52 protein-coding genes and 2 pseudogenes (1 of these 54 cut by a window edge) are annotated in these 56,944 nt (G+C 73.2%); 18 read left to right on the top strand and 36 right to left on the bottom strand.

The features are described 5' to 3' along the window. The 3 genes and pseudogenes from D0D28_RS06730 to D0D28_RS06740 form a co-directional block, all read right to left on the bottom strand. Positions 1-1,191 (bottom strand): annotated as a pseudogene (locus D0D28_RS06730) (fibronectin type III domain-containing protein); the annotation flags it as partial. 6 nt (positions 1,192-1,197) lie between these two features. Beyond that, positions 1,198-2,577, bottom strand: a complete 1,380-nt coding sequence (locus tag D0D28_RS06735) for a sensor histidine kinase (RefSeq protein WP_116110091.1) — start codon at positions 2,575-2,577, stop codon at positions 1,198-1,200. Then, positions 2,574-3,257 carry a response regulator transcription factor gene (locus tag D0D28_RS06740; protein WP_233157252.1) on the bottom strand — a complete coding sequence of 228 codons (684 nt, stop codon included), beginning with the start codon at positions 3,255-3,257 and terminating at the stop codon, positions 2,574-2,576. Before D0D28_RS06740 ends, D0D28_RS06735 begins: the two co-directional genes overlap by 4 nt. Positions 3,258-3,375: 118 nt before the next feature. On the opposite strand from D0D28_RS06740, the gene D0D28_RS06745 reads away from it, so the two are divergent. Beyond that, complete coding sequence (locus tag D0D28_RS06745; RefSeq protein WP_094005424.1) at positions 3,376-4,032, top strand: winged helix-turn-helix domain-containing protein; 657 nt, start codon at positions 3,376-3,378, stop codon at positions 4,030-4,032. Positions 4,033-4,694: 662 nt separating this feature from the next. Here D0D28_RS06745 and D0D28_RS06750 read toward each other — a convergent pair. From D0D28_RS06750 to D0D28_RS06760, 3 genes are all read right to left on the bottom strand, one after another. Further along, complete coding sequence (locus tag D0D28_RS06750; RefSeq protein ID WP_116110092.1) at positions 4,695-5,519, bottom strand: thioesterase family protein; 825 nt, start codon at positions 5,517-5,519, stop codon at positions 4,695-4,697. A 66-nt stretch (positions 5,520-5,585) separates the two neighbouring features. Continuing rightward, positions 5,586-5,903, bottom strand: coding sequence for a hypothetical protein (locus D0D28_RS06755; protein WP_115944449.1), 318 nt, complete (start codon positions 5,901-5,903; stop codon positions 5,586-5,588). A gap of 13 nt (positions 5,904-5,916) precedes the next feature. Next, positions 5,917-6,207: a hypothetical protein gene (locus D0D28_RS06760; protein WP_162831001.1), complete on the bottom strand. Its 291-nt coding sequence runs from the start codon at positions 6,205-6,207 to the stop codon at positions 5,917-5,919. A gap of 166 nt (positions 6,208-6,373) precedes the next feature. Here D0D28_RS06760 and D0D28_RS06765 point away from each other — a divergent pair, with 166 nt between their 5' ends. Beyond that, positions 6,374-7,150 carry an alpha/beta fold hydrolase gene (locus D0D28_RS06765; RefSeq protein WP_116110094.1) on the top strand — a complete coding sequence of 259 codons (777 nt, stop codon included), beginning with the start codon at positions 6,374-6,376 and terminating at the stop codon, positions 7,148-7,150. Positions 7,151-7,162: 12 nt separating this feature from the next. Here D0D28_RS06765 and D0D28_RS06770 read toward each other — a convergent pair whose 3' ends face one another. Next, on the bottom strand, positions 7,163-10,597 hold the full coding sequence (locus D0D28_RS06770; protein WP_116110095.1) for an indolepyruvate ferredoxin oxidoreductase family protein: 3,435 nt from the start codon (positions 10,595-10,597) through the stop codon (positions 7,163-7,165). 154 nt (positions 10,598-10,751) lie between these two features. Between D0D28_RS06770 and D0D28_RS06775 the strand changes: the two genes are divergently transcribed. Next, positions 10,752-11,234 (top strand): Lrp/AsnC family transcriptional regulator, encoded by a 483-nt coding sequence (locus tag D0D28_RS06775; protein WP_094005417.1) that lies wholly within the window; start codon positions 10,752-10,754, stop codon positions 11,232-11,234. A gap of 9 nt (positions 11,235-11,243) precedes the next feature. Here the strand turns inward: D0D28_RS06775 and D0D28_RS06780 are convergent, their stop codons facing one another. The 7 genes from D0D28_RS06780 to D0D28_RS06810 form a co-directional block, all read right to left on the bottom strand. Next, a complete protein-coding gene (locus tag D0D28_RS06780; protein ID WP_205413197.1) occupies positions 11,244-12,980 on the bottom strand; it encodes a flavin-containing monooxygenase in 1,737 nt (578 codons plus the stop codon). Between the two features lie 26 nt (positions 12,981-13,006). Beyond that, positions 13,007-14,068, bottom strand: a complete 1,062-nt coding sequence (locus D0D28_RS06785; protein ID WP_116110097.1) for an SDR family oxidoreductase — start codon at positions 14,066-14,068, stop codon at positions 13,007-13,009. A 34-nt stretch (positions 14,069-14,102) separates the two neighbouring features. Next, entirely contained in the window at positions 14,103-15,113 is a 1,011-nt protein-coding gene (locus D0D28_RS06790; protein WP_116110098.1) for an ABC transporter permease, read from the bottom strand. Positions 15,114-15,117: 4 nt separating this feature from the next. Continuing rightward, complete coding sequence (locus D0D28_RS06795; protein WP_116110099.1) at positions 15,118-16,665, bottom strand: sugar ABC transporter ATP-binding protein; 1,548 nt, start codon at positions 16,663-16,665, stop codon at positions 15,118-15,120. 1 nt (position 16,666) lies between these two features. Further along, positions 16,667-17,623: a substrate-binding domain-containing protein gene (locus D0D28_RS06800; RefSeq protein ID WP_094005413.1), complete on the bottom strand. Its 957-nt coding sequence runs from the start codon at positions 17,621-17,623 to the stop codon at positions 16,667-16,669. A gap of 47 nt (positions 17,624-17,670) precedes the next feature. Further along, positions 17,671-18,462 carry an SDR family NAD(P)-dependent oxidoreductase gene (locus tag D0D28_RS06805; protein ID WP_094005412.1) on the bottom strand — a complete coding sequence of 264 codons (792 nt, stop codon included), beginning with the start codon at positions 18,460-18,462 and terminating at the stop codon, positions 17,671-17,673. Positions 18,463-18,587: 125 nt separating this feature from the next. Next, on the bottom strand, positions 18,588-19,379 hold the full coding sequence (locus D0D28_RS06810) for an IclR family transcriptional regulator (RefSeq protein WP_094005411.1): 792 nt from the start codon (positions 19,377-19,379) through the stop codon (positions 18,588-18,590). A gap of 93 nt (positions 19,380-19,472) precedes the next feature. On the opposite strand from D0D28_RS06810, the gene D0D28_RS06815 reads away from it, so the two are divergent. Together D0D28_RS06815 and D0D28_RS06820 are read left to right on the top strand one after the other, a co-directional pair. Continuing rightward, positions 19,473-20,336 (top strand): transketolase, encoded by an 864-nt coding sequence (locus tag D0D28_RS06815; protein WP_094005410.1) that lies wholly within the window; start codon positions 19,473-19,475, stop codon positions 20,334-20,336. Then, positions 20,333-21,319 (top strand): transketolase family protein, encoded by a 987-nt coding sequence (locus D0D28_RS06820; protein WP_094005409.1) that lies wholly within the window; start codon positions 20,333-20,335, stop codon positions 21,317-21,319. Before D0D28_RS06815 ends, D0D28_RS06820 begins: the two co-directional genes overlap by 4 nt. A gap of 52 nt (positions 21,320-21,371) precedes the next feature. Here the strand turns inward: D0D28_RS06820 and D0D28_RS06825 are convergent, their stop codons facing one another. The 6 genes from D0D28_RS06825 to D0D28_RS06850 are packed head-to-tail and all read right to left on the bottom strand — an operon-like array spanning position 21,372 to position 26,371. Next, the gene (locus D0D28_RS06825) at positions 21,372-22,313 is read right to left on the bottom strand and encodes a PDR/VanB family oxidoreductase (protein WP_116110100.1); all 942 of its coding nucleotides are present in this window, start codon (positions 22,311-22,313) and stop codon (positions 21,372-21,374) included. A 16-nt stretch (positions 22,314-22,329) separates the two neighbouring features. Next, positions 22,330-23,055, bottom strand: coding sequence for an SDR family NAD(P)-dependent oxidoreductase (locus D0D28_RS06830; protein ID WP_094005407.1), 726 nt, complete (start codon positions 23,053-23,055; stop codon positions 22,330-22,332). Then, positions 23,052-23,552: an aromatic-ring-hydroxylating dioxygenase subunit beta gene (locus D0D28_RS06835; protein ID WP_116110101.1), complete on the bottom strand. Its 501-nt coding sequence runs from the start codon at positions 23,550-23,552 to the stop codon at positions 23,052-23,054. Before D0D28_RS06835 ends, D0D28_RS06830 begins: the two co-directional genes overlap by 4 nt. Next, entirely contained in the window at positions 23,545-24,822 is a 1,278-nt protein-coding gene (locus D0D28_RS06840) for an aromatic ring-hydroxylating oxygenase subunit alpha (protein ID WP_116110102.1), read from the bottom strand. The genes D0D28_RS06835 and D0D28_RS06840 overlap by 8 nt, the downstream gene beginning before the upstream one ends. 12 nt (positions 24,823-24,834) lie before the next feature. Next, positions 24,835-25,215, bottom strand: coding sequence for a hypothetical protein (locus tag D0D28_RS06845; protein WP_116110103.1), 381 nt, complete (start codon positions 25,213-25,215; stop codon positions 24,835-24,837). A gap of 22 nt (positions 25,216-25,237) precedes the next feature. After that, positions 25,238-26,371 (bottom strand): acyl-CoA dehydrogenase family protein, encoded by a 1,134-nt coding sequence (locus tag D0D28_RS06850; protein ID WP_116110104.1) that lies wholly within the window; start codon positions 26,369-26,371, stop codon positions 25,238-25,240. Positions 26,372-26,505: 134 nt separating this feature from the next. Here D0D28_RS06850 and D0D28_RS06855 point away from each other — a divergent pair, with 134 nt between their 5' ends. From D0D28_RS06855 to D0D28_RS06870, 4 genes are all read left to right on the top strand, one after another. Beyond that, complete coding sequence (locus tag D0D28_RS06855; protein WP_116110105.1) at positions 26,506-28,002, top strand: ATP-binding protein; 1,497 nt, start codon at positions 26,506-26,508, stop codon at positions 28,000-28,002. A gap of 94 nt (positions 28,003-28,096) precedes the next feature. Further along, positions 28,097-28,603 (top strand): flavin reductase, encoded by a 507-nt coding sequence (locus D0D28_RS06860; RefSeq protein WP_094005401.1) that lies wholly within the window; start codon positions 28,097-28,099, stop codon positions 28,601-28,603. 10 nt (positions 28,604-28,613) lie between these two features. Beyond that, a complete protein-coding gene (locus D0D28_RS06865; RefSeq protein WP_094005400.1) occupies positions 28,614-28,871 on the top strand; it encodes a hypothetical protein in 258 nt (85 codons plus the stop codon). Continuing rightward, entirely contained in the window at positions 28,868-30,091 is a 1,224-nt protein-coding gene (locus D0D28_RS06870; protein WP_116110106.1) for an amidase family protein, read from the top strand. Before D0D28_RS06865 ends, D0D28_RS06870 begins: the two co-directional genes overlap by 4 nt. 68 nt (positions 30,092-30,159) lie before the next feature. Here the strand turns inward: D0D28_RS06870 and D0D28_RS06875 are convergent, their stop codons facing one another. Then, complete coding sequence (locus tag D0D28_RS06875; RefSeq protein WP_116110107.1) at positions 30,160-30,774, bottom strand: response regulator transcription factor; 615 nt, start codon at positions 30,772-30,774, stop codon at positions 30,160-30,162. Beyond that, positions 30,771-31,325, bottom strand: a complete 555-nt coding sequence (locus tag D0D28_RS06880) for a nuclear transport factor 2 family protein (RefSeq protein WP_094005397.1) — start codon at positions 31,323-31,325, stop codon at positions 30,771-30,773. The genes D0D28_RS06875 and D0D28_RS06880 overlap by 4 nt, the downstream gene beginning before the upstream one ends. 175 nt (positions 31,326-31,500) lie before the next feature. Here D0D28_RS06880 and D0D28_RS06885 point away from each other — a divergent pair, with 175 nt between their 5' ends. Further along, complete coding sequence (locus D0D28_RS06885) at positions 31,501-32,841, top strand: MFS transporter (RefSeq protein WP_116110108.1); 1,341 nt, start codon at positions 31,501-31,503, stop codon at positions 32,839-32,841. A 44-nt stretch (positions 32,842-32,885) separates the two neighbouring features. Here the strand turns inward: D0D28_RS06885 and D0D28_RS36055 are convergent, their stop codons facing one another. The 6 genes from D0D28_RS36055 to D0D28_RS06910 all read right to left on the bottom strand — a co-directional run bounded on the left by D0D28_RS36055 (position 32,886) and on the right by D0D28_RS06910 (position 37,730). Continuing rightward, the gene (locus tag D0D28_RS36055; RefSeq protein ID WP_205413198.1) at positions 32,886-33,065 is read right to left on the bottom strand and encodes a hypothetical protein; all 180 of its coding nucleotides are present in this window, start codon (positions 33,063-33,065) and stop codon (positions 32,886-32,888) included. After that, the gene (locus D0D28_RS36060; protein ID WP_198958216.1) at positions 33,062-33,214 is read right to left on the bottom strand and encodes a hypothetical protein; all 153 of its coding nucleotides are present in this window, start codon (positions 33,212-33,214) and stop codon (positions 33,062-33,064) included. Before D0D28_RS36060 ends, D0D28_RS36055 begins: the two co-directional genes overlap by 4 nt. 415 nt (positions 33,215-33,629) lie before the next feature. Further along, a complete protein-coding gene (locus D0D28_RS06895) occupies positions 33,630-34,577 on the bottom strand; it encodes a 3-hydroxyacyl-CoA dehydrogenase NAD-binding domain-containing protein (protein ID WP_116110109.1) in 948 nt (315 codons plus the stop codon). After that, on the bottom strand, positions 34,574-35,662 hold the full coding sequence (locus D0D28_RS06900; protein WP_116110110.1) for an NAD/NADP octopine/nopaline dehydrogenase family protein: 1,089 nt from the start codon (positions 35,660-35,662) through the stop codon (positions 34,574-34,576). Before D0D28_RS06900 ends, D0D28_RS06895 begins: the two co-directional genes overlap by 4 nt. Next, on the bottom strand, positions 35,663-37,042 hold the full coding sequence (locus D0D28_RS06905) for a spinster family MFS transporter (protein ID WP_116110111.1): 1,380 nt from the start codon (positions 37,040-37,042) through the stop codon (positions 35,663-35,665). It abuts the gene before it with no gap. Between the two features lie 100 nt (positions 37,043-37,142). Beyond that, positions 37,143-37,730 (bottom strand): TetR/AcrR family transcriptional regulator, encoded by a 588-nt coding sequence (locus D0D28_RS06910; RefSeq protein WP_094005393.1) that lies wholly within the window; start codon positions 37,728-37,730, stop codon positions 37,143-37,145. Positions 37,731-37,813: 83 nt separating this feature from the next. Here D0D28_RS06910 and D0D28_RS06915 point away from each other — a divergent pair, with 83 nt between their 5' ends. Both D0D28_RS06915 and D0D28_RS06920 read left to right on the top strand, forming a co-directional pair. After that, complete coding sequence (locus D0D28_RS06915; RefSeq protein WP_116110112.1) at positions 37,814-39,691, top strand: primary-amine oxidase; 1,878 nt, start codon at positions 37,814-37,816, stop codon at positions 39,689-39,691. 14 nt (positions 39,692-39,705) lie between these two features. Next, complete coding sequence (locus tag D0D28_RS06920) at positions 39,706-41,298, top strand: amidohydrolase (RefSeq protein WP_116110113.1); 1,593 nt, start codon at positions 39,706-39,708, stop codon at positions 41,296-41,298. 252 nt (positions 41,299-41,550) lie between these two features. Here the strand turns inward: D0D28_RS06920 and D0D28_RS06925 are convergent, their stop codons facing one another. The 5 genes and pseudogenes from D0D28_RS06925 to D0D28_RS06945 form a co-directional block, all read right to left on the bottom strand. Further along, entirely contained in the window at positions 41,551-41,922 is a 372-nt protein-coding gene (locus D0D28_RS06925; protein WP_116110114.1) for a hypothetical protein, read from the bottom strand. Between the two features lie 789 nt (positions 41,923-42,711). Then, entirely contained in the window at positions 42,712-43,188 is a 477-nt protein-coding gene (locus D0D28_RS06930) for a (2Fe-2S)-binding protein (protein WP_116110115.1), read from the bottom strand. An 8-nt stretch (positions 43,189-43,196) separates the two neighbouring features. Next, positions 43,197-45,458 (bottom strand): molybdopterin cofactor-binding domain-containing protein, encoded by a 2,262-nt coding sequence (locus D0D28_RS06935; RefSeq protein ID WP_116110116.1) that lies wholly within the window; start codon positions 45,456-45,458, stop codon positions 43,197-43,199. A 3-nt stretch (positions 45,459-45,461) separates the two neighbouring features. After that, positions 45,462-46,679: an oxygenase MpaB family protein gene (locus D0D28_RS06940; RefSeq protein WP_116110117.1), complete on the bottom strand. Its 1,218-nt coding sequence runs from the start codon at positions 46,677-46,679 to the stop codon at positions 45,462-45,464. 14 nt (positions 46,680-46,693) lie between these two features. Beyond that, a pseudogene (locus D0D28_RS06945) lies at positions 46,694-47,916 on the bottom strand (oxygenase MpaB family protein). 125 nt (positions 47,917-48,041) lie between these two features. Here D0D28_RS06945 and D0D28_RS06950 point away from each other — a divergent pair. Continuing rightward, complete coding sequence (locus D0D28_RS06950) at positions 48,042-48,689, top strand: TetR/AcrR family transcriptional regulator (RefSeq protein WP_116110118.1); 648 nt, start codon at positions 48,042-48,044, stop codon at positions 48,687-48,689. A 68-nt stretch (positions 48,690-48,757) separates the two neighbouring features. Then, positions 48,758-50,353 carry a DNA polymerase ligase N-terminal domain-containing protein gene (locus D0D28_RS06955; RefSeq protein WP_116110119.1) on the top strand — a complete coding sequence of 532 codons (1,596 nt, stop codon included), beginning with the start codon at positions 48,758-48,760 and terminating at the stop codon, positions 50,351-50,353. Between the two features lie 292 nt (positions 50,354-50,645). On the opposite strand, the gene D0D28_RS06960 is transcribed toward D0D28_RS06955, so the two are convergent. Further along, on the bottom strand, positions 50,646-51,554 hold the full coding sequence (locus D0D28_RS06960) for a LysR family transcriptional regulator (protein ID WP_116110120.1): 909 nt from the start codon (positions 51,552-51,554) through the stop codon (positions 50,646-50,648). Positions 51,555-51,574: 20 nt separating this feature from the next. On the opposite strand from D0D28_RS06960, the gene D0D28_RS35540 reads away from it, so the two are divergent. The 3 genes from D0D28_RS35540 to D0D28_RS06975 all read left to right on the top strand — a co-directional run bounded on the left by D0D28_RS35540 (position 51,575) and on the right by D0D28_RS06975 (position 53,721). Next, positions 51,575-51,736, top strand: coding sequence for a hypothetical protein (locus D0D28_RS35540; protein ID WP_162831002.1), 162 nt, complete (start codon positions 51,575-51,577; stop codon positions 51,734-51,736). Then, on the top strand, positions 51,733-52,923 hold the full coding sequence (locus D0D28_RS06965; protein ID WP_116110121.1) for a CynX/NimT family MFS transporter: 1,191 nt from the start codon (positions 51,733-51,735) through the stop codon (positions 52,921-52,923). The genes D0D28_RS35540 and D0D28_RS06965 overlap by 4 nt, the downstream gene beginning before the upstream one ends. Before the next feature lie 120 nt (positions 52,924-53,043). After that, complete coding sequence (locus D0D28_RS06975) at positions 53,044-53,721, top strand: FadR/GntR family transcriptional regulator (RefSeq protein ID WP_094005380.1); 678 nt, start codon at positions 53,044-53,046, stop codon at positions 53,719-53,721. Between the two features lie 374 nt (positions 53,722-54,095). On the opposite strand, the gene D0D28_RS06980 is transcribed toward D0D28_RS06975, so the two are convergent. Together D0D28_RS06980 and D0D28_RS06985 are read right to left on the bottom strand one after the other, a co-directional pair. Beyond that, positions 54,096-54,830 carry an SDR family NAD(P)-dependent oxidoreductase gene (locus D0D28_RS06980; RefSeq protein WP_116110122.1) on the bottom strand — a complete coding sequence of 245 codons (735 nt, stop codon included), beginning with the start codon at positions 54,828-54,830 and terminating at the stop codon, positions 54,096-54,098. After that, positions 54,830-55,687 (bottom strand): fumarylacetoacetate hydrolase family protein, encoded by an 858-nt coding sequence (locus D0D28_RS06985; RefSeq protein WP_116110123.1) that lies wholly within the window; start codon positions 55,685-55,687, stop codon positions 54,830-54,832. The genes D0D28_RS06980 and D0D28_RS06985 overlap by 1 nt, the downstream gene beginning before the upstream one ends. Positions 55,688-55,836: 149 nt before the next feature. On the opposite strand from D0D28_RS06985, the gene D0D28_RS06990 reads away from it, so the two are divergent. Then, positions 55,837-56,944, top strand: the 5' portion of a protein-coding gene (locus D0D28_RS06990; protein WP_094005377.1) for an L-fuconate dehydratase. The gene runs 170 nt beyond the window's last position; 1,108 of the gene's 1,278 nt are visible here — the first part of the coding sequence; the start codon lies at positions 55,837-55,839; its stop codon lies beyond the right edge, outside the window.

Here is a 56,944-nt window from a genome sequence, read left to right on the forward strand (position 1 = left end):
GTTCTGGGGCCGGTCCTGGGGCCGGTCCTGGGGCTGGGTGACGGGCGCCTCCGGCGGCGGGGCCACCGGCGCGCCCGGCTCGTCCGGCCGCTGCGCACCGACCACCGGCACCTGGTTCACCGCGCCGTCGTGGTCGACCACGAGCACGTGCCGTCCCTCGGCGCCGTCCACGTACACGCGGGCGTCCTCGCCGCGCGCCAGCCGCGGTTCGCCGGCCTCCGGCGGCACCGGCATCGTCCGCTTCGGATCGCCCTGGCTGCTGTAGGTCAGCACCGCGCTCCGGGTCAGGTCGAGCAGCACCACCGACGATCCGCTGACCGTCGGCCCGGCGTAATCGCCGTCGGCCAGCGCCAGGCTGATCGGCGCCGCGGGCGCCCGCCGCTCGTCCAGGCCGGCCGAGTCGACCAGGTGCAGGCGCCGGGTCGCCGGGTCGAGCACGGCCACCCGGCCGTCCGCGTCCGCCGGGGCGATCCGGGCGTTGGGCGGCAGGTCCATCCGCGCCGGCCCCAGCTCGCCGAACCCGTCCCCGGTCACCGGGCGCAGCACGTCCGACGTGGTGTCGACGAACGCGGCGTCCCGGCCGACCACCGTCAGCCCGCCGGTGTGCCCGGCGGGCGCGGCGACCGGGCAGGACACCTGCTCCGCGTCGCGCGGCAGCCGGCACAGCACCCCGGAATCCAGGCGGTGCAACCACACCGTGCCGTCCGGGGTGGCGACCGGGTCGCCGAGCACGCCGCCCGCCGGGATGGTCACCGCCCCGTCGCCGAGCCGCACCACCCGGCCGGCCTCGCGGTAGACCAGGTAGGGGCCGCCCGGGGTTTCGATCGCCACCGGCACCTCGCCGGTGGGCGGGACGTAGCTGCGCTCCACGCTGAGATCGGACTTGCCGAACTCGTAGATCCGCGAGCGCCCCACCACGTACCCGCTCGTCTCGCCCTGCACGACCTGGCTGCCCGGCTCCAGGCCCGGTACCTCCGCGGAGGCGTCCACGGTGCGGGCCGAGCCGTTGATGTGGAAGACCCGGTCCAGGCCGGGGAAGGCGATCCAGTGCCCGCCCTGCGCCAGGTTCAGCCCGGGCAGCGGCCGGCCCGCGGCCGACAGCGCCGCCGCGACCCCGGCGACCACGACCGCCACCAGCAGCGCCGTCGGCAGGCGGCGGCGCAGGCCGGACCGGGAAGCTCGCTCGTCCATGCGGATCTACCCCCGATGCTCGCTGAACCAGGACGGGACCCCGGGCTGACCGAAACCGGGCTGACCGAAACCGGGCTGGCCGAAACCGGGCTGACCGGAGCCGGGCCGGCCGAAACCGGGGTGGGCGGCGTCGCTGAGCGGCAGCACCAGTTCGAAGATGGCGCCGCCCTCCTCGGCGTTGTACACGCGGAGCACACCGCCGTGCGCCTGCGCGACCCAGCGCACGATCGACAGCCCGAGCCCGCTGGAACCGCCGCCGCTGCTGAAGCGGTCGAAGTTGTCCGCGGCCACCGCCGGGTCGATCCCGGGGCCGTGGTCGGCCACGGTGACCCGGCCGCCGGCGACGGTGATGTGCACCTGCGCCTGCGCGCCCGGCTGCCTGCCGTAGCGGATCGCGTTGTCCAGCAGGTTGCTGATGGCGCGCTGGACGAGCGCGGGATCCGCGTCGACCCGGGTCGGCGCGGCGGTCACGGTGATCTGGGCGTCCTCGGCCGGGGTCTCCGCGACCACGCCCGTCACCAGCTGGTCCAGCCACACCGGCTGGATCGCCAGCCGCTCCACCCCGGCCGCGAGCCGCGCCCGCACCAGCAGGCCGTCGATGATGCTGCCCATCCGCCCGGCCAGGCGCACCGTGCGCGGCAGCAGCTCGGCGCCCTGGTCGGGGTGCCGGGTCGCGGTCTCGGCCAGCGCCCGCAGCGCCGCGACCGGGGTGCGCAGGTCGTGGGCGGTCTCGGCGAGCAGCACCTCCTGCTGCTCCAGCGCGGCCCTCGCGGGGCGGATCGCGCGCCCGGACAGCAGGTGCCCGGCCACCCCGACCGCGGCCAGCAGCAGCACGCACCCGCCGATCACCATCAGCACCATCTGCTCGTGCCGCGACTGCTCCGGTTCGGCGTCCATGACCGCGACCACGGCGCCGACGTACTGGCCCCTGGGGTTGCGGAAGGGTTCCGCGCCGATCCGGACCAGACGACCGTCCGTGGCACGCACGTTGCCCTTCAGCAGGGTGCCGGACTGCGCGGCGCGCTGGGCCAGGCCACCCAGCACCGCGTTGTCCACCGGCACGCAGACGCGCTGGCTGAAGAACGGGTCGAACCGCTCGACGCCGCTGGGCAGCACCGCGAACTGGGGGCACTTGGTGCTCAGCTCGTCCTCCGCGAGGAACGCCGTGACCAGCGCGTCGTCGTACTGCAGCACCCGGGACATGGTGGAGGTGACGCGGCGCAGCTCCCCGTCCAGCGCCTGCTCGCCCCGGTCCTTGTCGGCCTGCACCACGAGCACGGCGAACACCAGCAGGCCGACCGCGTTCAGGGCGGTGAACAGGCCGGTGAGCACCCACCGCAGGCGCCGCAGCCGCTCGGCCGCCGAACCGGGACGCGGGCCGCTCACGGCGCCATCCGGTAGCCGACGCCGCGCACGGTCTGCACCGGGTCCGGTTCGCCCAGCTTCCCCCGCAGCCGCCGCACCACCACGTCCACCACGTTCGACATCGGGTCGGTGCTCGAGTCCCAGCAGTGCTCGATCAGCTCCTCCCGCCGCACCGCCTGATCCGGCCGCGCCATCAGGTACTCCAGCACGGCGAACTCCTTGCCGGACACCGTGACCAGGACGCCATCGCGGCGCACCTCGCGGCGGGCGCAATCGACCTCCAGGCCGCCGTGCCGGAGCACCGACGGCCGCCCGCTGCCGGACCGGCGGCACAACGCGAGCACCCGGGCGGCCAGCTCGGCCGGGGCGAACGGTTTGACCAGGTAGTCGTCGCCGCCGTGCTCGAAGCCGGCGATGCGGTCCTGCACCGTGTCGCGCGCGGTGAGGAACAGCACCGGCACCGCCCATCCGGCCAGCCGCCGCCGGTGCACGTAGCCGATCGCGTCGCCGTCGGGCAGCATCCGGTCGAACACCACGCAGGCGTGCCCGGCCGCGGCGAGGGCGGCCGAGGCCTCGGCGAGGCTCGCGGCGGCGTCCAGCCGGAGACCGGCGGCGGACAGTTCCGCGGTCACCGCGACCCGCAGGTCCTCGTCGTCCTCGACCACCAGCACCCGGGGCTGGGTCGTCACAGGTGCGGACACGGCGGATCCTTCATCACGGGGAGCGTGTGCACGGAAGCTTAGCGTGCCCCCGGATCTCGTTCGCCCGGTTTGCGGGTATTGGCAGGAACCGGCCGTGGTGAGGCGATACCGTGGCGGGGTGCGTGTGCTGGTCACCGAGGACGACGAGAACCTCCGGGTGGCCGTCGAGGCCTCGCTGCGGGGGTCCGGGTTCGCGGTGGACGTGGCCGCCGACCTGCCCGCGGCGGACGAGGCGGTGAGCGTCAACTCCTACGACTGCACGGTGTTCGACCGCATGCTGCCCTCGGGGGACGCCCTGGGGTACGTGGCGGGGCTGCGGCGGCGCGGCTGGCCGGTGCCGGTGCTGTTCCTGACCGCGCGGGACACCGTCGGCGACCGGATCGCCGGGCTCGCCCACGGTGACGACTACCTCGTCAAGCCGTTCGCGATGGCCGAGCTGGTGGTGCGGGTGCGCAGCCTGTGCCGCCGCGGCGCGGCGCCGCCCGCCCCGGTGCTGCGGCACGGGGACGTCGAGCTGGACGCCGGACGGCACGAGGCGCGGCGGGCCGGCACCCTGCTCACCCTGACCGCGAAGGAGTTCGTGGTGCTGGAGCGGCTGGTCGCCGCGGGCGGGCGGCCGGTCCGCCGGGCCGAGCTGATCGCCGCGGCGTGGGACGAGTTCGTGCCGCCCGCCTCGAACGTGCTCGACGTGCTGATCGCGGGGCTGCGCGGCAAGCTCGGGCCGCCACCGGTGCTGCACACCGTGCGCGGCGTGGGCTACCTCCTCGGCGCTTGAGGGTCCACTGTGGAGTTGCTCCGGATCGTGTGCTCCAGCAGCTCGTGCCCGTCCAGGCCGCCGGTGAACCGGATCTTCGCGCCGTCGGCGAAGGTGACGACGCAGCTGTAGTCGCGGATGAGCAGGCGGGTCAGGACGGTGCTGCGGTGCGGGCGGAACGGCGTGACCGCGGTGACCGCGTGCCACGGCCAGGCCCGCGGCGCGCACCTCGAACGTCTCGGACGGCCCCCGCCGGATCAGGCGCCCGGCGAAGAACAGCGCGAGCAGCGCGGCCAATGCGGTCACGACGATGCCGAAGCTGATACTGGTGGTGTACCGGTAGGAGTAGCCGGAGCGCATCATCAGCACGGTGCCGGCGCCCACGACCACGGCGCCGACCAGCGCGGCCGCGGCGACCGGCACCAGTCGCAGATGGGAGACGCGGTAACGGTGCAGCACCGCGCCCAGCAGGGCGGGATCGGTCGTCACGGGGCCACCTCCGGCCGGGTTCGCGGACACCCGGCGATTGTGTGCCCGTCCGGCTCGCCCGGGCCAGGGCGGTGGCCGGAAACGGACAGTCAGGCAGGCGGGTCCAGGCGGATACCCGCCAGACGGCCCCGGCTGCACCACAAACATGCTCACCAACGGCGCTCGCGAGGCCAGGCGGATCACCGCACCCACACTCAGGCAGGCGGGTCCAGGCGGATACCCGCCAGCTGAGTCGCCTGCGCCACCAGACGGCCCCGGCTGTCCCACACGAAACAGACCTCGTCCACGCGGTTGTCCTCGATCAGCCGCGCCTGGTGCAGCACCCGCACCGGGCCCGCGGCCGGCAGCGCGCGCACGTAGGCGGTCAGCTCCAGCGTCGGCACCCAGCCGGTGAGCGCGATGTCCAGCGTCGCGGGCGGGAACGCGTCCACGGCGTAGAGCAGGGCCAGCGGGGCGAAGTCCGCGCCGCCGGGCAGGCCCAGCCAGCCGCGCAGCACGCCGGCCCCGCTCGGGGCGCCCCGGCCGAAGCCGAGGTCCTCGGGCTGGATGCGCAGGTCGACCTGGTCCATGATCGCCGGCCCCGGGCCGCCCCCGGCCGGGCCGGTGACCGGCACGCACTCGGCATACTCGCGCCCCTCCGGCTCGGGCATGCCCTCGCTCCAGTACGGCTTCGACTCCGCGTCGAGCGTGCCGAGGGTGAACATCGCCTCCACGCACGGCTGGTCGCCCTGGGTGAGGCGCGCCCGCACCTGGCTCGCCGAGCGGCCGGTCCGCAACACCTCCACGGCCGCCTCCACCGGACCCGGTTCCGGCGCGCGCAGGTAGTGCGCGCTGGCCGCGAGCACGTCCCGGTGGGACGCGGAGTGGGTGGCGGCGCGCCCGAGCATCGCCAGCAGGTAGCCGCCGTTGGGCTTGCCGCCGATGGTCCAGTCCGGATGCGCCTGCGCCGCGAAGCGGCCCGGCGCGATCTCCTCGACCCGGCTGACGCCGTCGAAGGTGGTGGTGGCGTGGTCGGTCACTCTCGCATCCGTTCGGTCGTGGCGGCTGTCCGGCAGACAGCATGACACGAGACCGCGCGGAGGCCCCTAGCAGAGCCGGATCTCCTCCACCGAGGGCATCTTGCCCACGCGCCATTCGGTGAAACCCGTGCCGGGCAGGATGGACCTGCACGATCCGTCGAAGTCGTCGTCCCAGATCAGCCGCACCCGGTAGGCCCGCGGGCAGTTGTTCTTCACCTCGGCGTGGGACCGGAACCCGGTGATCGTCCAGTCGTCCCACTGGCGCAGCGAGAAGCACGCCGGGGCGGCTTCCGCGGGGGTGAGCTGGGCGGCTTCGGCCGTGGTGGCCGCGGTCGCCCATCCCGCCGTGGCGGCCAGCACGACCGCCCATCGCCGGTGTCTCACGAGCTGACTCTCTTCAGCAGCGCCGCAACTCCGAAACCGAGGGGTGCGGCCCGAGGCGGCCTTCGGTCCACGAGGTGCCCGGGTCGAGGATCCGGCACTCGCCGTCCCGCGCCCACGACCAGATCATCCGCACCGTGAAGGTCCGGTCGCAGTGGTTGGTCATCCGCGCCCACGAGTTCCACTCCTTGTCGCTGACGTCCTGCGTCTCCCACTGGTCGAGGCGGACGCACCCGGGCGCGACCTCCGCGGTGCCGGCGTCCGCCACGCCGGGAACCAGCGCCGACAGGACGAGCACGGCAGCCACTGGGACAACACGCGGAAACCGCCGGGCACGCGCCATGGTCCTCCCCCATCGCCGGTCCTCTTCGGACACCGTGATCGCACCACGGCTGTGACAGCGGCCGCAAGGAGCGTCACCCCATTCGATCCGGTGAGAGACTGGGGGTACGACCACGGGAGAACGGAGAGTCATGACCGACCAGGTGATCGCGGCGGACGGAACCGCGCTCGCGGTCCAGCGGCAGGGCACGGGGCGTCCCCTCGTGCTGCTGGCGGGCCAGGCCAACGACCACACCTGGTGGGACTCCACCCGCGGCGACTTCCACCCGGCCCACAGCACGATCACCATGGACTACCGCGGCACCGGGGCGAGCGGGAAACCCGACGCGCCCTACTCCACCCGGTTGTTCGCCGACGACGTCGTCGCGGTCCTGGACGGGCTCGGCATCGAGCGGGCGGACGTGTACGGCACCTCCATGGGCGGGCGGGTCGCGCAGTGGCTGGCGATCCGGCACCCGGAGCGGGTGGACCGGCTGGTGCTGGGCTGCGCCTCGCCGGGCGGGCAGCACGCCGTCGAGCGCTCGGCGGAGGTGCGCCGGGCGCTGCTCCGGCCGGACGCCGCGGAGACGCTGGCCGACCTGATGTACACGCCGGGCTGGCGCGCGGCGCACCCCGGGCCGTACCGCACGCTGGGCGATGCGTCGATGCCCGCGCACGCCCGCAAGCACCACCTGCGGGCGAGCAACGAGCACGACGCGTGGGACGCGCTGCCGCGCATCACCGCGCCGACGCTGGTCCTGCACGGCGAGGACGACCAGCTCACCCCCGCCGTGAACGCCACCCTGATCGCGCAACGCATCCCCGGCGCGCGGGTGCACGTGTTCCCGGGAGCGCGGCACGCCTACTTCGAGGAGTGCCGCCCCGAGGCGAGCGACCTGGTGGCGGATTTCCTCGCGCGGCCGGCCTGACCCGGCCGCCGCTCAGGCCACCGGGGTGCGGCCGGTGCCCGCGTGGTCGATCCGCTCCAGCAGCTCCGCCTGGCGGCGGCGGTACTCGGCAACCCCGGCGAGCTTGACCTCCTCGTAGCCGCGCACCACGTCCGGCAGCTCGGCGAGTTCGAGCAGCACCGGCTCGGGCGCCCGGCCGGCCAGCGCGCGGGTGATCGCCGCGCGGTAGTCGGTGATCAGCTGCCGTTCCACGCGCCGCACCTCGGCGTGGCCGAACACGTCGAACCGGGTGCCGCGCAGGCGCCGTCCGGCCCGCAGCAGCCGCAGCACCGGCCGCGCCCACGGGCCGAGCCCGATCTTGCGGTTCAGCCCCATCGCGCGCAGCACCGGCGGGTGGAACTGGAGCGCGTACCGGGCGCCGGGGCCGAACTGCGCCTCGATCCCGGCGGCCAGCGCCGGGTCGAGCGACAGGCGCGCCACCTCGTACTCGTCCTTGTAGGCCATGAGCTTGTAGAGGTTGCGGGCGACCGCATCGGCGACCGGGCCGTCGCCGGCGCGGGCGCGGACCTGTTCGACGAACTCGGCGTAGCCACGCGCGTAGTCCTCGTCCTGGTAGGCGATCAGGTCCGGCACGCGCACGTCGAGCAGCCGCGCCAGCTCGCCGCCCTCGGTGCGGACCAGCGACCGCACCCGGCGGACCGCGGCCGCATCCACCGAACCGACGGCCGGCTCCGGGGCCGGCTGCGCGGCCAGCGCGTCCGGGTCGGCCACCAGCTGGCGGCCGCGGCGGAACGCCTGCAGGTTGGCCGGCACCGCGGTGCCGTTGATCTCGATGGCCCGCTCGATCGCCGCGGCGCTGACGTTCAGCGCGCCGGTCTGGTACGCCGCGCCCAGCTGGAGGATGTTGGCGAACTGGTCGTCGCCGAACAGGGCCTCGGCCGCCGCGCGCGCGTCCAGGTAGTGACCGCGGGCCGTCGCACCGTCCAAAGCGGACTGAATCGACGACCGGTCCGGAAAGGACACCGCGGTGTCGGCGATCATCCGCCCGGTGGGAACCTCCGAAGTGGACACCACGGCGACCGTGCGGGCCGGGTCGGCGACCGCCAGGTACGTGGGGTCGGCGCCCACGAGCGGATCGCAGGCCAGGTACAGGTCGCACTCCCCCGCGGCGAGCTTGGCCGCCTGCTCCACCGGCCCGGTGGTGATCTTGACGTCGGAGACCACCGCGCCGCCCTTCTGCGCGAGCCCGGTCTGGTCGAGGGTCCGCACGTGCCGCCCGTCGAGCACCGCGGCGGTGGCCAGGATCTGCGCGACGGTCACCACGCCGGTCCCGCCGATCCCGGTGATCCGCACCGCCACGTCACCGGACGCGGCCACCGGTTCGGGCAGGGCCGCCGCGTCCAGCGGCGGCAGCTCGCGGCGCCGCGGGCGGTCGCCGGGCACCACCGTCACGAACGACGGGCAGTCGCCCTTCAGGCACGAGTAGTCGACGTTGCACGAAGCCTGGTGGATGCGGGTCTTGCGGCCGAACTCGGTGTCGGCCGGCTGCACGGACAGGCAGTTGGACTTCACCCCGCAGTCCCCGCAGCCCTCGCAGACCCGCTCGTTGATGAACACCTTCGTCGCCGGGGTTTCCTGCTTGCCGCGCCGCCGCTTGCGCCGCTTCTCCGCCGCGCACTCCTGGTCGTGGATGAGCACCGTGACGCCCGGGACGGCGGCCAGCTCCTCCTGGGTGCGCAGCAGGTCGTCGCGGGAGCGCACCTGCACCCCGCGCGGGAACCGCAGGCGGCGCAGCCGGCGCGGCTGGTCGGAGGTGATCACGACCCTGGCGGCGCCCTCGGTGAGCAGCAGCGCGGCGAGCTTGTCCAGCGGCAGCGCCCCGACCGCGTCCTGCCCGCCGGTCATCGCCACCGCCGAGTTGTGCAGCAGCTTGAACGTGATGTTCACGCCCGCCGCGACCGCCGCCCGCACGGCGAGGCTGCCCGAGTGGGTGAAGGTCCCGTCGCCGATGTTCTGCACCAGGTGCCGCGTCGCCACGAACGGCGCCATCCCGATCCACTGGGCGCCCTCGCCGCCCATCTGCGTGATGCCGACGACGTCGCCGACCTGTTCGGGCTCCATGAACAACGCCATCGTGTGGCAGCCGATGCCGGCCCCCACGAGCGTGCCCTCGGGCACCTTCGTCGAGGAGCTGTGCGGGCAGCCCGAACAGAAGTAGGGGGTGCGGGCCAGCAGCGGCACCGCGATCCGCTCCCGGCGGCGCCGACCCCGCCAGGCCCGCACCGGCTCGATGTCACCGAGCACGCGGGCCAGGCCCTGGGCGATGCCGTCCGGGTCCAGCTCGCCCAGCTCGGTGAACAGCGTCCGGCCGTCCGGACCGGTCTTGCCGTGCACCCGCGGCGCGCCCGGGTGGCCGTAGAGGATCTCCTTGACGGCAGGCTCGACGAGCGCGCGTTTCTCCTCCACCACGACGATCCGGTCGAGGCCGCGCGCGAACTCGGTGACGATCCCCGGTTCGACCGGGTAAATCACGCCCAGCTTGAGCAGGCGGATGCCGTAGCGGGCCAGTGCGTCGTCGTCCAGGCCGAGCGTGCGCAGCGCCTGCCGCACGTCCAGATAGGACTTCCCGGCGGTGACGATCCCGATCCGGTCCCCGGGGCCGGACCGCAGGATCCGGTTGACCCCACTGGCCCGGACGTACTCCAGGGCGAGCGGCAGCCGGACCCGGTGCAGGCTGTGCTCCAGCGTGGCCAGTTCCGGGCCGACCAGGCGGCCGCTCGGGCGGTGGCCGTAGGCGCTCTCGGGCAGCACCGGCGCGGACCACGCCGGGCCGGCGACGGCGGCGGCGGCCGCGTCGGCGACGTTCGCGACGATCTTCATCGCCGTCCACAGCCCGCTGGCGCGGGACAGCTCCACCGCGTGCCGCCCGTGGTCCAGGACGTCCTGGGAGTCCGCCGGGAAGAACACCGGCATCGCCAGGTCGGCCAGCGCGTGCTCGGACGCGCAAGGCACGGTCGAGGACTTGGCGTTCGGGTCGTCCCCGACCAGCGCGACCGCGCCACCACGCGGGTGGGTGCCGGCGAGGTTGGCGTGCCGGAGGGCGTCCGTGGCGCGGTCCAGGCCCGGCGCCTTGCCGTACCACCAGCCGGTCACGCCGTCCGGGCGCAGCGCGCCGAGGTTCGCGGCCAGCTGGCTGCCCATCACCGACGTGGCGGCCAGCTCCTCGTTGAGCCCGGGCCGGGGCACGACCGCGTGCTCGTCCAGCAGCGCGGAGCGCCGCGCCAGCTCCAGGTCGAACCCGGCCAGCGGCGAGCCCTCGTAGCCGGAGACGAAGGCGGCCGGGTCCGTCCCGGCCCGCCGGTCGAGCCGGACGCGGTCCAGCACGACCCGCACCAGGGCCTGCACGCCGGTCAGGTAGACGGTTCCCGAGTCGCGCACGTACCGCTCGTCCAGGGTGAAGGTCGTCATGCCGGGCCTTTCGCGTCACGCCGGTTGGGACGTGGATCACTTCAGCCAACGACGTGCGGCGGCGCAACAACGAGCGGTCCTGCTCGGCGCAGCACGCAAAGATCCTCCGGCGAGGAGTGCACCGGCTCACATCTGTTGCGTACGATCACGCGCCATGGCCGACGAACTGATCGACGGGACCGACCGGGAGATCCTGGCCCTGCTGCGGGAGGACGCCCGCCGGACGCTGTCCGACATCGCCTCCCGCGTCACGCTGTCCACGGCCGCGGTGAAGCGGCGCGTCGACCGCCTGCGGGAGACCGGCGTCATCACCGGGTTCACCGTGCAGGTCGACCACGCCAAGCTCGGCTGGGGCATCGAGGCCTTCACCGAGCTGCGGTTCTTCGGCACCACCAACGTGGACGAGATCGTGCAGACCACCACGCGGATGCCGGAGGCGCAGGCGGTGTTCACCATCGCCGGCGACCCCGACGCCCTGGTGTGGCTGCGGGTGCGCGACGTGCAGCACCTGCAACGCACGGTCGACGAGCTGCGCCGCAGCCACCGCATCACCAGCACGAAGACGCTGATCGTGCTGGACTCGTGGACGCGCGGCCAGGACTGGCCCGGCTCGCCGGCCGAGCCCCCGCGGAGCTGACCGCTCGCCTCACCCCGCCTGGTCCAGGCTGCGCCGCAGCTGGAAGGCGAGCACCTTGGAGTAGGTCCGGCACATCTGGAAGTTGCCCGCGGTGAACCACAGCCCCGGCTGCGCGGTGTGCCGCCACATGTTGCGGACCTCGCCCTCGTCGTCGTAGCCCCAGATGGGTCCCACGGTGTCGGCGACCTCGTCCCCCATCAGGCGCCGCAGGCCCTCCTGCTGGCTCTGGTACCCGGTGGCGAGCACGACGAGGTCGGCCTCGACCACCGAGCCGTCGGACATGCGCAGGCCCTCGCGGGTGAACCGGTCCGCGTCCGCCCACTGCACCAGGCCGATCTCGCCGGAGATCAGCAGGTCCGAGCACCCGACGTTGAGGTAGTACCCGCCGCCGCGGCGCATGTACTTCATCTGCTGCCCGGTCTCGTCGTGGCCGTAGTCGGTGCGGAACCCGATCCGGTTCAGCCCCGCGACGAGGTCCCGGTCCAGCTCCTTCATCCGCGCCGTGAGCTGCTTGGCGCCCACGACGAGATCCGGGTACGGCACCGACAGCCCGATCAGGTCGCTGTCCTCCAGCGTCGGCGCGGTCAGGTAGGAGGCGTCGGCCAGCGCGGCGCTCGGCTCGATGCTCACCACCGTCGTGGGGTTGCGCTGGATCATGGTCACCGACGCGCCGTTGGCGTGCAGGTCCTGCGCCACGTCGTGGCCGCTGTTGCCGGTGCCGACGACGATGACGCGGCGGCCGGCGTAGGCGGCCCCGTCCTGGTAGGCGCTGGAGTGCACCACCTCCCCCGCGAACTCGCCCAGGCCGGGCAGGTCCGGGACGAACGGCAGGCCGCTCACCCCGGTCGCGATCACGACGTGCTTCGGGCGCAGCACGCGCGTGCTGCCGCCGGCGCGCCGCACCCGGGCCTCCCAGGTGCCGCTCGCGGCGGAGTAGGCGGCGCCCTCGAAGGTGGTGCCACCCCAGAAGTTGATCTCCATCGCGTCCACGTAGGACTCGAACCAGCCGGCCAGCTTGTCCTTGGGCACGAACACCGGCCAGGTCTGCGGGAACGGCAGGTACGGCAGGTCGTTGAGCCACACCGCGTTGTGCAGCGTGAGAGCGTGGTAGCGCTTGCGCCAGTTGTCGCCGGGGCGCTCGTGGGTGTCGACCACCAGCGTGTCGACGTCGAGCTGTCCCAGGCGCGCGGCGAGCGCCAGCCCGCTCTGCCCGCCGCCCACGATGAGCACGTCCGGCTCGTGATCGGCGTAGGCGCGCGCCGCCTCCCGGCGGTCGAGCCAGTTCGGGCCCCCGAACTTCGCCGAGTCGCGCTGGCCGACCGGCCGGTTCTCGCCGACCCGCTCCGGGTAGCCGGCCAGCTGGTCCAGCGTGGTCAGCAGGTTCCGCGCCACGTGACCGCGCCCGGGCTCCTCGACCAGCCGCACCACGCCCGCGCCGCTGCCCGCGGTGACCTCGAACTCGAAGATCGCCTCCAGGGTGCGGATCCCGTTGCGCTCCACGAACCGCGGCGGCGTGCGGCCGGCCGCGACCCGGAATCCGGACGCCTTCGCGACCGGCTGGCGGGCGGCCAGCTCGGCGGGCACCCGCTCCCCCGCGACCGTGTGGATGTCGTCGGTGAACGCCACCAGATCGCGCCAGTAGCACTCGCCGGCGAACAGCGGCGACAGATCGGCCCCGTGGGTCAGCAGGTTGCCGAACTCGTCGAGCCAGCTGGCGGCGATCGTCTCCGGGCCGGGCGTCGTCATCATCGTCTCCTGAGGGTCGCGGGCGGTCACGGGATCAGGCGCAGGGCGCGCATCCGGTCGAGGTTGTCCAGGAAGCTGTCGTGGGTGTCAATGCACTCGGTGAACCCGGCGCGGCGGATCTTGATGGTGCTCTGCACCATGTCGGCGCCGTTGGCGAGCCAGCCGTCGATGAACGGCCACGACGCCAGCGCGGACAACGGCAGCGGCCGCAGCTCGTGGGCGGCGGCCAGGGCGCCCCAGGTGGCGCCCTTGTCCGCCATCTGCTCGGCCAGCGGCATCGGCTGCGGCGGGGCCGCGGGCATCCCGAAGAACCCGGCGATGTCGGGCCACAGGTGCTGCCAGCGGAAGTGGTCGCCGTTGGTGACGTTGAAGACCTCACCGCGCGCGGCCGGGCTGTCCAGGGCCCACTCGACGGCGCCGGCGACGATCCGCGCGTCGGTGGCCTGGTGCAGGGCGGTCCACGCCTGCGGCGTGCCCGGGAACCGCAGCGGCACGCCCTGGTGCTTGCTGACCGCGGCGAACACGGCCAGCCCGGTGACGAGGTTCATCGGCGAGCCGAGGCTGACCCCCAGCACCCCGTCCGGCCGCAGCACCGTCCAGGTGTACCCCGCCCGTTCCGCGTCCGTCCACAGCAGATCTTCCTGGTCGTTGTAGAAGATCGGCCCGAGGAAGCGCGGATCGCTCTCCTTGGCCGGGGTCTTGTAGTGGCCGAGGTGCTCCCCGTAGGACTTGCCGCCGCCGATGAGCACGACGTGCCGCACGGCGGACGCACTCGCGTGCAGCGCGTCCAGGAGGTTCCGCAGCATGGCGACGTTCGGGCCGACGGTGGCCGCCATGGTCTCGCGCTCGACGTAGGCGGCGAACACGACCTCCGTGATGTCCGCGCGGCCGGCCAGCGCGGCGGCGGTGGCCGCGGGGTCGAGCAGGTCGACCTGCACGTGGTCGTCGATCACGCTGCCGTCGGGGAGCGTGACCGGGCCGCGGCGCGCCAGCGTCGCCACCGGCCGGTCGTGGTCGCGCAACCGCTGCGCCACCGCCCCGCCGATCACGGCGTGCGCACCGACGACGAGTGTGGTCCGAGTTGTCACTGTTGTTCTCTCCCAGTGGTTTCGTGGATCCGGCTCATGCCGGGCCCGCTCCGGTGCGGCGGGACCGCAGGCGGTCCAGCGCCACGGCGACGACGATGACGGCCCCCTGGATGATCTGCTGGTAGAACGACGACACGTCGAGCAGCGTCATGCCGTTGACCAGCACACCCATGATGGCGGCGCCGAGGAAGGTTCCGGTCAGCGAGCCGCGCCCGCCCATCAGCGAGGTGCCGCCGAGCACCACGGCCGCGATGGCGGACAGCTCGTAGCCGCTGCCGAGGTCGGGAACCGAGCTCTGCAGGCGGGCCGAGGCGATCACGCCGCCGATCGCCGCGCACAGTCCGGACAGGACGTACACCCACACGAGCACGCGCCGGACCGGGATCCCGGCCAGCCGCGCCGCTTCCGGGTTGCCGCCCACGGCGAACACCCACCGGCCGAACACCGTGCGGTTGAGCAGGTAGCCGCCGATCGCGAACACCGCGACCATGACGAGCACCGGAGTCGGGATGCCCAGCACTGCCCCGCTGCCCAGCGTCGCGTAGCTCAGGTCGGTGGAGAACAGCGTGGTCCCGTCGGTGCCCACGTAGGTCACGCCCCGCAGGTAGGTGAGCGCGGCCAGGGTCACGATGAACGGGGCCAGCCCGAGACCGGCCACGAGCGCGCCGTTGACGAGCCCGATGGCCACGCCGGCCGCGAGCGCCACCGGGAGCGCGACCAGCGCCGGCACGCCTCCCAGCGACAGGGACACCGCCACGAACGCGGTGACGCCCACGGCCGAGCCGACCGACAGGTCGATGCCCGCGGTGATGATGACGAAGGTCAGGCCCGCGCCGAGGATCGCGGTGACGGCGATCTGCCGGGCGATGTCCAGCAGATTGGGCACGGTGAAGAAGTAGGGCGCCGCGATCGCGAACACGACGACGAGCACGAGCAACGCGGACAGCACGCCCAGCCAGTCGGTCACGCTGGCCCGTCCGCGCGGCCTGCGCCGCGGGTCCGGGCGCTCGCGCGGGACGGCTTCGGTCAGTGACGTGGTTTCCATCGGATCACCTCCGGGTGAGTTCGGCGGCCGCGTCGGCCGGGCCGGTCGCGTGCCGGATGACCTCTTCCTCCGTCATCGCCGCGCCGGACAGCTCGGCGACGATCGACCGTCCGCTCATCACCAGGACGCGGTCGGCGAGGCCGAGGACCTCGGGCAGTTCGGAGGAGATGAGCACGACGGCGACGCCGCGCGCGGCGACTTCGTTGACGAGGGCGTAGATGTCGGCCTTGGCGCCGATGTCGACGCCGCGGGTGGGCTCGTCGAGGATGAGCACCGCGGGGCGGCGCGCCAGGCACCGGGCGAGCAGGACCTTCTGCTGGTTGCCGCCGGACAGTTCGGCGACGCGCTGGTCCAGGCCGGCCGCCTTGATCCGCATCCGGTCGGCGTAGGCGCGCGCGGCGGACCTGCGTGCGCCCGCCGAGGTCCGGCCCAGCGGGCGCCGGCCCAGGCGGGTGCCGGCGCACACGTTGTCCGCCACCGACATCGCCGGGAACAGGCCCTGGCTCTTGCGGCTCTCCGGCAGCATCACGATGCCCGCGGCCGCGGCGGACGCGGGCCGCCGGGTGTCGACCGGCCGGCCGTCCACGGTGACGACGCCTCCGTCGCCGCGGTCGAACCCGGCGATCAGGCGGCACAGCTCGCTGCGGCCGGCGCCGACGATGCCGGCGAGCCCGACCACTTCACCGGCCCGCACCTGGAACGAGCACTCCCGCACGTCCCGCGATCTGATCCGCTCCACCCGCAGCCGCACCTCCGCCGACGGGCGCCGCTCACCGTGCTGGTAGAGGTTCGCGACGGGCCGCCCGACCATCGAGGTCACGATCCGGTCCTCGCTCATCCCGGCGCGGGACATGGTGTCGGCCACCCGGCCGTCGCGCAGGACCGTGACGCGGTCGGCGATCCGGTCGATCTCGGCCATCCGGTGGCTGATGTAGAGCAGGCCGAGGCCGGCGTCGCGCAGTTCCGCGACGATTCCCAGCAGCGCGTTGGCCTCCTCGTCGGACAGCGCGGCGGTGGGCTCGTCGAGCACCAGTACGCGCGGGTGGTCGGCGAGGGCGCGGGCGATCTCGACCAGCTGCTGCTGCCCGGTGCCCAGGTCGGCCACGCGGGCGTCCGGATCGAGCGGCGCGCCGACCCGGGCCAGCGCGTCGGTGGCCCGTGCCCGGGCCGCGCGGCGGTCGAACCGTCCGCCGCGCCGCCGCGGCTCCCGGCCGAGCACGATGTTCTCGGCCACGGTCAGCTCCGGCACCAGGCTCAGTTCCTGGTGCACCACGGTGAGCCCGCGCTGCCGGGCGTCACCGGGGCCGGTGAAGGTCACCGGCACGCCGTCGACCAGGACGCGGCCGCTGTCCGGGGCGTGGATACCGGTCAGCACCTTGATCAGCGTGGACTTGCCCGCCCCGTTCTCCCCGGCCAGCACGTGCACCTCGCCGGGGGTCAGGCCGAGCGAGACACCGCGCAGCACCGGGTTGCCCGCGAAGGACTTGGTGACGTCCTCCAGCCGCACCACGGCTGTGTCGGCTGTGTCGGCTGTGTCGTTGTGGACTGCCATGTCAGCCCCAGCTCGGGTAGGCGCCGAGGGTCTGCGGCGTGACCAGCACGGTGGGGATCAGCACCGGCGCGGAGGGCACCTGCTCCTTGCGCGCGAGGCGGGTGGCCAGGTCGAGGCCGGTGCGTCCGAGCTTCGCCGGGTCCTGCCCCGAGGTGCCGATGATCAGGCCCTCGCCGAACAGGTCGGTCAGCTGGCGGGCGCCGTCCACGCCGACGACCTTCACGCGGGCGCCCTTCTGCTGCGCGGCGAGCGCGATGCCGATCGCGGTCGGGTCGTTGACGCCGAAGAACCCGGCGACGTCGGGGTGGGCCGTGAGGATGTTGCTCGCCACGGTCATGCTCTTGTCCCGGGTCAGGTCGGCGCGCTGGGTGGCGACGACCTCGATCCCGGGCGCCTGCGCGAGAGCCTGGCGGCAGCCGGTCATGCGGTCGGCGATGGCCGAGACCGCCGAGCCGTCCACGATCGCGATCTTCGCCCGGCCGCCCAGCTGCTCGGCCAGGTAGGCGCACGCGTCGCGGCCCGCCTGGACGTTGTCGCTGGCGACGGTGGCGTCGGCGCCCGCGGCGGCGACGTCGATGGCCACCACCGGGATGCCGGCCTGCTTGGCGCGCAGCACCGCGGGCCCGATCCCGTCCGAGTCGACCGCGTCGACCACGATGGAACCCACGCGCTGGCGGATGAACGCGTCGATCTGGTTGCTCTGGGTCGCCACATCGGCGTTGGCGTACTGGACGGTGACGCGCACCCCGGGGCCGGCCGCCTCCTCGATCGCCTTGCCCTCGGCGAGGAAGAACGGGTTGGACGCGGCGTTGAGGGTCACGCCGACGGTGAGACCGCCGTCGCCGGAACCGGCGCCGGCGGCACAGCCGGTGAGTGCGGCGAGGACCGTGAGCCCGGCCGCGGCCAGTGCGCCGGCGCGGCGCAGCGGCCGCCACGAGGGCAGCATGCGATGGATCATCGTTGATTCCTTGTCTGTTCGCGGAGGGGCAGGGATCGGCTGGATCGTCAGACGACCGGGGTCACGCCGCCGTCGACGCAGAAGTTCGCGCCGGTCACGAAACCCGCGCGGTCGGAGGCCAGGAACGCCACCATCTCGGCGACCTCGCCGACGGTGCCGAGCCGCCCGAGCGGAATGCCGTTGAGCTCGACGTACCGCCGCAGCGCGGTCTCGCGGTCCACTCCGAACTCTTCGGCGAGGCTGTCGGCGAGACCACCGGGACGGTCGTAGATGGGTGACCGGACGAATGCCGGGGAGACCACGTTGGACCGGATGCCGGACGGCGCGAACTCGGCGGCGAGCACCTTGGACAGCATCAGCACAGCGGCCTTGGACACGCTGTAGTCCGGCAGCCGCGGGTTGGGCATGCGAGCCGCTTCCGAGGCGATGTGGACGAGCACGCCCGAGCCGGCGTCGCGCATCACCGCCACCGCGGCGCGGGCCGCCCGGACGTAGCCCATGAGGTTCAGCTCGAGTGTCGCGGCCCAGTCGTCGTCGGTGATGCCGAGGAAACCGTCCCGCACCGGGGCGACCCCGGCGTTGTTCACCAGCACGTCGACGCGCCCGAACGCCTCCAGCGCGGCCGCGATCATCTCCTCCGCCGCGCCGGGTGCACGCAGGTCGGCGCGCACGGCCCGCACCCGGTCGGGGCCGGCGAGTTCCTCGAGCCGCGTGGTCTCCAGGTCGGCACCCACGACCAGGGCGCCCGCGTCCAGCACGCGCCGGGCGCAGGCGAGCCCGATCCCGCCGCCCGCGCCGGTGATGACCACGACCCGACCGGACAGGTCACCGTCGACCATGACTGGCCTCCCTCAGCCGTCAGGCAGGGGCTGGAGCGCCCCGCGTTGGGAGACACATTCTCACACAAAGGACGACTCGTCTAGTAGGTGAGAATTTCAGGTCGAGCGCGACCGGGCGAGCGCCGTCAGTCGAACCGCGCGATGTTCTTGCCCGCGAGTTCCGACCCCAGCGCGCGCGACACTTCCTGCCCCGCGTCGAGCAGCAGGTCGCGCCAGCGGGGGAAGTCCTCGCCGAGGATCGACTCGCGCACACCGCTGATCGACACCGCGGCGCGGACCTCACCCCGGTAGTCCACGACCGGCACCCCGATCGCCGCCACGCCGACCGTCACGTCCTGGTCGCTGAGCGCGAACCCGTCCTCCCGGGCCTGCCGCAGCAGCTTGCGCAGCGCGCCGGGCTCGGCGGGCGTGGACCCGGTGAAGCGCGGCAACGGCACGTTGCGCTCGAGGTAGGCCTCCCATTCGGTCTCCGGCGCGAACGCCAGGAGCGCGCGGGAGGCCGCGCCCGCGTGCAGCGGCAGCGACCCGCCCAGCTGCAAGGCCAGCGACTGCACACGCTTGCCGGCGAGCCGTTCGATGCACACGGCGGCGTCCCCCCGGCGGACGCACAGGAAGACCGTTTCCCCGGTCAGGTGGTGCAGCCGTTCCAGGACCGGTTGCGCGAACTCGCGCTCGTCGAACCGCGCGACCACCGCGGTGCCCAGGGTGAGCAGCTTGAACCCCAGGCGGAACTGCCCGCGCCGGGATCCGTGCTCCACCAGGCCCTCGGCCTGCAGGCTGGACAGCAGCCGGTAGACCGAGCTGCGCGGCTCCCCCAGCGCCTCGGCCAGCTCCGCCGCCGTCGCCTCTCCCTGCGCGAGGTGGTCGAGCACCTGCGCCACCTTGCGCACCAGCATCACGCTTCCGTCATTCGCCACCTCGGAATCTTACCGCTGTGCGGACACGACGACCATCAGAAAGGAATCTCGTTCTATGGACAGCATGCCCGATAGGCGGTACTTTGCCGTCTCATGACAGTCGTCAAACCCGATCCGCGGCCCGGGCTCGCGGACCTCATCGACACCATCAGCGAGCGCGCGCTGCACGCCCGCCTGGAAACCGTCCGGCTGATCTCCATCGCGAAGACCGGCCACTACGCGTCCGGCTTCTCCTGCGCGGAAATCCTCGCCACGCTCTACTACGGCGTCATGCGGCTGAAGCGCGGCGAGCCGGACTGGCCCGAGCGGGACCGCTTCCTGTTCGGCAAGGGCCACGCCGCGGCGACGCTGTACCCGCTGCTGGCCGACTGGGGGTTCTTCGACCCCCGCGAGCTGGACTCCTACACCCGGCTGGGCAACGCGTTCGGCGATCACCCCGACATGACCCGGATCCCCGGCATCGACTTCAGCAGCGGATCGCTGGGCCACGCGCTCTCCACCGGCACCGGCATCGCCCTGGGCACCCGGATGCGGGGCTACGACTCGAACGTCTTCGTCCTCCTCGGCGACGGCGAGCTGCACGAGGGCCAGATCTGGGAGGCGGCGCTCGGCGCGGCCCACCACCGGGTGTCGAACCTGATCGCGATCGTCGACCGCAACGACCACTCCCTGGACGGCCGGATCGACACCGTCACCGGGATCGAGCCGCTCGAGGACAAGTGGCGCGCCTTCGGCTGGCAGGCCCACCGGGTCGACGGCCACGACGTGGCCGCGCTGCTCGGCCTCCTGCGCGACGTCGTCGCGGACACCACGCGCACCGCTCCCGCGGTGATCATCGCCGACACCGTGAAGGGCAAGGGCATCTCCTACATGGAGGCCGAGTTCGGCTGGCACCTGGGCTGGCTCGCCGAGCAGGACGAGCGCAACGCGATCGAGGAACTGCGGAGGGGCCGATGAGCGTCGCACCCGGGCTGCAGCCCGAATCCTGGCACCTGCTGACGCTGCTCGACCGCGCCCCCGGCCTGCACGCGCTGGCCGACACCCTCGGCGATCTGGTGGACGAGGGACACCCGATCCTCGCAGGCACCGCGGACCTGAAGTACTCCAACGGCCTCATCCGCTTCCAGGACCGCCACCCGGACCGCTACGTGCAGTTCGGCATCTCCGAGCAGCACATGGTGTCGGCCGCCGCGGGCCTGGCCACCACCGGCTGGCAGCCGCACGTGGCCACCTTCGCCTCGTTCCTGGCCCTGCTCGCGTGCGAGCAGATCCGCACCGACGTGGCCTACACCCGGCTCCCGGTCCGGCTGATCGGCCACCACGCCGGCATCACGCTGGGCTACTACGGCACGTCCCACCACGCCACCGAGGACCTCGCCATCACCCGCAGCATCGCGGGCCTGACCGTGATCGCCCCGGCGGACGCGGCGCAGCTGCGGTCCGCGCTGCGGGCGGCCACCGCCTGGCCGGGACCCATCTACTTCCGGATCGGGCGCGGGCAGGATCCCGACGTCTACGACCGCGGCGACCGGGAATTCACTATCGGGCGGGCGATCGAGCATTCGGCGGGCAGCGATCTGACGATCATCGCCACCGGATCGATGGTGCACCCCGCGCTGGCCGCGGCGGCGGCGCTCGAGGCCGAGGGGATCTCGGCCGGCGTGCTGGACATGCACACGATCAAGCCGCTGGACGCCGACGCGGTGGCGCGGGCGGCCGCCCGGTCCGGCGTGATCCTGACCGTCGAGGAGCACAACATTCTGGGCGGGCTCGGCGGCGCGGTCGCCGAAGTCGTCGCCGAAGGGGGCCTGCCGGCCCGGGTGGTGCGGCACGGGATCCGGGACGAGTACGCCCTCATCGGGCCGCCGACCCACCTGTACCGGCACTACGGCCTCGACGCGGACGGAATCGCCCGCGCGGCACGGGCCGCCCTGGGCTGAACGGCCCGTGCCGGAGCAGCGGCGCCACTGCCGCTGCTCCGGCACGAGCGGGTCAGTACAGCTCGATCTTCAACCGGGGCGTCTTCGCGCGGGAGACGCACAGCGCCATCTGGTCCCCGGCGGCGCGGTCCGCCGCCGACAGGCAGTTGTCCCGGTGCTCCGGCACGCCGTCCAGCACCCCGGACACGCACGAGCCGCAGATCCCCTCCTCGCACGAGGAGAACACGTCGATGCCGTTCTCGCCCAGCACGGACAGGATCGACTTGCCCGCGGGCACCTCGAACACCTCGCCGGTGTCCAGCTCGACGGTGAACGGCCGGTCTCCGCTGGTGTCGATCTCCGCGGCCACGAAGTGCTCGACGTGCACGTGCTCCTCGCCGACGACGGGCGCGAACACGGCGGTGACCTCCGCCATGAACCCCTCGGGCCCGCACGTGTAGAGGTGGGCGCGCGGGTCCAGGCCGGCGGCCACCTCCTTGAGCAGGGTGGGGTGGTCGGCTCGCGGGACGCCGAAGTGCAGCCGGGCCCCGAACTCGGTTTCCGCCAGCCCGGCGAACGCGGCCTGCTCCCGGGACCGCGCGAAGTAGTGCAGCTCGAACTCCGCGCCGCGGCGGTCCAGCTCGTAGGCCAGGCTCAGCAGCGGGGTCACGCCGACGCCGCCGGCCACCAGCACGTGGCGGTCGGCGTCGGCGATCCGCAGCAGGTTGCGGGGTTCGCCGATCTGCAGCGTGTCGCCCACCTCGACGGTGTGCAGGGCTTCCGAGCCGCCGCGCGAGCCGGCCTCCTTCTTCACCGCGATCAGCAGCGACGAAGTCTCGTGCGGCGGCGAGCACAGCGAGTACTGGCGCACCAGACCGGTCGGGCCGGTGACGTCGACGTGCGCGCCGGCCTCGTACGGCCCGAGCGGGGCGCCGTCGTCGCGGACCAGGCGCAGGCTGCGGATCCCGGTGGCCTCCTCGGTGACCTCCGCGACGCGGACCACGGTTGTCGTCATCGTCCCTCCCTCGGGGTCAGCGCAGGTACAGCCCGCCGTTGGCGTCCCAGCAGGCGCCGGTGACCGAGGCGGCTTCGGGTGCGGCGAGCAGGGCGACCATGCGCGCGACGAACGCCGGGTCGCCGAGCCGGCCCACCGGGATGGTCCGCACGAACCCGTCCAGATCGTCCACTATGGACCGGACCATCGGGCTGTCCTGCGGTCCGGGCGACACCGCGTTGACCGTCACGCCGTGCGGTGCCAGTTCACGGGCGAACACCTTGGTGGCGGCCAGGATCGCGCCCTTGGACGACGCGTAGTGCCCGCCGGTCGCGGTGCCGCCGTTCTGCCCGGCCAGCGAGGCCATGTTCACGATCCGCCCGTAGCCCTGCGCGGCGAAGTGCGCGCCGAAGATCTGGCAGGCGCTGAACGTGCCGCCCAGGTTGACCTTCAGAACCGCGTCCAGCTCCTCGGCCGTGATGTCCATCAGCTTCTTCGCCTGGGTGCGGGCGGCGTTGTTGACCAGCACGTGCACCGACCCGAAATCCGCCAGCACCGCCGAGAGCAGCCCCTCCAGGGCCGCGCGGTCGGCGACGTCGGCCGCGTACCCCTTGGCCTCGCCGAGTTCCTTCGCCAGCGCCTCGGCGGCGGTGCCGTCGAGGTCGGCGATGGCGACGCGGTAGCCCTCGGCGCGCAGGCGCCGCACGATCGCCTCGCCGAGGCCGTGGGCACCACCGGTGACCACGGCGGTCTGCGCGCTCACAGCAGGAATCCCGCGGCGGGCACGGCGTCCTCGCTGTCGACCAGACGCACGACCTTCTCCGCGATCCGGTCGCCGGACTCGGACAGCCGGATGCGGTGGCGCACGTCGGCGGCCCAGATGTCGTGCCGTCCGCGCTTGTACGCGATCAGCACCTGCGCCGACCGCAGCACGACTTCGCTGTCCGACAAGGATTCCGGCACGAACCGGGACACGGTGCGCACGGTCCGGGCGGCGTCGACCGCGGCGATCGCGTAGCCCTCGGTCATCCGGGCCACGCGCGCCTGCCGCATGCGCGCGTCGTCGTAGATCATGTTGAGCGAGCCGGCGAAGTCCTCGGTGTCCGGGTCGATCGGGACGACGTAGTAGGCGTCATCGGTGTAGAGCTCCTGCCACACCAGGTAGTCCTTGCGGTCGAGCAGTTCCGCTTCGCGCCAGATCAGCTCGATCGCGCGCGTGACGCGCGCGTCGGCCGCCGGGATGATCGTCGCCTCAGTCATCGCTCATCATCTGCTTCCACTGGGAGTACGCGGCGCGCATGCCGGTCTCGTCGGTCACGTGGGAGGTCGGCCAGCCGTGCTCGTCGGCCTTCTCCCGGCCGAGGCCGCGGTTGACCAGGATCGGCATGCCCGGTGCCGCCTGGGCGCCACGCTGCACCCGGTCCCAGCCCTCGGCGTCGTCCGGGGTGCCGAACCCGAACGGGCCCTGGAAGTGCTCGTGGATGCGCAGCCGCTCGCGGTTGACGACGTCGAGCTCGGGCGGGCCGTCCGGGCCGATCGCGATGTGCTCGATGATCGTCTCGTCGACCGAGACCGGCCGCAGGACGCGGAAGAACGCCGCCGACATCGACACGTTCGGGAACAGGTTGAGGTTGAACCCGGTGCCGTGCATGGCGCGCACCAGCTTGCGCACCTGCGCGTCGTCGAGGGTCTTCGACAGTTCGGCCACGACGTGGCCGAAGCGCGCCTGCAGCGGTTCGGTGCCGTCGTCGGCGTCGAGGTCGGAGTGCTCGGGCACCATCTGCATGACGCTGTGACCGTTGCCCAGCGCGTGCGTGATCGCCGCCGGATCGGTCATGAACGACATCATGTCGGCGGTCTCGGCGTCCACCGACGCCATCCACGACCGGTGCACGATCGGGAAGTGGTAGCCGTCGGTGGTGTTCTCCAGCTGGATCTTCCAGTTGCCGCGGAACCGGAACTGGTGGCGGCCCAGCACCTTGACCGGGTAGCCGCCGCCCTGCTTCATGAACCGGTCCAGCCACAGCTTCGCGTCGCCGAGGAAGTCTTCCAGCGGCTCGATGTCGTGGTCGAACGTCGCGAAGACCATGCCGCCGTAGGACTCCGTGCGCAGCTTGCGCAGCGACAGGTCCTTCTTGTCCACCACGCCCTCGTACCCGTCCGGGTAGGGGATGCCGCGCAGCGTGCCGTCCAGGCCGTAGGACCACGCGTGGTAGGGGCAGGTGAAGCCGTTGGCCTGCCCGCGCGGCTTCTCGCAGAGGCTGGCGCCGCGGTGGCGGCAGCGGTTGAGCAGCGTGTGCAGGGTGCCCTTGCGGTCGCGCGAGACGATGACCGGCTGGCGGCCCACGTAGGTGGACTTGAAGGTGCCGGGCCTGGGCAGCTCGCTGTCGTGCGCCACCCACACCCAGGTGCGCTCGAAGATCTTCGTCATCTCCTGCTCGAAGATCTCCGGGTCGGTGTAGAGGCGGCCGGCGACCCGGTCCGGCCGGACGAGGTCCGCGGGCGCCTCGGCGAAGATGTCGTCGGTCATGGTGTCCTCTCCTCAGCCGGGCAGCTCGACGTCGTCGCGCACGGTGAGCGCGCGGCCGATGCGGGCTTCGACTTTGGCGAAGCGCCACAGCTTCGCGCCGCCGTCGCCCACCGGGGTGGTGCGGAACAGGTTGCAGGCGGCCTTGACGGTCTCGGCGGTGTCCACATCGGCCAGGATGTAGGCGGTCCACGGCCATCCGTCGGAGGGTCCGACCATGTGCGAGTCGTCGTCGATGTCGCCGATGAAGTCCACGCCGGGCAACGCCTTGATGCCGTCCATCATGGACACGAACGCCTGCCACACGTGGCCCGGAGTGATGCCGCCGGCAGGCAGGTCGAAGAAGTTCTGGTTGATGCCGATGCAGAACAGCACGCGCAGCGGGGGTGCGCTCATCTCGGTCCTCCTCGTCGGGGGGTCAGCGGAAACCGGGGCTGGTGGGCGCCAGTCCCATCAGGACGGCGCCGGCGGAGTCGAAGATGGCCGGGCCGAGGAAGGCGTGCTGCTTGGGCACGAGCGCGTCACCGGCCAGGTCGCGCAACGGGTGGGCGGTGTAGATCGGGGCGGTGCCGGAGATCTCCACGAGCCGGTCCACCACCTGCGAGGACACCCGCGCCAGGTGCGCCGAGGCCAGCCGCAGCCGGGCGTTGTGCTCGTCGGTGGCGGTGTCGCCGCGCAGCACGTGCTGCCACACCTGGTCGCTGAGGTCGTAGAACCAGGCGCGGGCCGAGCTCAGCTCCGCCTCGGCGCGGGCGACCTCGGTGCGGTAGTAGGCCCGGTCGGCGAGTTTCGGGGCGCCGGTGACGCCGGTGTAGCCGCCGCCGGCCTGCCGGGCGTGGTCCAGCGCCGCACGGGCCACGCCCGCGCCGACCACGGCGAGGACCTGGGAGGCGTAGGCGATCGTCGGGTAGTGGTAGAGCGGCTCGTCCACGGTCGGCGCGCCGCCGCGGATGAACGTCCATTCGCGCGGCACTTCGACCCCGCGCACGACGATGTCGAACGAGCCGGTGGCCCGCATGCCCACCACGTCCCAGTCCTGGACGATCTCGGCCTGGTCCGGCCGCAGCACGGCGGTGCGGGGCTTGCCGCCGGAGTCGTCGTCACCGGGCAGGCCGACCCCGATGACGTCGGCGCCCATGCAGCCGCTGGCGAACTTCCAGTGCCCGTCGACCAGGTAGCCGCGTTCGGTGGCCGCGGCGCGCTGCATCGGGAACAACGCGCCCGCGAACGCCACGTCCGGGCCGTCGCGGTACAGCTCGGCCTGGGTTTCCAGCGGCAGCGCGGCCAGGTAGATCTGGGCGGAGCCGAAGCTGGCGACCCAGCCGGCCGAGCCGTCCACCACCGAAATCCGTTCGACGGCTTGGCAGAACTCGGCAGGCGGCAGCGGCTGCCCGCCGAACTTGCTCGGCGTCGCCGCGCGGTAGATGCCGATGCGCTTGAGCCGGTCGATGAAGTCCTTCGGCACGTAGCGCTGCTCGCGGAACTCCTGCCGCCGCCGGTCGTGTTCGGCGAGGACGTCGCCGAACCCGACGCCCTCCGGGGTGTGCACCATCGCGCCTCCTCCTCGTCGCAGGTTGCCTCCCGACGGTAGGCAGCCGGGGACACCGCGCGGAATTGGTGGTTCTCCGGCCCCGGGTAGGGGATTCCTTCAGCGCGACGCCGGCGCGCCCGGCCTACGCTGGCGGGATGCAGGTGGATCCCCGCGCGCCCGAACTGGTCACCCAGGACTTCGTGGCGATGCTCAACGCCAGCCGCATGTGCGTGCTCGTGCACGACGCCGCGACGAAGAACATCCTGTGGGCCAACCCCGCCGCGTGCGAGATGCTCGAGTGGAGCGTGGCCGAGCTGCGGCCGCTCAAGGCGCACCACATGAGCAGCACGGCCCGCCAGTACGACCGCGTGATCGGCCGGGCGTGGCTGCAGGAGGCGGTCGAGAAGGGCACCAACAGCATCGAGTGGCACTACCGGTCGCGCACCGGCCGGGTGATCCCGACCGAGGCGATCGCGATCCGCGTGGAACTCGCGCAGGGCACCGCGGTCATGGTGCAGTTCCGCGACATCGAGCGCGAGCAGGAGGTCGAGCAGGAGCTGCGGCGCACCGCGTCCTACATGGACGCGCTGGCGCACCGCACCTCGACGATCGCGCTGATGCTGGACCGCGCCGGGGTGCTCCGGTTCGCCACCGACACGGCACTGGAGGTGATCGGCGCGGACAGCGGGCAGCCGCTCGGCCCGCTGGAGCGCTACGGCACGCTGCGGCTCGCCGGGCGCCCGGTGTCCTGGCCGGAGGTCCTGGACCGGGCCGATCCGGTGACCACGGTGCAGCTCGCGGTCACCGCCGCGGAGGAGCCGGTGTGGCTGGAGGGCAGCCTGGAACGGCTCCAGGAGACCGGCGGGGACGCGTTGCTGATGATCCTGCACGACGTGTCCGGGCGCGTGCGGGCCGATCTGCGCCGGGAACGCGAGCTGCAGCAGGAGAACTACCTGGCCCGCTACCACGCGATGGGCGACATGGCGATGGCGATCGCGCACGAGCTGGGCCAGCCGCTCGCGGCGGCGGGCAACTTCCTGGGTGGCGCCGCCCGCCACGCCGCCTCGCTGGCGGCCGCCGGCGAGGCCGCGGCCAAGCACGTGACCTTCGGCATCGACAGCGCGGTCCGGCAGATCGACCGGGCGAGCGCCATCGTCGCCGCCCTGCGCGCGTTCGTCGGGCACCTGGAACACGTGCGGCAGGTGGCCGACCTCGGCGACATCGTCGCCGAGTGCCTGTACTTCGTGCGGCTGCGCGCCGACGCGGCGGGGGTGGCGGTGGTGGTGCGCGAGCACCCGGGCCCGGTGCCGGTGCGGTGCGAACGGGTGCTGACCGGGCAGGTGGTGCTCAACTTCTGCTTCAACGCCATCGACGAGGTCGCGGCCTGTGATCCGGAGCGCCGCGAGATCGTGCTGACCACGCGCGCCGAGGGCGGCGAGGGCGTGCTGACGGTCGAGGACCGGGGACGTGGCCTGCCGCGCGACCCGTTCGCCGAGTCGTTCACCTCCAAGGAGCACGGCAGCGGGATCGGCCTGGCGCTGTCGCACCGGATCATCACGCGCCAGCACGGCCGCATCTGGGCCGAGCCGCGTGACGGTGGCGGGTCCCGGTTCGGGTTCGCGCTGCCCCTCGCGGAACTCCACGGTGAGTAAGGGAAACCCTTACCGGGGCGGGAAGAAGTCGCAATTCCCGCCCGCCCCGGCGCGCGCGTACGGTCGAGCTGTCCGGCGATCGTTTGGAGGAATCGTGCCCGAGCTGACCCGGCGGCAGACCGAGTTCCGCGCCGCGATGGCCACCCTCTCGGCGGCGGTCACCGTCATCACCACCGACGGCCCCCGCGGCCGCGCCGGCCTGACCGTGAGCGCGGCCTGTTCGGTGACGGACTCGCCGCCCACCGTGCTGGTCTGCGTCAACCGCACCGCCCGTTCGCACGACGTGCTGCTCGGCAACGGCCGGCTGGCGGTGAACGTGCTCGGCGCCGGCCAGGAGGACCTGGCGCTGCACTTCGCCGGCGCCACCGGGGTGCCCACCGCCGAGCGGTTCACCGACGGGCGGTGGGATCTGGACACGCACGGGGTCCCGGTGCTCGCCGGGGCGTGCGCGTCGGTGATCGGCACCATCGTGGGCGAGCAGGCGTCGGGGTCGCACTCAGTGCTGTTCGTCGAGGTCGACACCGTGCTGACCGGGGACGATCCGGCGGCGCTGGTGTACTTCCGGCGCCGGTTCCACAGCCTCGGCACCACGGCCGCCTAGGAGAGCGCGCATGGAACGGATGACGTTGACCTGCTACACCGACACGCACGGCTACGGCTGGCGGCACGTGGACCTGTTCGTCCACGACGCGCAGGGCCGCGAGCTGAGCTGGGTGCACTGGCAGGTGCCCGAGGACGGCCCGGAGGCGGCCGACGCCGTCACCGCGAAGGTCGAGCCGACGCTGCGGCGGATCTCGGAGTGGCGGCACGGGGTGAGCGAGAGCGGCATGGACTTCTGGGTCGCCGAGGCCGCCTGGGAGGACGCGTGAACCCGCTGCGCGCGCCGTGGTCGCTGCGTGAACTCGTGACCGGCCCGGTGGACGGGGCGCTGCGGCGGTCGCGGGAACGCATCGCGGAAACCGAGCCGAGGCTGCGGGCCTGGGTGGAGTTCGCGGAGGCGCCGGAGCCCGTCGTGTCCGGTCCGCTCGGCGGGGTGCCGCTCGGGGTGAAGGACATCATCGACGTCGCCGGCCTGCCCACGCGGTGCGGTTCCCCGCTGCGCGCCGGCGCCCCGCCGGCCCGGGCGGACGCGGCGATCGTCACCGCGTGGCGGCGGGCGGGGGCGGTGCCGGTCGGCAAGACCGTCACCACCGAGTTCGCGTTCTTCTCCCCCGGCCCGACGGACAACCCGAGCGCGCCGGGCCACACGCCGGGCGGGTCGTCCAGCGGGTCCGCGGCCGCGGTCGCCTCGGGTCAGGTGCCGCTGGCGCTGGGGTCGCAGACCGCGGGGTCGGTGATCCGGCCCGCCGCGTTCTGCGGGGTCGCGGCGCTGGTGCTCAGCCACGGCCGGTTCCCGGTCGACGGGGTGACCGGGCTGAGCCCGAGCCTGGACAGCCACGGCTTCTACACGGCCGGGGTGGCGGATCTCGCGCTGGCGTTCTCGGCGCTGACGGGCGAGCCGGACGCCGCGGCGGCGCCGCCGGTTCCGCCGCGGCTGCTGCTGTGGACCGGCACGGCCGGCCCCGCGATGCGGGAGGCGCTCACCGCCGCGCGTGATCGCCTGGTCGCGGCCGGGGCGGTGGTCGAGGCGTTCCCGGAGGAGCGGCTGATCGCGGAGGTGACGGCCGCGCACCCGGTGGTGATGGCCTACGAGGCGGCCCGGGAGCGGGCGGCCGAGCTGGCGCGGGCGCCGGAGTTGAGCGCACCCCTGGCGAACCTGCTGCGGACGGGCGCCCGCACCCCGGAGGCGGAGTACCGGCGGGCGCAGGAGGTCGTGCGATCAGCCGCCGGGACGGTGGCGAAGCTGCTGAGGTCCTGCGACGCGATCCTGGGCCCCGCCGCACCGGGCCCCGCACCGGCCGGCCTGGCCGCGACGGGTGACCCGGTGCTCAGCCGCCCGTGGCAGGCACTGGGCGCCCCGCAGCTGGCGGTGCCCGGCCTGTCCACGGCGGACGGCTTGCCGCTGGGGCTGCAGCTGATCGGCCGAGCACGCGAGGAAACGGCACTGCTGGCGACGGGCTGCTGGGTGGAACGCACCCTGGCGGGGTGAGGCTCACCCGGGCGGCTTGCGCGGCCGACCACCCGTCGCCCGGGTGCAACGCGCCGCTCGGATGCGTTCTACACCGTCACCCGGTGTGTGAGGATGTCGTGCACCAGGGCGCCCAGGCTCTCCGCGCCGGTCTTCGCCTTGATGCGGGCCCGGTGCACGTCGATCGTCTTCACGCTCGTGCCCAGGCGGTTGGCCGCCATCTGGCTGGACACCCCTTCCACCACCAGCCGCAGGACCTCGCGTTCCCGCTGGGTCAGCTGCCTCAGGCGCTGCTGCACGGCCCGGCGCGCGGCGTCGCGGGCGAAGCGGCGGCACGCGTGCTGCTGCTGGCGCTGCACCACCTCCAGGATCCGCTGCGGTTCGTAGGGTTTCTCCAGGAAGTCCACCGCGCCGCGGGTGAGCGCGCGCACCGACATCGGGATGTCGCCGTGCGCCGAGCAGAATACGACCGGCGCCGGGTAGCCGCGCGCGGTCAGCTCCTCCTGCAGCTGGAACCCGCTCATGCCGGGCATCCGCACGTCGACGATCACCACCGCCGGCTCGTCCGGGTCGAACTCGGCCAGGAACGCCGGCGCGTCCGGGTAGGTCAGCGCCTGGATCCCCACGCTCTCCAGCAGGAACGCCAGCGACTGCCGCAGCCCCTCGTCGTCGTCGACGATGTGCACCACCGCTTCGCCCGTCATGGCTTCAGCAGCACCGACGCCGACGGGTGGTCGCTGGCGAAGCGGTCCGGCAGCGGCGCCACGAACACGTTCTCGGTGCGGGTGCGGGTGATCCGCCAGACCCCGCCGTCCCGGCGGAAGGCGTTGTTGAGCCGGCTGGACCGCAGCAGCGCCGACCCGTCGGAGAACAGCCACGGCTGCATGTGGATCCACTGCCCGTCGGCGGTGTCGCCGTGCACGTGGATCTGCTCCGACGTCAGGTAGTGCGCGTTGAGCACCAGCGCCGGGTCCCGCTTTTCGCCCCAGAACCGCGCGAAGTGCTCCCGGATGGCCTGCTTGCCCTCGGCCCGCCCGAACTGGCCGTCGTAGTACTCGCCGACGCCCTCCCACACCGCGTCCTCGGTGTAGAGCTGGAGGATCAGCTCGATGCGCTCCGCGTCGCCGGTGACCCCGTACTCGGGCAGCGGCGTGTCGCACAGGAACAGGTAACGAGCTTGTAGCCGGCGGATGTCGGCTTCGGCCTCGAGAACGTCGACCCGCCGGGCGAGTGCTTCGAGAGCGGTGTCGGTCAACGAGATTCTCCTTCTCCGAGCGGGAGGCACGATGCCGCACACCATCTGTCACCGGCGCGAACCTTGTCAAGCGTGCTACGGGTTTTCCCTACGCGGCTGCGGGATTTGCGACTGGGAGGCACGGCCGGCGTTTTCCTACCGTAGCGGGAACTCCCACGGACGATGAGGACGGTCCATGACCACACAGGATCCCGCCCGGCCCAGCCTGCCGCGCATCGGCGTGGCCGCCGCGGTCGGCACCTCGCTCGAGCTGTACGACTTCCAGATCTACGGAACCGCGGCCGCCCTGGTGTTCGGCCAGGTGTTCTTCGCGACCGGGGACGCGTGGTTCGGCACGTTCATGAGCCTGGCGACGTTCGCGATCGGCTTCGTGGCCGCCCCGCTCGGCGGCGCCGTTTTCGGCTGGCTCGGGGACCGGCGCGGCCGCAAGACGGCGTTGTTCGGCGCGTTCGTCCTGATGGGCCTGGCGACGCTGGGCATGGGGGTGCTGCCCACCTACGCGGCCGTCGGGGTCGCCGCGCCGGTCATGCTGGTGCTGCTGCGGTTGTGCCACGGCCTGGCGCGCGGCGGCGAGAACTCCAGCGCCGCGGTGCTGGCGATCGAACACGCGCCGCAGCGCCGCCGCGGCCTGTACGGGTCCTTCGTGGCGATCGGCTCGCCCGTCGGCACGATCCTGGCCAACCTGGCTTTCACCCTGGTGCTGCTGCTGCCCGACGACGCGATCCTGAGCTGGGGCTGGCGGATCCCGTTCCTCGCCGGCGGCCTGGTGCTCGTGGTCGGGCTGTGGATCCGCAAGGGCGTCGCCGAGAGCCCGGTGTTCCGGCAGATGGCCGAGCAGGAGGGCGCCCGCGCGAAGGCGCCGCTGCTGGCGGTGGTCAAGTCGAACTGGCGGCGGCTCGGCCTGATCGCGGGCGTCAACATCGGGCTCACCGCCAGCACGTTCGCGCTGGCCACGTTCATGTTGTCCTACGCGACGGCGCGCGCCCCGGAGGGCCTCGGGCTGCCCCGCCAGCCGATCGTCAACGGCTCGATGATCGCCCTGGTCTGCCACGCGTTGTGCAACGTGGGCGCGGCGTGGCTGTCCGACCGGGTCGGCCGCAAGCCGGTGATGCTGGCCGGTGCCGTGCTGTCGCTGGCATCCGCGCTGGTGATGTTCCCGCTCAGCTCGGCGGGCACGGTCGCCGCCGTCAACACCGCGGTGATCCTCGGGTTCTGCGCCACCGGTGTCCTCTTCGGACCGATGTACACGTTCTTCTCCGAGCTGTTCCCGCGGGAGCAGCGCCAGTCCGGGGTGGGCGTGGGGTACCACATCGGAGCCGTGCTGGGCGGCGGCATCTCGCCGATGATCGCCAACCGGGTCGTCGCCGGCACCGGGGAGGCGGTGAACGTCGGTTTCTACCTGGCCGCGCTGCTGGTGCTGTCGCTGGTGTGCCTGCTCTGCCTGCCGGAGACCGGGCCGGCCCGCGCGCTCCGGGCGAACCGCCGGGCCGCGGCGGTCCCGGAGGCGAGCCGGTGAGGATCAGCCGGCGTCCGGCCGCGGGCGGGTGAGCGGCGCCAGGGCTACGCCCCGGGAGGCCGGTATCCCACCTGGGTGGCCCGGCTCATCGCCTCCATTGTCTCGTCGACGGTCAGGAGGACCGTCGTGTCCAGCGAACTGATCGCCCCGCCGCTGCTCAGCGCCAGCGCGACCTCGGCCATGGACACGTTGTCCGGAGCCTCCCACAGGGTGAAGCCCGTCATGCGTGCCGAAGGCGTACCAGAAACCCGTGGAGCGTCCCGCCGACGGACTCGATGTAGGACCGGGTGGCCGTCCGGCGATCCTCGGGGTGGCGGACCAGCCGGGCCCACGTCTCCGGCGTGTAGCTGAACTTGGACAGGTAGAGCGGCATCGGTCGTCCCCTTTCCCACGGTGACCGAAGGGAGTCGCCAGGGGTGGCGAATCATTACGCGCCTGGCCGTCGCGGGCGCCGGACCGGTACCCGGGGTCAAGCGAGGCCGAACCGGTCGAGCTGCAGATCCACGCCGAGGTGGCGATCGGCGACTCGGTGCCCGATCGCGCCACCGCGCGAGGCGCCGTGGTGGTCACCGAGGTAGCGCCGTTCTTCGGCGGTGAGGACCCTGCGCGACCCGTGGGGCAATTTCTGGTGGCTGTACTCCCCCGCCCGGGGCGCGGAGGCAGTGCCGTCGCGGGAGGACCTCCGTGTTCGACTCCCTCGGCGCGCCTGCGCAACCTCGCCGGCTGATCGCGGCGCATCCCGGATCCGCAGGACGGGGCCCGTCGCGCTCGCGACGAGCCCCGTCCGCTCAGTCCCGCGTCGGTACCTCGGTGCCGTGCCGCAACTCCGGCTCGCGCAGGCGGAACAGCTCGGCGAACTCCCGCATCCGCGCCGCCCGGTACTCCGCCACCCGGCCGGGGTCGAAGGCGTAGAACCCGGTCCCGTCCCGCAGGCCGCGGCGGCCGGCCGTCATGTTCTGCTCGATCACGTCCGGGTGCCGGAACCGGTCACCGAGCCGGTCGGTCAGGTAGCGGGAGGCGTAGTAGAGGATGTCGCCGCCGCCCCAGTCGATGAACTCCAGCGGCCCCAGCACCGAGAACCGCGGGCCGAGCCCGGCCCGCACGGCCAGGTCGATGTCGGCGGGGCTCGCCACGCCCTCCTCGACCATGCGGGCCGCTTCGTTCATCACCAGCGCCTGCAGCCGCGGCACGATGTAGCCCGCCGCGGGCCCGCACACCACCGGGATCTTGCCGAGGCGCTCCAGCAGGCCGGTCAGCCGGGCGACCGCCGCCGGGTCGGTGTCGTCGCTGCGGCTGACCTCGACCAGCGGCATCACGTCGGCGGGGTTGAGCCAGTGCGCGTTGACCGCCCGCTCCGGCCGCCCGACCAGCGCGGCGATCTCGGTGACCAGGAACGTCGACGTGGTCGAGGCGATCACCGCGTCCCCCGCGACCTGCGCGCAGGCCCAGGCGAGCGCGTCCCGCTTGATCTCCAGGACCTCCGGCACCGCCTCGAACACCACCGCCGCGCCGGACAGCGTGCCGGGCTCCCGCCCGCACACGGTCAACCGGGCCAGCGCGTCCTCGCCGAGCTTCCCGGCCAGGCGCGCGCGGACCCGGCCGGCGTAGGCGTTCCGTTCGTCTCCGGTGCGGTCCTTGACGTCGGCCAGCACCACGGGAAAACCGGCCGCGAGGCAGGTGAGCGCGATGCCCTCCCCCATGCGGCCGGCCCCGACCACGGCGATGTCGTCGCTCACGAGGTGAAACCCTCCCGCAGCAGGCGGGCCAGCTCCGGCCGGGACAGCCCGGCCAGCCCGAGGCTCTCCAGGGTGCGGCCCTCGGCGTAGAGGTCGCGCCCGGTGACGGCGGAGGCGAGGCTCAGCAGACCGGCCGCGACCGGCGTCGGCACCCCCGCCCAGCGGCCCACCGACACCAGCAGCGACAGGCCCAGCCGGGTGTCCTCCAGCATGTAGCGGTGGGTGAGCAGGTCGATCTTCTCCCGCCAGTCGCCGCTGTCGGTCAGCTTCTCGTGCGCGGCCCGGCCGTACATCCACTCGTCGCCGTCGGTGGCGTAGTGGTCGGCCAGCGGGAAGTGCGGCGCGCCGTAGCCCAGCGCCTCGCGCAGCGCGATCCGCTCGGCGTCCAGGGCGTCGGTGACCCGCCGGATCGCGGGCTGGGTGCCCTCGTTGTGGATGTCCCAGGCGTCGAAGTGCTCCAGCGGCCCGGCGTTCATCAGGATCAGCGGCGGGTGGATCACCGGCCCGGCGTTCATCAGGGCCCCGCTCAGCCCGTCCTCGCTCTCCTCCACGCTCGGGTAGGCCGCGCGCAGCACGTCGAACGCCTTGCCGGCCAGCCGGGCCGGGAACACGCCGGTGGGCAGCCGGGTCGCGTAGCCGCTGATCACCACCTCGGTGTCGCCGTGGCGGCGGGCCAGGTAGGGCAGCGTGCCGGTCTCGGCGAACGCGACGTCGGCGGGGTTGCCCGCGTCGGCCAGCGCCTTGCCGAACAGGACCGACCCGAGCGTGCCCGGCGGCAGGAACACCACCTGCCCGTCGGTGAGCAGCGGGGCGAGCCGGGCGGCCAGGTCGGGGTGGGTGGTCGACGGCAGCGGGACGACGATCAGCTCGGCCTCGCGCACCGCCTCGGCGTGGGCGGTGACCAGCTGTCCCACCCGCACGTGCCGGGTGCCGCGGTGGTCGCGCACGGTGATCGCACCGGCGTCGCGCAGGGCCTGGTGCGCGGCGGTGTCGCGTCGCCACCACCGCACGTCGTGCCCGTGCTCGGTCAGTTCGGCCGCCGCGGCCCAGCACCCGTGGCCACCGCCCAGCACTGCGATCCTCATCTAGCTGACTCCTTCCGGTTGCGCGGCGCGTTCCCCGGTCTCCCGCTCGGCCGCGAGGCTGTGCCGGAAGTGCCGGCACCCGCGCCACAGCAGCAGCACGGTCGCCACGGAGGCGAGACCGTAGACAATGGACAGTGAGGAGCCGACCATCTTCGGGTCGCCGAAGACCCGGTCGGTGACCAGCGCGACGAGGGTGGTGCCCAGCGCGAGCGCGATCAGGTTCGAGCTCAGCAGGAAGATCGCCGACACCTGGGCGCGCATCTGGTTGGGGCTGAGCACCTGCATGGCGGCGGTGGAGGCCGGCATCGGGAAGGACGCGAAGAACATCGCCACGGCCAGCAGCACCAGCGACAGCCACAGCTGCCCGGCCTGGGTGAACGCGACGACCGGGACGATCATGCCCAGCGCGCCGATCACCCCCGCCCGCATCCCGGCGTCGGTGTGGCCGCGCCGGGCGAGCCGGTCGACCAGCCCGCCGCCGAAGAGCACGCCGCTGCCGTTGGCGACCAGCACCACCACGCCGAGCAGGTAGCCGGCCTGCGTGGAGGTCAGCGAAAAGGTGCGGATGTAGAACGCCGGGGTCCACGCCATCATCCCGAGCAGCACCAGCGCGTAGAGCGAGAACCCCAGGTAGTGCGCGGTGAACGTGCGGCGGTGGGCCCACAGGAACGCGAACACGTGACGCAGCGCGACCTTGCGCACGCCGCCGTCGGCGTCGCGCTGCAGCCCGCGGCGCCGCGGGTCGCGCACCGTGAGGAACACCAGCAGCGCCAGGACGACCCCGGGCAGCCCGACGATCAGGAACGTCAGCTGCCACGCCCGCACCTCGCCGATCAGCGGCAGCGCGACGGTGTCGACCGACTTGAGCAGGTTGATGACGTAACCGCCGATGATGAACGCGGCGGCGCCGCCGATGAACGAGCCCAGCGAATAGATCCCGTACGCGCGCCCGAGTTTGCTCTTCGGGAACATGTCGCTGAACATGGAATACGCGGCGGGCGACAGCGCGGCCTCGCCCACGCCGACGCCGATCCGGGCGAGGAACAGGTGCACGAATCCCTTCGCCAGCCCGGAGGCGGCGGTGGCCAGGCTCCAGAACGCGACCCCGATCGAGATGATCAGCGGGCGGGAGCGCTTGTCGGCGAGAATCGCGATGGGCAGGCCCATCACCGAGTACAGCAGGGAGAACGCCAGCCCGTTGAGCAGGCTGAACTGGGTGTCGGACAGGTGCAGATCGCGCTTGATCGGCTCGATCATCAGCGACAGGATCTGCCGGTCGACGAACGAGAACACGTAGGCGACCATGCACACCGCCACCACGTACCACTGGTAACGATACGATTTCCGCGCTTCGGGCAACAGGTCTTCGTCCAACGGCACGAACGCCTCCCGTGATTTTCGCCAGCGTTGCTGAAAAACGCTAATCACGGGCGGTTCCGGGCGACATTGGGTGTTTCCCTTCGCCCGCTGAAGGATTCCCCTACGCCAGCCCGTCCAGGAACGCGTCGATCATCCGCCGTTGCAGCTCCGGCGTGGTCGTGCCCGGGCTGAGCAGCGCCAGGGCCTGCACCCCGTTGAGCATGGCGAGCAGCTGCTCGACGATCACCTCGTCCGGGACGGCGGTGCGGACCTCGCCCGCGGCGCGGGCGTCGCGGAGGAACCCGCCGATCCGCGCCCGCCACGCGGTCATCGCCGCGTCGTAGACCGCCTCCAGCTCGGCGTCGGCGAGGGCGCGCTGCCAGAACGGCAGGACGACCCGGGCCTCCAGCCGCGTGACGTCCTCGACCGGCATGACCTCGTGGCAGAACACGCGCAGGGCCGCCAGTCCCGTCGCCTCGCCGAGGCGGTCCCGCACGCGGGCGTCGGTGTTGTCGACCACGCGGGTGAACGCGGTGCGGATGAGCGCGTTCTTGCCCGGGAAGTAGTGCTTCAGCGCGCCGTTGGCCATGCCCATCTCCCCGGCGATGGCCCGCATGGTGGCCGCGTCGATGCCCCGTTCGGCGATCACGCGCCACGCGGCGCCGGCGATCTCCGCGCGCCGCCGGTCGTGGTCCACCTGCTTCGGCATGCCTTCACGGTAACGGCCCCTTGCGCTCGCGGCGACGATGCCTCACCCTTTCGTCTACACGTGGAGAAAAAAGGAGTCCGACGATGCCTCCGGCCCACCCGCTCGCGCCGCTGACCGCCGACGAGATCACCACCGCCCGCCGAATCCTCACCAGCGCCGGCCTCTTCCCCGGCACCGCCCGGGTCGCCTACCTGGGGCTCGAAGAGCCCGCCAAGGACGCGGTCCGCCCCGATCGCGTGGTGCGCGTCCTGCTGCACGACGTCACCGGTGGCCGGGACGTGCTGGTGTCGCTCACCGCGGAGTCCGTGCTCGCGCAGCGCACGCTCGACCCCGCCGTGGACGGGCAGCTGCCCGTGCTGGACGAGGAGTTCGCCCTGGTCGAGGAGGTGCTCGCCAAGGACGAGCGGTGGCTGGCCGCGCTGGCCGCCCGCGACCTGGACGTGGCGAAGGTGCGGGTGGCGCCGCTGTCGGCCGGGGTGTTCGGCTACCCGGAGGAGACCGGGCGGCGCATCCTGCGCGGCCTGGCCTTCGTCCAGGAGCACCCGCGGGACCACGCGTGGGCCCACCCCGTCGACGGGCTCGTCGGCTACGTGGACGTCACGGCCCGGGAGGTCACCCGGGTGATCGACCTGGGGCCGGTCCCGGTTCCCGCCGAGCCGGGCAACTTCGACGACCCCGCGGTCACCGGTCCGCTCCGCACCTCGCAGAAACCGCTGGAGATCACCCAGCCCGAGGGCCCCAGCTTCACCCTCGACGGGAACCTGCTGAGGTGGGAGAACTGGTCGCTGCGCATCGGCTTCGACGCGCGTGAGGGGCTGGTCCTGCACGGGATCGCCTTCCGCGACGGCGGCCGCGACCGGCCGATCGTGCACCGGGCCTCGATCTCGGAGATGGTCGTGCCCTACGCCGACCCCTCCCCCATCCGCTCGTGGCAGAACTACTTCGACACCGGTGAATACCTCGTCGGCCGCTACGCCAACGCGCTCGAGCTCGGCTGCGACTGCCTGGGCGAGATCACCTACCTGGACGCGATGATCGCCGACGAGTTCGGCCACCCCCGCGTGCTGCCCAACGCGATCTGCCTGCACGAGGAGGACTACGGGATCCTCTGGAAGCACACCGACCTGTGGGCCGGCTCGTCGGAGACCCGCCGCCAGCGCCGCATGGTGATCTCCTTCTTCACCACCATCGGCAACTACGACTACGGCTTCTACTGGTACCTCTACCTCGACGGCACCATCGAGTGCGAGGTCAAGGCCACCGGCGTGGTGTTCACCTCGGCCTACCCCGGCAAGGGCTACCCCTACGCCGCCGAACTCGCCCCCGGCCTGGGCGCCCCCTACCACCAGCACCTGTTCAGCGCGCGCCTGGACATGGCCGTGGACGGGCCGGCGAACCTGGTCGAAGAGGTCGAGGTCGAGCGGGTGCCGATCGGGCCGGACAACCCGCGCGGCAACGCCTTCACCCACCGCCGGACCCCGCTGCGGCGCGAGTCCGAGGCGCAGCGGCTCGCCGGCCCCTTCCGCGGCCGCGTCTGGCACATCACCAACCCCGGCTCCCGCAACCGGCTCGGCGATCCGGTCGCCTACGCGCTGATCCCCGAGGGCAATCCCGAGCTGCTCGCCGACGAGGAGTCCTCGATCCACCGCCGCGCCACCTTCGCCACCAAGCACCTGTGGGTCACCCGCTACGACCCCGCGCAGCGCTACGCCGCCGGTGATTTCGTCAACCAGCACCCCGGCGGCGCCGGGCTGCCCGCCTACGTGGCGGACGACCGGGACATCGACGGGCAGGACCTCGTCGTGTGGCACACCTTCGGGCTCACCCACTTCCCGCGCCCGGAGGACTGGCCGATCATGCCGGTCGACTACACCGGGTTCAAGCTCAGGCCGGTCGGGTTCTTCGACCGCAACCCCGCCCTCGACGTGCCGCGGGCCGCCGGATCACACTGCTGCGACTGAGTGGAGAAACCCCGATGTCCGTTCAGATCCACCGCAACGCCCGGATCCGCACGCTCGACCCGGCGCGGCCGCGAGCCGCGGTCCTCGTCGTCACCGACGGGGTGATCACCGCCGTCGGCGGCGAGGAGCTGCTGTCGTCGTACGACGGCGAGGTCGTCGACCACGGCGGCGCGTTCCTGATGCCCGCGCTCGCCGACGTCCACAACCACCACCTGACCGCCGGGCGGGCCGACCTGTTCGAGCTGAAGTTCGACGGCACCGAGGACCTGCCCGGGCTGCTGGCCGCCATCCGGGCCTGGTCGGCGGACCTGCCGCCGGACGGCTGGGTGGTCGGCGGCGGGTGGGGCAGCACGTTGATCCCGGAGCTGTCCACGCCGGAAGCGCTGGCCGCGCTCGACGACGCGGCCGGCGGGCGGCCGGTGCTGCTGCGCGACGACAGCTGCCACAACCGCTGGGTGTCCTCGGCCGCGCTGGCGCTCGCCGGGATCTCCCCCGGCTCCGGGCTGCTCATCGAGTCCGCGCTGATCCCGGTCGAGCGGGCATATGCGGCCTCGGCGCCGTCCACTGTGGAACAGGATGCCCAGGCGTGCCTGCGGGGGATCGAGATCCTGCACTCGTTCGGCGTCACCGCCTTCCAGGACGCCGCCGCGTCGCTGCCGATGCTGCGGGCGCTCAAGCACCTGGACGACACCGGGCGGCTGGACGCGTGGGTGGTGACGTCGCTGCAGGTCAACGACAAGATCTTCGGCACGCACCCGCTCGGGCAGGACCTCATCGACGTGCGGGAGGACTACCGCGGGCGCCACCACCGCCCGGACTTCGTCAAGATCTTCCTGGACGGGGTGCCGACGTCGAAGACCGCCGCGTTCCTGCGGCCGTACCTGCCCGACGACGTGCACGGCCCGTCCTGGCGCGGCGAGACCACGATGACCGCGGAGGAACTGACCGGCTGGCTGCTGCGCGTGGCCGGGCAGGGCCTGTCGGCGAAGATCCACTGCACCGGGGACGCCTCGGTGCGGATGACGCTGGACGCGGTGGCCGCGGTGCGGGCCGAAGGGTTCGGCGCGGCGAAGTTCCACATCGCGCACGGCCAGTACGTCGCCGAGGAGGACGTGCCGCGGATGGCCGGACTCGGGGTGATCGCGGACCTGTCGCCCGCGCTGTGGTTCCCGGGGGTCATCTTCGAGGCGATCTGCGCGTGCGTGCCGCGGGAGCGGGCGGAGCGGCTGCACCCGAACCGCGACCTGGTCGACGCGGGCGTGCTGGTGGCCGGGGGTTCGGACTGGCCGGTGGTGCCCTCGCCGGACCCGTGGCCGGGGATCCAGGGGCTGGTGACGCGGGCCGATCCCACGGGCGTCCACCCCGGCCGGTTGTGGCCGGAGCAGGCCCTGACCCTCGAGGAGGCCCTGCAGGCCTACACGCTGGGCGCGGCCCGCGCGATGGGCGTGGACGACGTGACCGGCTCGCTGGAGCCGGGCAAGTCCGCCGACTTCGTGGTGCTCGACCGCGACCCGTTCGCCGTCCCGGCGGACCGGCTGGCGGGCACGCGGGCGGAGCAGACGTGGTTCGCCGGCCGGAAGGTGTACGAGCGCGCGGCCGGCGGGTAGCGGGGCGCCGGCGGGTCCGGCCGGTTCGCCGTGGCCGGCGGGCGGGTTCCGCGGCCAGACGATCCCCCCGCAAGCCCCTCGCGGCGCCGCCCGGCCCGCATCACGGGCACCCGCCCGCTTCGCCGCCAACGCCCGGCCCCGGTAGCCGCGCGCCGGCAGGCGAGCCGTCCGCCAGGCCCGCGTCCAGACACCCGGGACCCGGCCGGGCAAGCCGTTGTCGAGCCTCCCTCCGCTCAGGCTGGCGGCACGGGCCTATCGCGGCGTCTCCTGGCGTGGGAGCCGCACCTGCGGCGCCCGGCGCTCGAACCCGGCCACCGCCCTGGCGGCGCTCTCCGCCGCGGCGCGCAGGTCGACCGCGGCCGCCGCGGCCTGGTCCAGCTCCACGCACACCGGGGTCTGCCGGATGGCCGGCTCGCGCGTCTGCTCCCGGCGCAGGCCGTCGAGCAGCGCCGTCAGCGCGGCCGCGGTCTCGGCGACCGTGGCGAGGGTCGCGCGCAGCGACTCCGGGTCCCGCGCGGCACCTGGCGGCCCGCCGTCCCCGTAGACCGGGAACCACGGCTCACGCTCGGCGGGTGGCCGGCTCCCGGCGGTGTCCCTGGCTGGCTCGTGGGAAACGGTGGTCAACGTCGTGCGCCTCCTCCGGTAACGCCCGCAACCGGACCCGGACCGTGCGCTCCACAGTGGACAGCGAACGCGAATTCCTTTCGGGACAGTCCGGGTGGCACCGCCGAGGTCCGGAGCGGTGGCCCGCGCCGCGATCGGGAAAAGCCGTCTGCCCATCGGACTTCTCCCGCGGCTGAGGCCGACACTATGTCGTCGTCTCGGAAGAGTCCAGTCCCGATGGCACGAGGCTCGCGACCGGGATGGCGATCGCGGCACGTCCGGCGTGGCCGTCGGGCACCCGCCGCCCCAGGAGGAGCTGGCCTCCCCGGCCGCTGACGCCGCTCATCGGACGGGACGGCGTCGTCGCCACGGTGGCCGAACTGCTCGGCGCGGGCGAGACCCGGCTGCGCACGCTGACCGGACCGGGCGGCGTGGGCAAGACGCGAGTGGCGCTCGCGGTGCTGGAGCGGGCCGCGGCCGCCTTCCGCATCACCCGCGGGGTCGGGCTGGGCGAAACGCGCGGCTGCCCCGCTGGCCCAGCGACTGTCCGGCAAGCGGATGCCGCTGGTGGCCGGCAACGTGGAGCACCTGGTCGCGGCCCGCGGCGACCTGCGCGAGCTGCTCGAACGCCCGGGAGTTGTTCGAGCGGATCCGCAACCCGATGCCTGGCGACGCTGGCGCTCACGGACGGCCGGCGAGACGAGGCGGCCCGGCTGTGCGCCCGCCACGACGCGATGCTGACCGGCCGTGACGCGCCTGCGCCGAGGAACCCGCCCGGGTACGTGCTGGACGCGGCACGCGCCGGGCAGGTCACATCTTCGCCGCCGCCGACCTGATCGCCGCGCGGATGCGGGGGTAGGTGCCGCAGCGGCAGATGTTGCGCAGCGTGTCCAGGTCGGCGTCGCTGATCGTGCGGCCCTCCGCGGCGACCCGCTGGACCAGGGCGACCGCCGCCATGATCTGGCCCGGCTGGCAGTAGCCGCATTGCGCGACGTCGTGGTCCAGCCAGGCCTGCTGCATCGGGTGCAGCTCCTGGCCGGCCGTGGCCGCCAGGCCTTCGATGGTGGTGACCTCGTCCGCCGGCCCGAGGTCGCCGACCGGGATGGCGCACGGGTTGACGGCTTTCCCGTTGAGGTGGCTGGTGCACGCCTTGCAGACGTTGATGCCGCAGCCGTACTTGGGCCCGGTGATGCCGAGGACGTCGCGCAGCACCCACAGGAGCCGGACGTCACTGTCGACGTCGACGGTGACCTGGGCGCCGTTGACGCGGAAGGTGTGTTCGGGCACGGAACTCCTCACCTCAGGCCGTCGGCAGGCGACGGCGGGACCGGCGGCACGGTCGGTTTCGGTTCGAACGACAACACGCCGTGGTTGATCGGGAAGCTGCGGGGCGTGGTGCCCGTCGCGCGGCCGTAGGCGCACGCCACGGCGGCGAACGAGGCCGCGACGCCGAGCTCGCCGGCACCGCCGGGCCGGTCGCCGGTGTCCGGCAGCACGACGACCCGGACCTCCGGTGGCGTGTTCCACTGCCGGGTGTAGAAGTAGTTGTCCCAGCTGGCTTCCAGGAAGTAGCCGTCGCGCAGGTGCAGGCTGGAGGTCAGGGCCAGCGCGATGCCGTCCATGACGCAACCCGTCATCTGCGCCTCCAGCCCGCGCGGGTTCACCGCCAGGCCCACGTCCACGGCCATCACCGCCCTGGTCACCCGTGGCCCGGTCACCCCGTCGCGGACGACGCGGTTCACCGTCTCCGGCCGGCAGTCCAGCTCGACCAGGCACGCGCTGACCGACTTGTACTCGGCGTGGAAGGCGATCCCCTGCGCCACCCCGGCCGGCAGCGCGCGGCCCCACTCACCGGCTTCGGCGGCCGCGTCGAGCACGGCGCGGGACCGGTCGTCGCGGAGGAACTCGCGCCGGAACCGGTAGGCGTCCTTGCCCATGCGGGCGGCGAGCCGGTCGACGACGAGTTCCCGGGCGCAGGTGACGTCCGGCGAGTAGACGTTGCGCATGCTGCCGGTGTGGAAGCCGCGATCCGTTTCGGACAGCAGCCGCGTGCTGATCCCGAAGTCGTAGGACATCTCCTGGGAGAGCTGGAAGAACACCTGGGCGAACCCGCGGTCGGCGACCGGCAGCCGGGCGGCGAACGCGGTGGCGATCTCGCCGAACCCGTGCCCCAGGTCGGTCGCGACGCTGGTGTGCCGCTGGTCGTAGCCCACGACGGTGCTCCCGGTGAAGGCGGCCCGCACACGTGAGGTCGCCATCGGGTGGGCGCGGCCGTGGCGGGAGTCGTCGGCGCGGTGCCACATGAGCTTGACCGGTTTGCCGAACGCCTTCGACGCCTCGGCGGCTTCCGCGGCGGCGTCGAAGAACAGCTTGCGCCCGAACGAGCCGCCGCTTTCGGTGACGTGCACGGTGACCGCGCCCGGGGGCAGCCCGAGCCGAGCCGCGATGGCCTGCTTCGCCACGATCGGCGCCTTGAGGCCCGCCCAGATCTCGGCCCGGCCCGGGCGCACGTCGGCGATCGCGCAGTTGGTTTCCAGCGCGCTGGTGCTGCGGAAGAAGAACGTGAACGTCTCGTCCACGGTCTGCGTGAACGGGGGCCGCGGCCCGATCGGCAGCTCGGCGGCACGCAGCTCGGCGAGCACGGTGTCGTCGGACTTCCCCGCCGCGGTGCCGTCACGCCAGGACACCCGCAGCGCGCGCACCGCGTCGATGCACTGCCCGAAGGTCCGCGCCCGCACGGCGACCCCGGTGGAGATCACGGCGACGTCGGTGACGCCCGGCAGGGCCCGGACCTCGGCGAGGTTGTGCACCGCGCCGGGCTGGCCGCCCAGCGTAGGCGCGCGGCACACCATGGTCGGCAGCGCGTCCGGCACGTCGAGGTCCATCGCGAACTTCTTGCGGCCGGTGACCGCCGCGAGCGCGTCGATGCGGTTGTGCGGCTTGCCGATGACGGTGAACGATTCGCGGGATCGCAGCCCGACCCGCACCGGCTCGGTGCGCGCGCTCGCCGCCCGCGCCGCGAACGCCCCGATGCCGGTGCCGCCGCGCCCCGGCGCGGAGATGACGCCGTTCTCCAGGGTCAGCTCGCCGGCCGGGACACCGAGTTCGCGGGAAGCCGCGGTGAGCAGCCGCTGCCGGGCGATCGCCGCGGCCACCGGGACCGGGGTGTAGGTGGCGACCGTGGTGTTGGAGCCGCCGGTGAGCTGGTTGAACACCAGTTCCGGGCGGGCGTCGGCGAGCGTGACCCGCACCCGGTCCACGCCGGTGCCCAGTTCCTCGGCGATCAGCATGGCCGTCGAGGTCGTGATCCCCTGCCCCACCTCGGCTCGCGGGAGCGCGAAGGACACCGTGCCGTCGGGGCCGACCTCGACGGTGATCAGGCCCGCCGTGGGCAGGGTCGCCAGGGTCATCAGGTCGGTGAGGTCGGCGATCCCGGTGATCTCCGGCGACGGCAGCGGGGCCGCCGCCGGGGACCGGCCGAGCCCGGCGGCGGTCACCAGGGTCGGCGCGGCCAGCACGTATCCCAGGAACCGCCGCCTGCCCAGTGGTCCGGCCACGCCCTACTCCGGCCGGTTGCGGGTCGGGATCTCGATCTTCGTCTCCTGCCCCTTGGTGAGGTAGAACAGGATGTACCGGCGCAGGGCCTCGTCGATGGTCCAGGCGACCTCCGGCACCAGCGGCAGCGGCACCAGGCCCTCGCGGAACTTCACCAGCAGCGGCCACATCTGCGGGAGCAGCCGGTCCCACACCGGTTCGCGCGGGATGCCGTCCCAGTCGGCCACCCGGTCACCCACCAGGTAGCGGGCGAGCGCGTTGCACAGCGGGCGGCTGATGCTGCCCGGGCTGGTCTGCTCGGCGAGCTGGCCGAGCAGGATGTCGGTGAGCTCGACGCCCTCGGGGGTGGGTCCCATGTTGCGCGGCAGGACCTGGTCGGACTGCGCGTAGGCGGCGTCCCAGGTGGCCGGGATGTACTCGTCGGCGATGCCGAGCAGGTGGGCGGTCACCTGCCACACGTGCAGGTAGGCCTCGGCGTCGGCGTCGCCGATCGGCACCTCCCACTCCCGCATCTTGCGCATCGCGAAGGTCGGCAGGGTGTGCCAGGTGACGAGCATGTCCTCCTGGCTGATCGGGATCCCGTCCCGCCAGTGCGGAGACTGCTGGAGCAGGGTGCGCACCGCCGCGTGCACCAGCCGCGTCTTCACGCACTCGACCACGCACTTGCCGTCCGGGCGGTAGGCGTTCAGCGAGCCCACGGCGAAGCCGAACAGGCTCGTCTTCGCGACCCGGTCCTCCATGTCCGCGCCGCCCGCCGAGTAGTAGACGGCGCGGGCCTCGTGCGGGATCGCGGTCGCCAGGATCCCGCCGCCCGGGCCGTTGCACAGGTTCAGGTAGATCCCGCGGCTCTTGTTGAACTCGGCCGCGCGTTCGAGCTTGCCGCGGTCGGCCCAGTCCGGCAGCCGCCGGGCCCGTTCCATGAAGTCGCGCAGGTCCGCGGGCAGCCCGGCGGGCAGTGGCTGGTCGTTGCGCTCCCAGTTCCACAGCAGCTCGTTGACCTGGGGAATGACCCCGCGCTGCATCAGTGACGCCAGCAGCGCGTCGGCTTCGGTGTCCCACACCCAGCGCGGGTCGGCACCGGCGCCCGTGCCCGCGACCGAACCGCTGGGCGCCCACGTCCACACCAGGTCGCGTGCCTGCGCCGGCGCGGCGATGCTCAGCGCGCCGAGCGCGCCCAGCGCCCCGCCGGAGAGCAACGCCTTGCGCCTGCTGATGTCCGTCATGTCCGGCAGTCCTTTCAGGAGGGACGGTTGACCACGGGGATCTCGATGCTGATCGGTTGCGCCTCGGACAGGTAGACGAGCACGACCTTGCGGATGAACTCCTCGAAGAGCCAGTAGGTCTCCTTCGCGCCGGGGAAGTGCAGGCCGAACTCCCGCGCGGCGATGAACGGCCGCCACAGCGTCCGGATCAGCGGGTCGAACACCGGTTCCCGGGGGATCTCCAGCCAGCCGGCGATCTCGTCGCCGAGGGTGTAGCGCGTGAACGAGCCGAGCAGCGGCCGGGTGAGGATGGTGCCGTCGAGTTCGGCGCCGAGACCGAGCAGGATGTCCGCGAGGTTCTTGCCCTCGGGGGTCGGCGCGAGGATCGGGGTCAGCACCTGCTCGGCCTGCGAGCCGGCCTCGCGCCAGGACGCGGGGATGTACTCGTCGCGGACGCCGAGCATGTGCGCGGTCACCTGCCACGAGTGCAGGTAGGCCACGGAGTCCTGCTCCGCGATCGGCACCTGCCACTCGAGCAGCTTCTGCATGACCGTGGTGGCGAGGCTGTGCCAGGTGACCATGATGTCGGCCTGGCTGATCGGGATGTCCTCGGGCGCGGCGTCGGTCCAGTGCGGCGACTGCGGCAGCAGGTGCCGCACCGCCGCGTGCACCAGGCGGGTCTTGACGCAGGTGACGATCATCTCGCCGCCCGGGTCGTAGGCGTCGCGGGTGCCGATGTCGTAGCCGAGCTTGGCGGTCTTGGAGATGCGGTCCTTCATATTGGCGCCGCCGTAGGAGTAGTAGACCGCCCGAGCCTCCTTGGGGATGACCGTGCTCATCATGCCGCTGGCCATCGCGTACAGCACGCCGAGGTAGAGCCCGCGCCGCTCGGTGAAGGAGAACGCCTGGTCCAGCTTGGCGTGATCGGTCCACGCGGGCAGCCGCCGGGCTTCTTCGACGAAGTCGCGCAGGTCCGCGGGCAGGCCGGCCGGCAGCGGCTGGCCGTTCTTCGTCCACGTCCGCAGCAGTGCGTTCACCCTGGGCACGTCACCGGAGTCCAGCAGCGCGGCGACCACGGGGTCGGCCTCCGGGTCCCACACCCGCGCGGATCGGCGCCCGCTCCGGCGCCGGCGACCGAGCCCTGCGGGGACCACGTCCACGCGGCGCGGGCCTGGGCCGGGGACACCACGCCGAGCGCCCCCAGCGCGCCCAGTGCTCCGCCGACCATCAACGCGTTGCGCCTGTTGAGCTGCTCCATGCCCGGACTCCTCCTCGAGTCGGCTGACATCGACTGATACTGTGATACAGCACTTGGTTCCTTGTATCAAGGGGGCCGTTTTCGAACCGGGAAGGGCCCGCGTGGAACCTGTACGATCCGCCCTCATGACCTCTCCGGGCTCGGAATCGCTGCTGGAGCGCGCCTTCGTGGACGCCATGGCCGGCGCCGGGGACACCGACGAAACCACCGAGCGCGTGCTCGAGGCCGCCTACGAGCAGTTCCGCCGCGTGGGCATCCGGCGGTCCACAATGGAGGATGTCGCGAAGCGGGCCGGGGTTTCGCGGATCACCGTCTACCGCCGCTTCGCCACCAAGGACGCGCTCGTCGAGCAGGTCGTGCAGCGCGAGTTCCGCCGCTACTTCGACCAGTTCCTGCTGGACATCCGGCGCGCGGCGAGCGTGGCCGACCGGGTGGTCCTCGGTTTCGCGAGCGCGTTGCGGGCGATCCGGCACAACCCGCTGATCGGCGGGCTGATGGACGTGGAGCCGGAGGTGGTCGTCCCGTCCCTGATCGGCGACGGCGGCCGGACGATGGCGACGGTGCGGGGTTTCGTGGCGGGCCAGCTGCGCCGCGAACAGGCCGCGGGGCACGTCTCCGCCGGGGTGGACGTGGACCTGGTCGCGGAGCTGATGGTGCGGATCTCCACGTCGTTCCTGGTCACCCCGAGCCGTCTGATCGACCTCGACGACGAGGAGCAGCTGAAGGACGTCGCGCGCCGCTTCCTCGTGCCGATGCTGGACCCGCCGCGCTGAGCCGCCGGCCACGGCGGGCGCCCCGCGCGGCAGGGATCATCCTGCCTCGCGCTGGGTACCCGGATGGGGTGAGCCCACCACGGCGGACGACGGACCGGCTCGCGCCCTACCGGGCCAAGCGGGACTTTTCGGTGACCGCGGAGCCGGCCGGCGGCACGGCCGGTGAGCCGGGCCGCCGCTTCGTCGTGCAGCGTCACCGCGCCCGGCGGCTGCACTACGACTTCCGGCTGGAGGTCGACGGCGTGCTGGCCAGCTGGGCGGTGCCCAAGGGCCCGACGCTGGACCCGGGGGTGCGGCAGCTCGCGGTGTACGTCGAGGACCACCCGCTGGAGTACGCGGGCTTCGAGGGCGTCATCCCGAAGGGCCAGTACGGCGGCGGGGACGTGATCGTGTGGGACCGGGGCACCTGGCAGCCGGCCGAGGGCACCGATCCGGCGCGGGCGATCGAGGACGGCGAGCTGCACTTCGACCTGCGTGGCGAGAAGCTGGCCGGGCGGTTCGCGCTCGTCCGCACCGCGCGGCGGGGCAAGGAGCAGTGGCTGCTGATCCACAAGCACGACGAGCACGCCCGGCCCGGCTGGGACCCGGAGGAGCTGCCCCGGTCGGTCAAATCGGGCCGCACGAACGACGAGGTCGCCGCCGCGCCCGAAGCGATGTGGCGCAGCGACGTTCCGGCCGCCGAAGCCGAGGTGCCCCTGGCCCCGCGCTGGGACCCGCCGACGGCCGGCGAGCTGGCCGCGCTCGACGGGATCGGCAAGTCCGGCACCTGGAGCATCGCCGGACGGCGGCTCAAGCTCACCAACCTGGACAAGGTGCTGTTCCCGGGCACCGAAGCCGAACCGCCGGTGACGAAACGGGACCTCATCCGCTACTACGCGCGGATCGCCCCGGTCATGCTGCCCTACCTCGCCGGGCGCCCGGTGAACGCGCACCGCTACCCCGACGGCGTCGACCGGCCCGGGTTCTGGCACAAGGAGGTGCCCGGCCACGCCCCGGACTGGCTCACCCGCTGGCACAACACCGAAGCCGATCCCGGCGAGACCCAGTGCTACGCGGTGCTCGACAGCGTGCCGGCGCTGGTGTGGATGGCGAACTTCGGCGGCGTCGAGCTGCACCCGTGGACCTCGCGGCTGCCCGACGTGCACCAGCCCAGCTGGGCGCTGATCGACATCGACCCGGGCACCACCACCGGCTTCGACGACATCGTCGAACTCGCCCGGCTGTACCGCACCGCGCTGGAGCACCTGGACCTGCGGGGCACGCCCAAGGTCACCGGGCGGCGCGGCATCCAGATCTGGGTGCCCGTCGCGCCCGGCTACACCTTCGCCGGCACCCGCGCCTGGGTCGAGGCCCTGTCCCGGGTCGTCGGACGCGTCCTGCCGGACCTGGTGAGCTGGCGGTGGTACAAGAACGAGCGCGGCGGGCTGGCGCGCCTGGACTACACGCAGAACGCGATCAACAAGACCCTGGTCGCCCCGTTCAGCCCGCGCCCGGCGCCGGGAGCGCCGGTGTCGGTCCCCATCACGTGGGACGAACTCGACGATCCTGCTCTGCGCCCGGACCGCTGGACCGTCCGCACGGTGCTGGACCGCGTCGCCGAGGCCGGCGACCCGCAAACCCCGCTCATCGGCCTGCCGCAGCACCTCCCGGCGCTCGACAGCTGACCGCCCGACCGGCGGCCCACTCGCCCTGCGGCACTGCGGGGCGCCACCCGCACCACGGCGGCGCACGCCGCAGCGCGGGGGCAGCGGCCGCGGCGAGCAGCCCGGCCGGCTCCCCGCCGCAGGTCGCCGTTCCACGGCGGACCGCCCGCCGAAACCACCGGCCATCCACGCTCACCGCACGGCGACGCGGCCATCGCGGGGCGCCGGCCACGCCACGGCGGCGCACGCCGCAGCTCGTGGCACGCCGAGCAATCCGGCCGCCGGCCGGTTCACGCCAGCGGGCGGCCCGCCGTCAGACCGCGAGCATGGTGGGCACCAGCCGCTCCAGCTCTGCCAGCGCCGCGGCCACCGCGGGACGGGCACGGCCGCCCGGACGCGTGACCGTCAGGATCTTGCGCCGGGGCTCGCCCTCGCACGCCAGCCGCACCACGGCGGCGCTCGCCGGGACCCGGGCCAGCCGGGGCACCAGCGCCACGCCCAGCCCGTGCGCCACCAGCGCGATCGTGACGTCCCAGTTCACCGCGTCGTGGGCGACGTCCGGCGTGAAGCCGGCCGCGCCGCAGGCGGACAACACGTGCGTGCGGCACGTGCACGGCGTGCTCGGCACGATCCACGGCTCGCGGGCGGCCTCCGCGAGGTCCACCCGCTCCCGAGCGGCGAGCCGGTGGCCCGCCGGGACCAGCAGGTCGAACGGATCGTCCAGCAGCGACCGCTGGTCGAACCGGGCGCGGTCGCGTGGCGGCTCGTCCGGCTTGGCCTCCACCAGGGCCAGGTCGGCGTCGCCGGTGAACAGCAGGTCGAAGCACTCCCCGGCCTCGGCCTCGCTGATCCGCGGGGTCAGCCGCGGATGCCGCGTCACCAGCGCCGCGGCGGCCGGGGCGAGCAGCGCGGTGACCGCGACCGGGAACCCCGCCAGCCGCAGCAGCCCGGCGGGTTCGTCGTCGTCGGCGCGCAGGTCGCGCTCGGCCAGCTCCCAGCGCGCCTGGATGTCGTCCGCGTGCGCCAGCAGCCGCTGCGCCGCCGGGGTGAGCCGCACCCGGCGGCCCTGTGGTTCGAGCAGGGTCACCCCGAGCTCCCGGCCCAGCTGGCGGATCTGCTGGGAGGCCGCCGACGGGGTGAAGTGCAGGGCCTCCGCGGCCGCCCGCACCGTGCCGTAGTGGTCCACGGCCCGCAGCACGTGAAGCCTCCGCAGATCGATCATGTAGCTGATTCTTCACGGTCATGTCCGGAAACGCAACCTGGACCTACCCGGTCCGGCGCCGCACGCTGGAACCAGGAGGTGTCCCGATGTTCACCGTGTGGCTGTCGTTGCTCGCCGAGACCGTGGTGGTGACCGCCGTCGCCGCCGCGCTCGCCCGCTGGTCCTCCCGGTCGCGGCCGTGAAGGCGGCCTGGGCGCTGGTCAGCCTGGTGCTGCTGACCCTCAACCTGCGTGCGGCCATCACCGGCGTCCCGCCGGTCCTGGGCGAGCTGCAGGGCGTGTTCGGGCTGAGCGGCGTCGAACTCAGCGTGCTCACCACCCTGCCGGAGCTGTGCGTGGGCCTGTTCTCCGCGCTCGCCCCCGCGCTGGCCCGCCGGATCGGCACGGAGGCGGCGATCACCGTGGCGCTGCTGGTGCTCACGACCGGGCTCGTGCTGCGCGCGGTCCCCGGCAAGGGCGCGTTGTTCGCCGGCACCGTGCTGGCCGGGGCGGGGATCGCGACGGGCAACGTGCTGGTGCCGGCGGTCATCAAACGCGTCTACCCCACCCGCGCGGGAACACTCACCGGCCTGGCGATGATGCTCATGTCCGTCAGCGGCGCCGCCGCGGCGGGCCTGGCCGTGCCGCTGGAGCAGGCCGGCGGCTGGCGGCTGGCGCTGGTCGTGTGGGCGGTGCCCGCGCTGGTCGCGGCACTGGCGTGGGGCCCGCTCGCGCGGCGCCCCGCCGCCGGGCCCCCGTCCGCCCCGGAGCACGGGGAGCTGTCGCTGCTGCGCTCGCCGCTGGCGTGGTCGGTGATGGTCTTCATGGGCATGGCGTCGCTGATGTTCTACACGCTGACCTCGTGGCTGCCCCAGATCATGCGCGAGCACGGGGTTCCGGCCGCCACCGCCGGGACGATGAACTCGGTCATCATCGTCATCGGCATCCCCCTCGGGTTCGTCGTGCCGGTCGTCGCCGCCCGGATGCGCGACCAGCGGCCGCTCGTGCTCGGGGTCGCCGCGCTGATGGTGATCGGGCTCGGCGGCCTGCTGCTGGCGCCGCGCGCCGGGTGGGTGTGGACCACGATCTTCGGGATCGCCACGGGCAGCGCGTTCCCGCTCGCCCTGACGCTGCTCAACCTGCGCTCCCCCGACGCCGCGACCACCGCGCGGCTGTCCGGCATGGCCCAGTCCGGCGGGTACCTCCTCGCCGCGTCCGGGCCGCTGACGTTCGGGCTGCTGCACACCCTCACCGGCGGCTGGCACGCCTCGATCTGGTTGCTGCTCCTGCTGGTGGTGCCCGAACTCGTCTGCGGCCTGGTAGCCGCCCGGCCGGGCGTGCTGCAGGTGCATCGTGCGGCGAAAGATCCGATGTATCCTGCCCCTACGTGACAGACAGGGAGCGGGCATGCCGGAGATCGCGCTGCACACGGAGTTGACGCCGGGTTCGGAGCTGGACCACGAGGCCGTGCACCGGTCCATCCCCTCCGATGTGGTGGAACGCTGAGCGGCATGTCCGTCACCGACGACGCCATCGAGGCGATCAAGCAGATGATCGTGGACGGCGAGCTGCGCCCGGGCGACCGCCTGCCCCGCGAAGCCGACCTCGCTGACCGCCTCGGCCTGTCACGCAACTCGCTGCGCGAGGCGGTGCGCGCGCTGTCGCTCATCCACGTGCTGGACGTCCGCCGCGGCGACGGCACCTACGTGACGAGCCTGGAGCCGTCGCTGCTGATGGACGCGATGGGGTTCGTGGTGGACTTCCACCGCGACGACACGGTGCTGCAGTTCCTGGAGGCGCGGCGCGTGATCGAGCCCGCGGTGACCGAGATGGCGGCGCGGTGCATGCCGGATGCCGACCTCGAGGACCTCGCGAAGCTGCTCGACTCGCTGGGCGACCGGCCGACGGTGGACCAGCTGGTGGAAAACGACCTGGAGTTCCACCGGCGCATCGCGGGCGGTTGCGGGAATCCGGTGCTGGCCTCGCTGCTGGAGAGCCTGTCCGGCCGCACGCAGCGGGCCCGGACGTGGCGGGGCATCACGCAGGAGGGCGTGGCGGAGCGCACGCTGGCCGAGCACCGCGCGATACTGCACGCGCTGACCGCACGGCAGCCCGACGTGGCCCGCGCCGCCGCGACGGTGCACATCGCCGGCGTGGAGCAGTGGCTGCGCCAGACGCTGGTGGAGTAACCCAGCGCCGGGCGGCCCGCACTCCCGCGCCCGTCGGTGGAAGGCGGGCGACCCCGCGAGGCTAGACGGCTACTCCAGGTGGCGCCGGGCACTGCCCCGCCGATGGCGGGCAACTCGCGCGGCCAGCACAGGCGCCCACTCACCGCGGGTACCGAACCACCGCCCGCCGAAGGCGCCCAGGCGCCGACGCCCACTCACCGTGCGCACCACGACGTCCCGCCGAACGCGGGCGCCCCGCGGGGTCAGCACGGCCACTCAACGTGCGCGCCCGGCGGTGCCCACCGAAGGCGGGCGCCCGCTCCGCCCGGGGCGCCACTCACCGTGGGCACCGAACCGCCCGCCACGCGGCGACCGGCCTCGGCTCGCCCCCGCGCTCACCGGGGCCGCAGGCGCAGGTCCTGCATCCCGCCGTCCACCGCCACTCCCACACCGGCCGTGGACCTCGCCAGCGGGCTGGCCAGGTACGCCACCGCGTGGGCGACCTCCGCCGGCGACACCAGCCTGCCGTGCGGCTGCCGCGCCTCCAGCGCCGCCCGCTCGGTCTCCGGGTCCTCCGCTCGCTCCAGCAGCCGCCCGATCCACGGCGTGTCGGCGGTGCCCGGGTGCACGCAGTTGACCCGAATCCCCTCGCGCAGGTGGTCCGCGGCCATCGCCCGCGTCAGCGCCGCCACCGCGCCCTTCGACGCGCTGTACAGGGCCCGCTGCGGCAGCCCGGCCGTCGCCGCGATCGAGCCCACGTTCACGATCGCCGCGGCGCGGGACCGGCGCAGGTGCGGCAGCGCCGCGCGGCTCACCCGCACCATGCCGAGCAGGTTCACGTCCAGCACCCGCAGCCATTCCGCGTCGTCGTTGTCGGCGACCGTGCCCTGCGCCCCGACGCCGGCGTTGTTCACCACGATGTCCAGCCCGCCGAACCGCTCCACCACCGCCGAGATCGCCCGCCGCACCGATTCGTCATCGGTCACGTCGACCCGCAGACCGTCCGGGACCTCGGTCAGGTCCAGCGCCGCCACCCGCGCGCCCCGCTCCCGCAGCGCCGCCACGACCGCCGCGCCGATCCCGGACGCCCCGCCGGTGACCGCGGCGACCAGCCCGTCGAACTCGCCCATCACGCCACCTCCGCCGCGACGAACTCCTGACGCTGCCTGCCCAGGACCTCGATCTCCAGCTCCACCACGTCCCCGGGCCGCAGGTACGGGTACTTCCCGGACAACGCGACACCCTGCGGCGTGCCGGTCATGATCACGTCGCCCGGCTCCAGCGCGAGATAACGGCTCAGGTGCCACACCAGGTGCTCGACGCCGAAGATCATGTCCGCGGTCGTGGAGTCCTGGCGCGGTTCGCCGTTGACCCAGCTGCGCAGCCGCAGATCCGTGTGGTCCACCTCGTCCGCGGGCACCAGCCACGGCCCCAGCGGGCTGAACCCGGGCGCACACTTGCCCTTGCTCCACTGCCCGCCGGAGTCGGCGAGCTGGTACTGCCGCTCGGAGACGTCGTTGCCGATCACGAACCCGGCGACGTGCTCCAGGCTCCGCGACGGCGAGTCGAGGTACAGGGCGCGCTTGCCGATCACGACACCGAGTTCGACCTCCCAGTCGGTGCGTTCACTGCCGGGCGGGATCGTCACCGGGTCGTCCGGCCCGGCCAGCGTGTTGGGCGTCTTGAGGAACATGATCGGCACGTCCGGCGGGGCCGAGCCCGACTCGGCGGCGTGCTCGGCGTAGTTCATGCCGATGCAGATGATCGCGCCGGGCCGCGCGACCGGCGAGCCGACCCGCCGCGACGACGCGTCCGGCAGCTCCGGCAGCTCACCGGCCTCCAGCGCGGCCCGCACCGCCGCGATCCCTCCCCCGGCGAGGAACCCGCCGTCGAGATCGGGGGTCAGCCCGGTCAGGTCGTAGGTCGTGCCGCCGGCGACGACGGCGGGACGTTCCTGGTTGACGGGACCGAGGCGGACGAGGTGCACGGTTCACTTCCTCACGATATTGGTCGGGTCTCTCGCGTGATCTCGTCGAAATCCTAGGCGAACTTTCCCCTCGCCCGCGAGCCTTGACGCCGCAGACATCGGATCTCTATCGTCGGCGTCGTCACCGAGGCGTACAAGGGAGTGGGTCCGTGGCACGCATCGTCGCCCTGCACACGCACGACGTCCGGTTCCCGACGTCGCAGACGCTCGACGGTTCCGACGCGATGAACCCGGACCCCGACTACTCGGCCGCCTACCTGCGCCTGGTCACCGACGCCGGGGACGGGCTGGAGGGCCACGGGTTCGTCTTCACCATCGGCCGCGGCAACGACGTCCAGGTCGCCGCGCTCCGCGCGCTCGAACCGCACCTGCTGGGCCGCGACGTGGACGCCACGCTCGCCGGCCTCGGCGGGCTGTGGCGCGAGCTGGTGCACGATTCGCAGCTGCGCTGGCTCGGCCCCGAGAAGGGGATCATGCACATGGCCATCGGCGCGGCCGTCAACGCGCTGTGGGACCTGCGCGCCAAACGCGAAGGCAAACCGTTGTGGCAGCTGCTGTCCTCGCTCAGCCCGGAGGAGATCGTCGACCTCGTCGACTTCCGGTACCTGACCGACGCGCTGACCCGCGAGGAGGCGCTGGACATCCTCCGCGCCGCCCAGCCCGGCCGTGCCGAACGGGAGGCGCGGCTGCTGAGCGAGGGCTACCCCGCCTACACCACCACCCCCGGCTGGCTGGGCTACGACGACGACAAGCTCGCCCGGCTGTGCCGGGAGGCGGTCGCGGACGGGTTCGGCCAGATCAAGCTCAAGGTGGGCGCCGACCTCGACGACGACGTGCGCCGCCTGCGGATCGCGCGTGAGGTGTGCGGCCCGGACGTGCGGATCGCGGTGGACGCCAACCAGCGCTGGGACGTCGCCGACGCGATCGCCTGGGTGGAGCGGCTGCGCCCGTTCGACCTCGCCTGGATCGAGGAACCCACCAGCCCGGACGACATCCTCGGCCACGCCGCGATCGCCGAGGCCGTCGCGCCCATCCCGGTCGCCACCGGCGAGCACGGCGCCAACCGCGTGCTGTTCAAACAGCTCCTGCAGGCCAAGGCGCTGTCGGTGCTGCAACTGGACGCCACCCGGGTGGCCGGGGTCAACGAGAACATCGCGATCCTGCTGCTGGCCGCCAAGTTCGGCGTCCGGGTGTGCCCGCACGCCGGCGGCGTCGGCCTGTGCGAGGCGGTGCAGCACCTGGCGATGTTCGACTACG

It is taken from the genome of Amycolatopsis ruanii (genome assembly GCF_003385175.1).
GTDB classification, from domain to species: Bacteria; Actinomycetota; Actinomycetes; order Mycobacteriales; family Pseudonocardiaceae; genus Amycolatopsis_E; species Amycolatopsis_E thermalba.

Excerpts from the sequence above, each read along its gene's own strand:
- D0D28_RS06765 (WP_116110094.1), top strand. The coding sequence starts at position 6,374 with ATGACCGACCAGGTGATCGCGGCGGACGGAACCGCGCTCGCGGTCCAG.
- D0D28_RS06770 (WP_116110095.1), bottom strand. The coding sequence starts at position 10,597 with ATGACGACCTTCACCCTGGACGAGCGGTACGTGCGCGACTCGGGAACC.
- D0D28_RS06775 (WP_094005417.1), top strand. The coding sequence starts at position 10,752 with ATGGCCGACGAACTGATCGACGGGACCGACCGGGAGATCCTGGCCCTG.
- D0D28_RS06780 (WP_205413197.1), bottom strand. The coding sequence starts at position 12,980 with ATGACGACGCCCGGCCCGGAGACGATCGCCGCCAGCTGGCTCGACGAG.
- D0D28_RS06790 (WP_116110098.1), bottom strand. The coding sequence starts at position 15,113 with ATGGAAACCACGTCACTGACCGAAGCCGTCCCGCGCGAGCGCCCGGAC.
- D0D28_RS06795 (WP_116110099.1), bottom strand. The coding sequence starts at position 16,665 with ATGGCAGTCCACAACGACACAGCCGACACAGCCGACACAGCCGTGGTG.
- D0D28_RS06800 (WP_094005413.1), bottom strand. The coding sequence starts at position 17,623 with ATGATCCATCGCATGCTGCCCTCGTGGCGGCCGCTGCGCCGCGCCGGC.
- D0D28_RS06805 (WP_094005412.1), bottom strand. The coding sequence starts at position 18,462 with ATGGTCGACGGTGACCTGTCCGGTCGGGTCGTGGTCATCACCGGCGCG.
- D0D28_RS06815 (WP_094005410.1), top strand. The coding sequence starts at position 19,473 with ATGACAGTCGTCAAACCCGATCCGCGGCCCGGGCTCGCGGACCTCATC.
- D0D28_RS06820 (WP_094005409.1), top strand. The coding sequence starts at position 20,333 with ATGAGCGTCGCACCCGGGCTGCAGCCCGAATCCTGGCACCTGCTGACG.
- D0D28_RS06825 (WP_116110100.1), bottom strand. The coding sequence starts at position 22,313 with ATGACGACAACCGTGGTCCGCGTCGCGGAGGTCACCGAGGAGGCCACC.
- D0D28_RS06835 (WP_116110101.1), bottom strand. The coding sequence starts at position 23,552 with ATGACTGAGGCGACGATCATCCCGGCGGCCGACGCGCGCGTCACGCGC.
- D0D28_RS06840 (WP_116110102.1), bottom strand. The coding sequence starts at position 24,822 with ATGACCGACGACATCTTCGCCGAGGCGCCCGCGGACCTCGTCCGGCCG.
- D0D28_RS06845 (WP_116110103.1), bottom strand. The coding sequence starts at position 25,215 with ATGAGCGCACCCCCGCTGCGCGTGCTGTTCTGCATCGGCATCAACCAG.
- D0D28_RS06850 (WP_116110104.1), bottom strand. The coding sequence starts at position 26,371 with ATGGTGCACACCCCGGAGGGCGTCGGGTTCGGCGACGTCCTCGCCGAA.
- D0D28_RS06855 (WP_116110105.1), top strand. The coding sequence starts at position 26,506 with ATGCAGGTGGATCCCCGCGCGCCCGAACTGGTCACCCAGGACTTCGTG.
- D0D28_RS06865 (WP_094005400.1), top strand. The coding sequence starts at position 28,614 with ATGGAACGGATGACGTTGACCTGCTACACCGACACGCACGGCTACGGC.
- D0D28_RS06875 (WP_116110107.1), bottom strand. The coding sequence starts at position 30,774 with ATGACGGGCGAAGCGGTGGTGCACATCGTCGACGACGACGAGGGGCTG.
- D0D28_RS06885 (WP_116110108.1), top strand. The coding sequence starts at position 31,501 with ATGACCACACAGGATCCCGCCCGGCCCAGCCTGCCGCGCATCGGCGTG.
- D0D28_RS36055 (WP_205413198.1), bottom strand. The coding sequence starts at position 33,065 with ATGACGGGCTTCACCCTGTGGGAGGCTCCGGACAACGTGTCCATGGCC.
- D0D28_RS36060 (WP_198958216.1), bottom strand. The coding sequence starts at position 33,214 with ATGCCGCTCTACCTGTCCAAGTTCAGCTACACGCCGGAGACGTGGGCC.
- D0D28_RS06900 (WP_116110110.1), bottom strand. The coding sequence starts at position 35,662 with ATGAGGATCGCAGTGCTGGGCGGTGGCCACGGGTGCTGGGCCGCGGCG.
- D0D28_RS06910 (WP_094005393.1), bottom strand. The coding sequence starts at position 37,730 with ATGCCGAAGCAGGTGGACCACGACCGGCGGCGCGCGGAGATCGCCGGC.
- D0D28_RS06915 (WP_116110112.1), top strand. The coding sequence starts at position 37,814 with ATGCCTCCGGCCCACCCGCTCGCGCCGCTGACCGCCGACGAGATCACC.
- D0D28_RS06920 (WP_116110113.1), top strand. The coding sequence starts at position 39,706 with ATGTCCGTTCAGATCCACCGCAACGCCCGGATCCGCACGCTCGACCCG.
- D0D28_RS06940 (WP_116110117.1), bottom strand. The coding sequence starts at position 46,679 with ATGACGGACATCAGCAGGCGCAAGGCGTTGCTCTCCGGCGGGGCGCTG.
- D0D28_RS06950 (WP_116110118.1), top strand. The coding sequence starts at position 48,042 with ATGACCTCTCCGGGCTCGGAATCGCTGCTGGAGCGCGCCTTCGTGGAC.
- D0D28_RS06960 (WP_116110120.1), bottom strand. The coding sequence starts at position 51,554 with ATGATCGATCTGCGGAGGCTTCACGTGCTGCGGGCCGTGGACCACTAC.
- D0D28_RS35540 (WP_162831002.1), top strand. The coding sequence starts at position 51,575 with ATGTCCGGAAACGCAACCTGGACCTACCCGGTCCGGCGCCGCACGCTG.
- D0D28_RS06975 (WP_094005380.1), top strand. The coding sequence starts at position 53,044 with ATGTCCGTCACCGACGACGCCATCGAGGCGATCAAGCAGATGATCGTG.
- D0D28_RS06980 (WP_116110122.1), bottom strand. The coding sequence starts at position 54,830 with ATGGGCGAGTTCGACGGGCTGGTCGCCGCGGTCACCGGCGGGGCGTCC.